General features: G+C 39.4%; 58 protein-coding genes and 2 pseudogenes (1 of these 60 only partly in view). 37 read left to right on the top strand and 23 right to left on the bottom strand.

Annotated features, from left to right (window positions below; all coding sequences use genetic code 11):
• From BM380_RS04520 to BM380_RS04490, 7 genes are all read left to right on the top strand, one after another.
• On the top strand, window positions 1-905 hold the 3' portion of the coding sequence (locus tag BM380_RS04520) for a zinc-binding dehydrogenase (RefSeq protein ID WP_090493189.1). The gene continues 121 nt to the left of window position 1, outside the view; only the last 905 of its 1026 coding nucleotides appear in the window; its start codon lies off the left edge, out of view; it ends in the stop codon at window positions 903-905.
• A 291-nt stretch (window positions 906-1196) separates the two neighbouring features.
• Window positions 1197-3452 carry an acyl-CoA dehydrogenase gene (locus tag BM380_RS04515; RefSeq protein ID WP_013463185.1) on the top strand — a complete coding sequence of 752 codons (2256 nt, stop codon included), beginning with the start codon at window positions 1197-1199 and terminating at the stop codon, window positions 3450-3452.
• 327 nt (window positions 3453-3779) lie between these two features.
• Complete coding sequence (locus BM380_RS04510; RefSeq protein WP_033017643.1) at window positions 3780-4028, top strand: hypothetical protein; 249 nt, start codon at window positions 3780-3782, stop codon at window positions 4026-4028.
• A 121-nt stretch (window positions 4029-4149) separates the two neighbouring features.
• Complete coding sequence (locus tag BM380_RS04505) at window positions 4150-4467, top strand: heavy metal-binding domain-containing protein (protein ID WP_054201227.1); 318 nt, start codon at window positions 4150-4152, stop codon at window positions 4465-4467.
• Window positions 4468-4618: 151 nt separating this feature from the next.
• Window positions 4619-4993, top strand: coding sequence for a TonB family protein (locus tag BM380_RS04500; RefSeq protein WP_090493187.1), 375 nt, complete (start codon window positions 4619-4621; stop codon window positions 4991-4993).
• Window positions 4994-5114: 121 nt separating this feature from the next.
• A complete protein-coding gene (locus tag BM380_RS04495; protein ID WP_090493185.1) occupies window positions 5115-5432 on the top strand; it encodes a hypothetical protein in 318 nt (105 codons plus the stop codon).
• Window positions 5433-5496: 64 nt separating this feature from the next.
• Entirely contained in the window at window positions 5497-6471 is a 975-nt protein-coding gene (locus tag BM380_RS04490) for a transposase (protein WP_090493183.1), read from the top strand.
• Window positions 6472-6665: 194 nt separating this feature from the next.
• Here the strand turns inward: BM380_RS04490 and BM380_RS04485 are convergent.
• Window positions 6666-6875: pseudogene (locus BM380_RS04485) on the bottom strand (IS110 family transposase); the annotation flags it as partial.
• Window positions 6876-7181: 306 nt separating this feature from the next.
• On the opposite strand from BM380_RS04485, the gene BM380_RS04480 reads away from it, so the two are divergent.
• From BM380_RS04480 to BM380_RS04425, 12 genes are all read left to right on the top strand, one after another.
• The gene (locus BM380_RS04480) at window positions 7182-7565 is read left to right on the top strand and encodes a hypothetical protein (protein WP_090493181.1); all 384 of its coding nucleotides are present in this window, start codon (window positions 7182-7184) and stop codon (window positions 7563-7565) included.
• 115 nt (window positions 7566-7680) lie between these two features.
• On the top strand, window positions 7681-8070 hold the full coding sequence (locus BM380_RS04475; protein ID WP_090493179.1) for a hypothetical protein: 390 nt from the start codon (window positions 7681-7683) through the stop codon (window positions 8068-8070).
• A 136-nt stretch (window positions 8071-8206) separates the two neighbouring features.
• The gene (locus BM380_RS04470; RefSeq protein ID WP_090493177.1) at window positions 8207-8593 is read left to right on the top strand and encodes a hypothetical protein; all 387 of its coding nucleotides are present in this window, start codon (window positions 8207-8209) and stop codon (window positions 8591-8593) included.
• 128 nt (window positions 8594-8721) lie between these two features.
• Complete coding sequence (locus BM380_RS04465; protein ID WP_090493175.1) at window positions 8722-9111, top strand: hypothetical protein; 390 nt, start codon at window positions 8722-8724, stop codon at window positions 9109-9111.
• Window positions 9112-9223: 112 nt separating this feature from the next.
• Window positions 9224-9538 (top strand): hypothetical protein, encoded by a 315-nt coding sequence (locus BM380_RS04460; RefSeq protein WP_016899706.1) that lies wholly within the window; start codon window positions 9224-9226, stop codon window positions 9536-9538.
• Between the two features lie 109 nt (window positions 9539-9647).
• On the top strand, window positions 9648-10754 hold the full coding sequence (locus BM380_RS04455; protein WP_090493172.1) for a serine hydrolase domain-containing protein: 1107 nt from the start codon (window positions 9648-9650) through the stop codon (window positions 10752-10754).
• 211 nt (window positions 10755-10965) lie between these two features.
• On the top strand, window positions 10966-11928 hold the full coding sequence (locus BM380_RS04450; protein WP_175527451.1) for a protein kinase family protein: 963 nt from the start codon (window positions 10966-10968) through the stop codon (window positions 11926-11928).
• Between the two features lie 133 nt (window positions 11929-12061).
• Entirely contained in the window at window positions 12062-12694 is a 633-nt protein-coding gene (gene upp / locus BM380_RS04445) for a uracil phosphoribosyltransferase (RefSeq protein WP_008115315.1), read from the top strand.
• Window positions 12695-12703: 9 nt separating this feature from the next.
• Window positions 12704-13942, top strand: a complete 1239-nt coding sequence (locus BM380_RS04440; RefSeq protein ID WP_028834749.1) for a uracil-xanthine permease family protein — start codon at window positions 12704-12706, stop codon at window positions 13940-13942.
• A gap of 146 nt (window positions 13943-14088) precedes the next feature.
• Entirely contained in the window at window positions 14089-15831 is a 1743-nt protein-coding gene (locus BM380_RS04435; protein WP_175527450.1) for an HAD-IIB family hydrolase, read from the top strand.
• Window positions 15824-17044, top strand: a complete 1221-nt coding sequence (locus BM380_RS04430) for a glycosyltransferase family protein (RefSeq protein ID WP_028834751.1) — start codon at window positions 15824-15826, stop codon at window positions 17042-17044. Before BM380_RS04435 ends, BM380_RS04430 begins: the two co-directional genes overlap by 8 nt.
• Window positions 17045-17064: 20 nt before the next feature.
• Window positions 17065-18843: a sugar phosphorylase gene (locus BM380_RS04425; protein WP_090493164.1), complete on the top strand. Its 1779-nt coding sequence runs from the start codon at window positions 17065-17067 to the stop codon at window positions 18841-18843.
• A 52-nt stretch (window positions 18844-18895) separates the two neighbouring features.
• Here BM380_RS04425 and BM380_RS04420 read toward each other — a convergent pair whose 3' ends face one another.
• Complete coding sequence (locus tag BM380_RS04420; protein WP_090493161.1) at window positions 18896-19975, bottom strand: ABC transporter substrate-binding protein; 1080 nt, start codon at window positions 19973-19975, stop codon at window positions 18896-18898.
• Between the two features lie 136 nt (window positions 19976-20111).
• Here BM380_RS04420 and BM380_RS04415 point away from each other — a divergent pair, with 136 nt between their 5' ends.
• Together BM380_RS04415 and BM380_RS04410 are read left to right on the top strand one after the other, a co-directional pair.
• A complete protein-coding gene (locus tag BM380_RS04415) occupies window positions 20112-20501 on the top strand; it encodes a cytochrome b562 (protein ID WP_090493159.1) in 390 nt (129 codons plus the stop codon).
• A gap of 9 nt (window positions 20502-20510) precedes the next feature.
• Window positions 20511-20897, top strand: a complete 387-nt coding sequence (locus BM380_RS04410) for an OsmC family protein (RefSeq protein WP_016899710.1) — start codon at window positions 20511-20513, stop codon at window positions 20895-20897.
• A 54-nt stretch (window positions 20898-20951) separates the two neighbouring features.
• On the opposite strand, the gene ykgO is transcribed toward BM380_RS04410, so the two are convergent.
• Together ykgO and BM380_RS04400 are read right to left on the bottom strand one after the other, a co-directional pair.
• Entirely contained in the window at window positions 20952-21086 is a 135-nt protein-coding gene (ykgO, locus tag BM380_RS04405; RefSeq protein WP_004586489.1) for a type B 50S ribosomal protein L36, read from the bottom strand.
• Window positions 21083-21349: a type B 50S ribosomal protein L31 gene (locus BM380_RS04400; protein ID WP_013463205.1), complete on the bottom strand. Its 267-nt coding sequence runs from the start codon at window positions 21347-21349 to the stop codon at window positions 21083-21085. Before BM380_RS04400 ends, ykgO begins: the two co-directional genes overlap by 4 nt.
• A gap of 252 nt (window positions 21350-21601) precedes the next feature.
• Between BM380_RS04400 and BM380_RS04395 the strand changes: the two genes are divergently transcribed.
• From BM380_RS04395 to BM380_RS04385, 3 genes are all read left to right on the top strand, one after another.
• A complete protein-coding gene (locus BM380_RS04395; protein WP_013463206.1) occupies window positions 21602-21871 on the top strand; it encodes a hypothetical protein in 270 nt (89 codons plus the stop codon).
• Between the two features lie 277 nt (window positions 21872-22148).
• Complete coding sequence (locus BM380_RS04390; RefSeq protein WP_013463207.1) at window positions 22149-22955, top strand: alpha/beta fold hydrolase; 807 nt, start codon at window positions 22149-22151, stop codon at window positions 22953-22955.
• Window positions 22956-22959: 4 nt separating this feature from the next.
• Window positions 22960-23871, top strand: a complete 912-nt coding sequence (locus BM380_RS04385; RefSeq protein ID WP_013463208.1) for a sensor domain-containing diguanylate cyclase — start codon at window positions 22960-22962, stop codon at window positions 23869-23871.
• 68 nt (window positions 23872-23939) lie between these two features.
• On the opposite strand, the gene BM380_RS04380 is transcribed toward BM380_RS04385, so the two are convergent.
• On the bottom strand, window positions 23940-24980 hold the full coding sequence (locus tag BM380_RS04380; RefSeq protein ID WP_090493157.1) for a metal-dependent hydrolase: 1041 nt from the start codon (window positions 24978-24980) through the stop codon (window positions 23940-23942).
• 111 nt (window positions 24981-25091) lie between these two features.
• The gene (locus tag BM380_RS04375; RefSeq protein WP_175527449.1) at window positions 25092-25979 is read right to left on the bottom strand and encodes a LysR family transcriptional regulator; all 888 of its coding nucleotides are present in this window, start codon (window positions 25977-25979) and stop codon (window positions 25092-25094) included.
• A gap of 115 nt (window positions 25980-26094) precedes the next feature.
• On the opposite strand from BM380_RS04375, the gene BM380_RS04370 reads away from it, so the two are divergent.
• From BM380_RS04370 to BM380_RS04340, 6 genes are all read left to right on the top strand, one after another.
• The gene (locus BM380_RS04370; protein ID WP_175527446.1) at window positions 26095-27267 is read left to right on the top strand and encodes an MFS transporter; all 1173 of its coding nucleotides are present in this window, start codon (window positions 26095-26097) and stop codon (window positions 27265-27267) included.
• A 147-nt stretch (window positions 27268-27414) separates the two neighbouring features.
• Window positions 27415-28230, top strand: a complete 816-nt coding sequence (gene dkgB / locus BM380_RS04365) for a 2,5-didehydrogluconate reductase DkgB (protein ID WP_090493149.1) — start codon at window positions 27415-27417, stop codon at window positions 28228-28230.
• 66 nt (window positions 28231-28296) lie between these two features.
• Window positions 28297-28584: a putative quinol monooxygenase gene (locus BM380_RS04360; protein WP_090493147.1), complete on the top strand. Its 288-nt coding sequence runs from the start codon at window positions 28297-28299 to the stop codon at window positions 28582-28584.
• 800 nt (window positions 28585-29384) lie between these two features.
• A complete protein-coding gene (locus tag BM380_RS04350) occupies window positions 29385-29738 on the top strand; it encodes a hypothetical protein (protein WP_090493145.1) in 354 nt (117 codons plus the stop codon).
• A 119-nt stretch (window positions 29739-29857) separates the two neighbouring features.
• Window positions 29858-30442, top strand: a complete 585-nt coding sequence (locus BM380_RS04345) for a class I SAM-dependent DNA methyltransferase (RefSeq protein WP_090493142.1) — start codon at window positions 29858-29860, stop codon at window positions 30440-30442.
• A gap of 79 nt (window positions 30443-30521) precedes the next feature.
• Window positions 30522-30836, top strand: a complete 315-nt coding sequence (locus tag BM380_RS04340) for a hypothetical protein (protein ID WP_254772051.1) — start codon at window positions 30522-30524, stop codon at window positions 30834-30836.
• A 137-nt stretch (window positions 30837-30973) separates the two neighbouring features.
• Here the strand turns inward: BM380_RS04340 and BM380_RS04335 are convergent, their stop codons facing one another.
• Complete coding sequence (locus BM380_RS04335) at window positions 30974-31627, bottom strand: DUF6058 family natural product biosynthesis protein (protein ID WP_090493141.1); 654 nt, start codon at window positions 31625-31627, stop codon at window positions 30974-30976.
• A gap of 172 nt (window positions 31628-31799) precedes the next feature.
• Between BM380_RS04335 and dapA the strand changes: the two genes are divergently transcribed.
• Window positions 31800-32717: a 4-hydroxy-tetrahydrodipicolinate synthase gene (dapA, locus tag BM380_RS04330; RefSeq protein ID WP_090493139.1), complete on the top strand. Its 918-nt coding sequence runs from the start codon at window positions 31800-31802 to the stop codon at window positions 32715-32717.
• Between the two features lie 71 nt (window positions 32718-32788).
• Here the strand turns inward: dapA and BM380_RS18395 are convergent, their stop codons facing one another.
• The 3 genes and pseudogenes from BM380_RS18395 to BM380_RS04320 all read right to left on the bottom strand — a co-directional run bounded on the left by BM380_RS18395 (window position 32789) and on the right by BM380_RS04320 (window position 35110).
• Window positions 32789-33475, bottom strand: a complete 687-nt coding sequence (locus tag BM380_RS18395) for a DUF7840 domain-containing protein (protein WP_254772050.1) — start codon at window positions 33473-33475, stop codon at window positions 32789-32791.
• Window positions 33456-34364, bottom strand: a pseudogene (locus BM380_RS18390) (DUF4105 domain-containing protein). The gene BM380_RS18395 and the pseudogene BM380_RS18390 overlap by 20 nt, the downstream one beginning before the upstream one ends.
• Window positions 34365-34642: 278 nt before the next feature.
• Window positions 34643-35110 carry a DUF3015 family protein gene (locus BM380_RS04320; protein WP_090493137.1) on the bottom strand — a complete coding sequence of 156 codons (468 nt, stop codon included), beginning with the start codon at window positions 35108-35110 and terminating at the stop codon, window positions 34643-34645.
• 317 nt (window positions 35111-35427) lie between these two features.
• Here BM380_RS04320 and BM380_RS04315 point away from each other — a divergent pair, with 317 nt between their 5' ends.
• Complete coding sequence (locus BM380_RS04315; protein WP_090493573.1) at window positions 35428-36729, top strand: DEAD/DEAH box helicase; 1302 nt, start codon at window positions 35428-35430, stop codon at window positions 36727-36729.
• A gap of 29 nt (window positions 36730-36758) precedes the next feature.
• Here BM380_RS04315 and BM380_RS04310 read toward each other — a convergent pair whose 3' ends face one another.
• Together BM380_RS04310 and BM380_RS04305 are read right to left on the bottom strand one after the other, a co-directional pair.
• Window positions 36759-38264: an amidase family protein gene (locus tag BM380_RS04310; protein ID WP_090493135.1), complete on the bottom strand. Its 1506-nt coding sequence runs from the start codon at window positions 38262-38264 to the stop codon at window positions 36759-36761.
• A 92-nt stretch (window positions 38265-38356) separates the two neighbouring features.
• The gene (locus tag BM380_RS04305; RefSeq protein WP_013463219.1) at window positions 38357-39964 is read right to left on the bottom strand and encodes an NAD(P)/FAD-dependent oxidoreductase; all 1608 of its coding nucleotides are present in this window, start codon (window positions 39962-39964) and stop codon (window positions 38357-38359) included.
• Window positions 39965-40152: 188 nt separating this feature from the next.
• Here BM380_RS04305 and fdxA point away from each other — a divergent pair, with 188 nt between their 5' ends.
• Window positions 40153-40476: a ferredoxin FdxA gene (gene fdxA, locus BM380_RS04300; protein ID WP_008114035.1), complete on the top strand. Its 324-nt coding sequence runs from the start codon at window positions 40153-40155 to the stop codon at window positions 40474-40476.
• 141 nt (window positions 40477-40617) lie between these two features.
• Window positions 40618-42864, top strand: coding sequence for a carbohydrate binding family 9 domain-containing protein (locus BM380_RS04295; protein ID WP_090493133.1), 2247 nt, complete (start codon window positions 40618-40620; stop codon window positions 42862-42864).
• 351 nt (window positions 42865-43215) lie between these two features.
• On the opposite strand, the gene BM380_RS04290 is transcribed toward BM380_RS04295, so the two are convergent.
• The 7 genes from BM380_RS04290 to BM380_RS04260 form a co-directional block, all read right to left on the bottom strand.
• Window positions 43216-43920 (bottom strand): TorF family putative porin, encoded by a 705-nt coding sequence (locus BM380_RS04290; protein ID WP_028834775.1) that lies wholly within the window; start codon window positions 43918-43920, stop codon window positions 43216-43218.
• Between the two features lie 8 nt (window positions 43921-43928).
• Window positions 43929-45146, bottom strand: coding sequence for a BCCT family transporter (locus BM380_RS04285; RefSeq protein ID WP_013463220.1), 1218 nt, complete (start codon window positions 45144-45146; stop codon window positions 43929-43931).
• Between the two features lie 166 nt (window positions 45147-45312).
• Entirely contained in the window at window positions 45313-46980 is a 1668-nt protein-coding gene (betA, locus tag BM380_RS04280) for a choline dehydrogenase (RefSeq protein WP_090493131.1), read from the bottom strand.
• Window positions 46981-46989: 9 nt separating this feature from the next.
• The gene (gene betB, locus BM380_RS04275; protein ID WP_090493571.1) at window positions 46990-48453 is read right to left on the bottom strand and encodes a betaine-aldehyde dehydrogenase; all 1464 of its coding nucleotides are present in this window, start codon (window positions 48451-48453) and stop codon (window positions 46990-46992) included.
• A gap of 1 nt (window position 48454) precedes the next feature.
• Entirely contained in the window at window positions 48455-49030 is a 576-nt protein-coding gene (betI, locus tag BM380_RS04270) for a transcriptional regulator BetI (RefSeq protein ID WP_008111458.1), read from the bottom strand.
• Window positions 49031-49468: 438 nt separating this feature from the next.
• The gene (locus tag BM380_RS04265; protein ID WP_175527445.1) at window positions 49469-49771 is read right to left on the bottom strand and encodes a hypothetical protein; all 303 of its coding nucleotides are present in this window, start codon (window positions 49769-49771) and stop codon (window positions 49469-49471) included.
• On the bottom strand, window positions 49771-50028 hold the full coding sequence (locus tag BM380_RS04260; protein ID WP_090493129.1) for a DUF3081 domain-containing protein: 258 nt from the start codon (window positions 50026-50028) through the stop codon (window positions 49771-49773). Before BM380_RS04260 ends, BM380_RS04265 begins: the two co-directional genes overlap by 1 nt.
• 146 nt (window positions 50029-50174) lie before the next feature.
• Between BM380_RS04260 and BM380_RS04255 the strand changes: the two genes are divergently transcribed.
• A complete protein-coding gene (locus BM380_RS04255; protein WP_064663025.1) occupies window positions 50175-51455 on the top strand; it encodes a flavohemoglobin expression-modulating QEGLA motif protein in 1281 nt (426 codons plus the stop codon).
• A 215-nt stretch (window positions 51456-51670) separates the two neighbouring features.
• On the opposite strand, the gene BM380_RS04250 is transcribed toward BM380_RS04255, so the two are convergent.
• The 4 genes from BM380_RS04250 to BM380_RS04235 form a co-directional block, all read right to left on the bottom strand.
• The gene (locus BM380_RS04250; RefSeq protein WP_090493127.1) at window positions 51671-52474 is read right to left on the bottom strand and encodes a DUF1338 domain-containing protein; all 804 of its coding nucleotides are present in this window, start codon (window positions 52472-52474) and stop codon (window positions 51671-51673) included.
• A gap of 27 nt (window positions 52475-52501) precedes the next feature.
• Window positions 52502-53968: a succinylglutamate-semialdehyde dehydrogenase gene (gene astD, locus BM380_RS04245; RefSeq protein WP_064663027.1), complete on the bottom strand. Its 1467-nt coding sequence runs from the start codon at window positions 53966-53968 to the stop codon at window positions 52502-52504.
• An 8-nt stretch (window positions 53969-53976) separates the two neighbouring features.
• Window positions 53977-55011, bottom strand: coding sequence for an arginine N-succinyltransferase (gene astA / locus BM380_RS04240; RefSeq protein WP_090493125.1), 1035 nt, complete (start codon window positions 55009-55011; stop codon window positions 53977-53979).
• An 81-nt stretch (window positions 55012-55092) separates the two neighbouring features.
• Complete coding sequence (locus BM380_RS04235; RefSeq protein ID WP_033104201.1) at window positions 55093-56298, bottom strand: aspartate aminotransferase family protein; 1206 nt, start codon at window positions 56296-56298, stop codon at window positions 55093-55095.
• Between the two features lie 191 nt (window positions 56299-56489).
• Between BM380_RS04235 and BM380_RS04230 the strand changes: the two genes are divergently transcribed.
• Both BM380_RS04230 and BM380_RS04225 read left to right on the top strand, forming a co-directional pair.
• Window positions 56490-56918 (top strand): Lrp/AsnC family transcriptional regulator, encoded by a 429-nt coding sequence (locus BM380_RS04230; protein WP_013463231.1) that lies wholly within the window; start codon window positions 56490-56492, stop codon window positions 56916-56918.
• A gap of 256 nt (window positions 56919-57174) precedes the next feature.
• Complete coding sequence (locus BM380_RS04225; protein WP_090493123.1) at window positions 57175-57549, top strand: hypothetical protein; 375 nt, start codon at window positions 57175-57177, stop codon at window positions 57547-57549.
• The last annotated feature ends 122 nt before the right edge of the window (window positions 57550-57671 follow it).

Raw genomic sequence — 57671 nt, 5'->3', positions numbered from 1 at the left:
CAGGGAATGAGTTATTAGTAAAAGTAGAGTACGTTGGTTTAAACCCGGTGGATGCACAATTTGCCAAGTCTGGCTTTTGTACGTGGCAATACCCGCATGTTTTAGGCTTGGATGCAGTGGGAACAGTGGTTAAAGCGGGTAAAGGTATTTTTCCTGGGGTAGGGGAGCGTGTTATGTGGCACGCCAGCGTAGGTGAGCAAGGGGTACTGAGCGAATACGCAAAAGTACCTAATTATGCGGTGTCTATTATTCCCAAGCAATTAGCCAGTGAAAAAGCTGCTACTTTACCCTGTGCCGGAATGGCGGCATTGATCAGCTTAGATAAACTATCAGTAACTGAGGGCGATACACTTTTTGTTGAAGGTGGTGCTGGCGCTGTAGGGCAATTTGCTATTCAGTTTGCCAAGCAGCGCGGTGCAGATGTATTTACCACCGCCTCTAAGCGCAATCATAAGTTAGTTAAGCAACTCGGCGCCGATGTGGTCTTTGATTACAACGATAAAGCCTTATGTGACAAAATTCGTCGAGAGTTAGGTCCACAAGGGTTTGACGCTGTTATTGATATTATGGGTGGGGAATCGACCATTCAAAATATCGAACTAATGCGTTTTTGTGGTCGTATTGCTTGTTTAAATCCACTCCCTAACTTTGAACAGCAGCTAATGTATCGGCGTGCGCCTAATATTAGTATTGTCTCCTTAGGAGGTGCGTGGCTAGCTAACAGCTTATGTGCGCAGCAGCGGATGAGTTTCATGGGCAATTTGTTGCTTGAAACGGTAGCAAATGGCGAGATAATTCCTCCAAAAGTTTTAGCTGTTGATTTTAATGCAAACGCTGTTTCGGCTGCATTAAATAACCAGTTAGCAGGTGGGTTTACTGGCAAACAGGTGGTTAAAATTAGTTAGACTCGATTTAATCTCTCGCTTTTAAAAAACGCAGCTTAATTTTAAGCTGCGTTTTTTGTTTTTAGCTTCTCCTAAAACAGGCTTTGATTGCCTTGGTGGTCTGAATTATTAATTTTTTAACAAAAAAATTAATTTTCAGCGTACAAGTGTAAGGCTTTCTATTTCAACAGTTTACGTTCAGGTAAAGAAAATAAATTGCAAAAACTGTTAATTAATTGAATAGAGTAATTGATCTAAAGCGATTTTTATGACGTAATGTAGGTATTATTTATCTGGTCGGATGAGTTCGTTATGAGTTTACGTACAAAATTAAAAAAAGTATTACCAAGCATTTCAGTTACTGAGCAAGAAGCGCTAGACGCTGGCGATGTATGGCTAGAAGGGTCTATCTATCGAGGTAAACCAGATTTCAGCGCGCTACGCGACGTACCTGCGGCTAAATTAACCGCAGACGAGCAAGCGTTCCTAGATGGCCCAGTACAAGAATTACTTGGCATGATTGACGATTCAGTCATTCAAAATGGTATTCATTTACCAAACGACATTTTAGAGTTTTTGAAAAAAGAGCGTTTCTTCTCGCTGATCATCCCTAAATCGTTTGGCGGTTTAGAGTTCAGCCCATACGCTAACTCAACAATTGTAGGTACTATTGCGACTAAGAGTTCAGCGGTTGCGGTAACGGTAATGGTACCAAACTCGTTAGGCCCGGGTGAGTTACTTCTTCACTTTGGTACAGAGGAGCAACAGGCACACTACTTACCACGTCTTGCAAATGGTACAGACATTCCATGTTTCGCATTAACAAGCCCAGAAGCAGGCTCTGATGCAGGCGGTATTCCAGATGTAGGTACCGTAACTAAAGGTATGTACAACGGCGAAGAAGTACTCGGCTTAGAAATCACATGGGACAAACGCTACATTACACTAGCACCTATTGCCACTGTACTTGGTTTAGCGTTTAAAGTGGTTGACCCTGATGGTTTACTAGGTGGTAAAGAAAACCTAGGTATTACCTGTGCACTTATTCCAAAAGAGCACCCTGGTGTAGAACTTGGTAACCGTCATGATCCTATGGGTATCCGTTTTTACAACGGTACTACACGTGGTAACAAAGTATTTGTACCAATGGACTTTATTATCGGTGGTCAGAAAAACATCGGTCGCGGTTGGCAAATGCTAGTTAGCTGTTTAGGCGCAGGGCGTGGTATTTCATTACCAGCATTGGGTGTAAGTACAGCACAAGTTGCATTTAAATCAGCTTCTGAGTACGCAGCAGTGCGTGAACAGTTTGGTTTATCAATTGGTCAATTTGAAGGTATTCAAGAAAAGCTAGCTGACATTGCAGGTAAAACATACCTACAAGAAGCAATGCGAGTACTGACAACTGAAGGTTTAGGCATGGGCTTAAAACCATCGGTAGTGACTGCAATCGCTAAATACCATATGACAGAGCTTGGTCGTGATGTACTTGATTCAGCAATGGATATTCAAGCAGGTAAAGCGATTCAAAACGGTCCACAAAATACATTAGCGAGTGGTTATGTAGCGCAGCCTATTGCCATTACGGTAGAAGGTGCAAACATTCTTACTCGTAACCTGATGATCTTTGGCCAAGGTGTTATGCGTTGTCACCCATACTTACAATCTATGGTTGAGTCTATCCACAGCGATGACAAAAACGCAGATGCAGAATTTAATGGTATTTTACGTAAAACAATTGGCTACAGTACAGCAAATAGCTTACGTGCATTCCGTTTAGGTGTATTACCGTTTACTGCTGGTGCAAACTCGGCACTACCGGAAGTACGTGACTACGAAAAAGCAGTGCATAAACTATCAGCTAAATTAGCTGTGTATGCTGACTTCTCGTTACTAGTACTAGGCGGTAAGTTAAAGCAAGCTGAAATGCTTTCAGCACGCTTAGGCGATGTAATGAGCTTCTTATATGCAGCTATGGCATCTATTAAGTATTACGAGCAAAAAGTAGCAAGTAGTGAGCGCGAGCAAGCGGCTCCTTACTTCCATTATGCGACTCGTTTTGCATTACAAAGTGCTGAAGAAGCATTGCACAAGTTCCTAGATAACTTCCCTGCAAGTGGTACTCGTAAGTTCATTCGTTTCATTACTATGAATTACTCAACTAAAATGCCAAAAATCAGCGATGATTTAATTCGTGAATTAGCGAAACAAGCTCAGCTTGATACAGCATTTAAAGCGCAAATTACCCATTTAGTTAAGCCAATTGAAGGTGATGGTCATCACATCAACGAGCAAGCTTACAAAGCTAAAATGGCATCACTTGAGTTATTAGCAAAAGTGAAAAAAGCGCTACGTGCTAAAACCTTTAAGCCGGGTACGCGTTTTTCAATCACGCTTGAAAATGCACTTGCTGCAAAAGTAATTAACGACGCTGAATTTGTTCAGTTAAGTGATTACAACAAAAAACGTGAAAAAGCGATTCGTGTTGACGAGTTCGACTTCGATATGAACATCCTAGACGACAACGCACAGCCAGTTAATCCGCTTAAAAGCGTGGTTAACCAGTAAAATTCAATAATGCAAAGCGCCTGCAGTTTAGGCGCTTTTATTGAGTAAAAAATTAGTGTGGAGCCCTGCTTGAGTAATATTAAGCGGGGCTTTTTTATGGGTGCAATTTAAACTCATAACTAATGACGACTAATTTAATGGTACAGGACATTATTAAACGTCGTTTTAGTGTATTTTATCAATGGGTGGTAAATAACCTACGTAATTACTTGTTTACATTGGAGTTGTTTAGTGGAATTATTGAGCGTACTTAATATACGCCGTTTTGGGGTGTTATAAACCCCCAAAGTGGTGGTTAAGAAGCTGTTATGTTTACAAGGAGGTTTTATGGAAGCACCATGGAACGGAGAAAAAGTTAATTTGTTTATTCGCTCTTTAGCAATAATATTTATCATTTGTGCACTTATTGCGTTTAGTAGTTTGCTATTTGCGTTATTTGAGAGTGGTGAAATCACTCTCAATATCCTAGATTTTAGGTCTGTATTCGGTATGCTGGCAGCTCCATATTGCTTCCTATTGTTTTTAAAAGTAGCGGTAACAGGTCATGCGCCAAAGTCATGGATTCCATGGAAGTAGTGCAAACATAACAAGGGTTTTCAAGACGGACAAATTACAGTTGGCTTTTTGTTCGTTCCTCTCTTATTTTAGCCAACTGCAATTTGCCGCTTAAAACGGCGTTATGTTTTAGGGAGAAATTATGATTTATACGACAACGGAAACTGTTCCTGGCAAGGAAATCGAAGCTGTATTGGGCATCGTCAATGGCAACATGGTTCAGTCTAAACATGTTGGTCGAGATATCATGGCTGGTTTAAAAGGTATTGTGGGCGGCGAACTCAAAGGCTATACCGAGATGTTAATGGAAGCTCGAAATATAGCGGTAGAACGATTAATAGAAGATGCAAAAAAGTTAAATGCCGATGCAATAGTAGGAATACGATTTACAACTAGCTCAGTTACTGATGGGGCATCAGAAATATTAGTATTTGGCACAGCAGTTAAACTTCGAACATAACAAACAATTTAAGCAGATTCGAAACGCTTGGCATTTTTGGTTTGAATCGGTTTTGGTGTTTACGGCACAATGGTTTAGGTGTTGTGGTCGCGTAACTCACTACTTAATTGGGCGTTGTACGCTACTTAACATTCAAAAAATAAGGATATTTATGAAAAAAACTATTGTAATCATTGTCGCCACATTTCTTTTTGGTTGCTCTGCAACGCCAAATCTTTCAACTGAAGCAATTGAAGTTCAAGCCGAAAATTTGAACCAGCATTGGGAAATGAAATCAAAATCTTTCAGCTTCCCTTCCCCCAGAAATGTAGCAAAGCGACCCGACGGCTATGTGAAGGTCCGGTACTTAATTGATTCGAATGGTAAGGTATTTAATCCAGAGATAGTTGAATCGGTACCAAAAGGTGTTTGGGACGATCAAGGTTTGAAAGCTGTAAATCTAATAGAGTATAAGCCATCTCAATCGAACACCAATAAAAAACCTGTGTACGTGACGACGGAATTCCATTTTGGCAGCACCGTATAACAAGTCAATAAACCCACTCACTTCGTTCGCTGGGACGCATACACGCGGGGCGGCTTCGCCATTATGCCCCACGTGCCTGCGCCCCCGTTATTGAAAAGTTAGATACCTAAATGGAGTTTAGATGAATATTCAAGTTTTTAGACCAAAACAATTTGTGGATATGGCGAGAGACTATAAGTTGTTTGCGGATGACGTAGAAGTTGCCACTATAAAAAGAGGGGTTACGCAAACAGTAAACATCCCTGATTCAACTAAAAATATTCAAGCGAAAATAGATTGGTGTTCAAGCCAAACCTTTCCTGTAGCCTCTATTACTGACAAAGGAATTATTATTAAAAATTCTTTCGGTAGTAATATATTCAAATTGCTTTTTTTAACTATTTATTATGTCAGTTTCGGTAAAAGCAAATATCGAACTAAAGCAGACACCCATCTTTAATTTTGTACTTAAAATGGTTTCAAACTATGCTTTAGGCAGTATGGATAAATAAGCAGGGTGTTCTATGGCAATTGCAAGAAAGCGTCAGGTTAGTTTGGCTGATACGCGATATTATCACTGTATTTCACGCTGTGTACGCCGAGCCTTTTTATGCGGAGAAGACCATTTTACAGGTCAGTCTTATGAGCACCGCAGAAGCTGGGTTGAAGATAGGTTACTTGCACTAGCGAAGGTATTTTGCATAGATGTGTGTGCTTATGCTGTGATGAGTAATCACACTCATTTAGTACTGTATGTAGATGATAAAAAGGCTAATAGGCTAAATGACCAAGCCATTATTATTCGTTGGCATAAAGTGTGTAAAGGCACGTTATTAACGCAAAAATACCTGCAAGGTGAAAAACTCACTAAAGCAGAGCTTATCTTTTTCAATCAAACAGTAAAACAATACCGAGAGCGGCTATCTAGCATCAGTTGGTTTATGCGCTTGTTAAATGAAGATATTGCGCGCAAAGCGAATAAAGAAGACAACTGCACTGGTCGATTCTGGGAAGGGCGCTTTAAATCACAGGCCTTGCTAGATGAAGCCGCACTAGCTGCTTGCATGGCGTATGTAGATTTAAATCCAATTAGGGCAAAGATAGCCAGCACCCCAGAAGAATCAAATCATACCAGCGTGAAAAAGCGATTAGAAAGTGCAGCAACAGGCAAGCAGCCTAAAAGTTTATTACGTTTTGAAGGCTTACCACGCCAAATCATGCCAAAAGGCCTACCTTTTGAACTTAAATCCTACCTTGAACTCGTTGAATTAACAGGCCGTGTTATAAGAGAAGACAAGCGGGGGCACATTGACAATACATATCTTCCTTTACTAGAGCGAGTCAATATTAGCCCTGAGAACTGGCTTAAATTGACGACACAATTTACGCGTGTGTTCCATGGTGCAGTCGGTAGACCTTCTTCACATGAAAGCTATTGTGAAAATTTAGGAAGAAAGCGGCGAGCAAACATGAGTAACTGCGAAAAATTACTCGCATAAAGCTTAATCAATCAAATACTTAAACTTACTGTATAGAGCAGGTATTTCCATGTCTGTCATTTAAGTTTTACAACGATATTTACTTATTTAAAGCTGAAACCAGTCTTTTAAAGTTGCAAGAAACTAAATGCAGAGATTAATAGTGAATTTTGTGACACAGGTTCAATAGGTCGTTAAGATGGGTGTCATCATATGATAACCAAAGGCTGTTCAAGACGTCCAGTCGCCTCAATAGTGACGCGCGTTACGGGGTGTTTTTTTAAGATTTGAATGGCGTGTTTAATGCCACTTTGATTGTTTTCTACAGTAAAGTAAATGTCTAAAGGCCTGATATAAATATCGAGTTGTTTTTTACCTGTATCGACACCGACGTTAATTTCATTTTGATTATTTTTTGTATTCATAATAAGCTGACTCTGCCTTGCTATTCGGGCTCGAGGCTCCGTTGACTATCCGAGTTTAATGCTTGGAGTTTATACAGCGTTCTAACTTGTTACCGGTCTCTCAATAGAGGAGTCTTCAATCAATCGAACTACTGTATAAAAGGCTTTGGTTGCAGCCAAAGCTTGGGCCTCACATTACCCGAACTAGGTTAAAATAATAATTAATTTATGGGTTTATTATCCATACAAGTCAGTTAACTTCGCGCCTTCGGCGCCAGACGCAGCAAAGCTGCTCCGGTCATTGAAGCGTTATGTTTTAGGGGTGAAATGAAGAAAATACTTCTTATCTATATATCAACAGTCTTAATAGGAATCGTAACCGCGATATTCGCCAGTAATTTTGTATTCAATAAAGCATTCAAGTTTTACGCACAGAATGAAGAAGTTAAGCTTTTTGTTACGAACCTAGGTTACCAAGTATCCCTTGACCGCGCAGCTTCAAATATCGAAAACACACTTGCTGGCGATCAGGAAAAAGTTTACGAAGAAAATTGTGAAACCATTGAGATTTCAATAGAAATGATTGAAAGAATGCTACCGCATCTGGAATCTGTGAGTGGAGATATTGAGTCATCTTTACGCAAAGGTAAAAAGCTACTAAACCAGATGATAGAAGATGGTTATTGTGAGTTGTATGAGAAAAAAACATAACAAGTGCAATCAGGCAGGGACAAATGCTCGTTGGCCAAACAAACGGCCAAAGCGCTTCCATTAGCCCTGTTGCAAGGTGTTATATGAAATTAGGAGAAGATTTGTGTTGAAAAGGATGTCTTGGATTTTGCTGGTTTGTACATTCGGTGCCCATTCAGGTGAAGAGGTACTTTCCATTGATAGAGTTGTACCTAATAGTTTTGATTTGGTCTTTCCAAATGAATCAAACATTCAGCCAGAGCTGAGTGATTTTAGTGTAAATAATTTTGTATTAATGAGTAATGATTCTGGTGAGCGTTGGGCGGTAGTAACTTTGACTAATATGGCATCAGGTCGACGAAGTCTAACTAACAAACACCTAATGGCTATCGTTGCAGATGGGCAGCGAATTGCGCCATTGGAGTTTTTACAATCATTCAAAGCAGATGAGACACTATCGTTAACCATCAACTTTGGTGAAAGTAAGTTTCCTTTGCTATCAATCTATTCAAGGTCTGGCAAATAACAAACACATCAAAATGCTCGCAATCTCGCTAGGATATCAAAACTACACGGAGATTGAGTTTGGGCTTGGCCAAGTTTAACTAAATCGCCGTTACGTTTTAGCCCTTTATACGGGCTTATTTGCACAAGGAGGCAAAGTGAATATCAGACATATTTTATTACTCGTTATCATCTTATTTATATCTGGTTGTACTACGTCAGGCCAGCTTTATTATATTGATGCTAAAGGTAATGAGAAACTTGGTTGTGATGTAGAATTTGTAGGTATGCCAAGTGTTGATAAATTTGCTGTTGAATATGCTTTAAGCCTTTGCGCTAAAAGCATTGTTAAAAAAGGCGGCGTTATTCAGGAAAAACACCTTTTAATGGTTGATACAGCTATTCCCTTAGCTCCATGTGAAAAGGCTTGGACTCACGAATTAGCTAAGCAACAATATCAGGCTAAAAAGTTAACTAAGAAAGAGTATGGCTATATTGTTGCAAATATAGATTTAGGTTTAGCAACGGTCAACAAGTGCACATAACAGGCGCTTTGAGCGCGGAACTGCTAACAGTTGACTCAGTTTCGCTTCGTTACATATTTTAGCCAACAATTATCAGCCCATTATCCGGGCTTTAGGTTTTCATCAAAATATGGAGTTTTATTTTAATTATGGAAGAATCAGTTCAAGTCAAAAATAATGAAGATAGTATAGAGAAATCTCGAAGTGTAGAAAAAAATAAAATCCAAAATGAAACTATTACAACAGAGTTACATTTTGAGTTGTTAAAACAGTATGCATGGCTATCCTCAGCAATAATAGGTGCTGTTGTTATACTCATTCAATTAAAAGTACTTACCTTTGGCTCAAAGATTTATATTCCTTTAGGTTGTTTTTGTTTTTCAATTCTTAACTCTTTAATTGCTCAAGACTATATAGTTGAGTCATTAACAAAAGGTAAAACTATTTATGACATCTCAAAAAAAGTATATATATTGCGCAACTTCTCTATATTTGGTTTAGGGCTTGGCGTAGGGTTACTTGCTAATAGCTTTATTTAGTCAACAAACACATTAAGCAGAATAAAACAGTTGGCTTTTGTTCCTGCGTCTCTAATTTTGCCAGCTATTGTATTGCCTTTTTTGGGGCGTTAAATACCTAAATGGAGTTTAGATGAATATTCAAGTTTTTAGACCAAAACAATTTGTGGATATGGCGAGAGACTATAAGTTGTTTGCGGATGACGTAGAAGTTGCCACTATAAAAAGAGGGGTTACGCAAACAGTAAACATCCCTGATTCAACTAAAAACATTCAAGCGAAAATAGATTGGTGTTCAAGCCAAACTTTTCCTGTAGCCTCAATTACTGACAAAGGAATTATTATTAAAAATTCTTTTGGTAGTAATATATTCAAATTGCTTTTTTTAACTATTTATTATGTCAGTTTCGGTAAAAGCAAATACTTATCGGTAACAAACGGTATTTAGTAAGAATATTCAAACGAAAAAAAACCGTTGGCTGTTTTCACACTGTTTAATATTTTAGCCAACTATTTCAAGTCTGTTTATATTGGCGTTTTACGAACTAAGGAAAGTTATGATTAAATCAATACTGATAATATTTACATTGTTTTTAGCTAGTCTTGCTACCGCTGAAGAGTTTACTGATGTGTCTGAGCTCACAGAGCGCTTGGAAGATGACATACCAAAGATTTTAGATAAACACAAAGCTCCTGGTGTTGCACTTGCATTTGTCAATGGAAATAGAGTTCTAGAGTTTCGAACCTATGGTTTTGCCGACGTAGCAGCCAAAACTGAGATTACCCAAAGCACAATGTTTAACGTAGGGTCTATTTCTAAGCTGGTTACTGTTTGGGGAGTAATGCAACTTGTAGCTCAAGGCAAAGTCGATTTAGATGCGCCAATAAACCAATACCTCAAACGTTGGCAGATCCCTAAGTCTGAGTTTAACGCAAAAAAAGTAACATTGAGAAATATCTTATCTCACACTTCAGGCTTGTCACTTGGCCCATATACAGGCTGGGAGTCTCCAGAAAAGTTAACATCTATAGTTGACTCACTAAATGGCAATAACAATGGCGCCGGATCTGTTGAACTTATTCATGTGCCCGATACAAAATGGTCTTATTCTGGTGGTGGGTATTCAGTGGTGCAACTTTTAATTGAAGATGTGTCAGGCATGGCATTTGAAGACTATATGCAGCAATACGTGTTTAAGCCTCTAAATATGAAGGATTCTACTTTTAACATTACTAAAAAAGTTATCAAAAAGTCGGCAACACCTTACGATAATTCCGGCAAAGTCACGGGCATGGTTTATTTTAATGAGAAAGCAGCTGCTGGTTTACAGACAACGCCAATAGACTTAGCACGCTTTAATATGGCTGTGTTGCGCAACAACGATGGTGATTATAATGGTTTAGGGTTGCTACCAGAAAAATTAATTGATCTGATGATAAAGCCCGCGCCAAACACTAATGGGCGCTGGAGTATGAGCTATGTTGTTGACGCAAAGAATAGCAGTCTTGGCTTTGCTGGATTTAATCGTGGTTGGGTCTCGCTATCACGCTCTATCACTGACCTTAACTTTGGTTATGTGATTTTAAGTAATAGTAGTATTGGCGCAGTGAATAATGACATTGATAGTCTTATCCTTTCTATTGTTAAACAAAGCCATAACTAAAATGGATACAACAAAGTATTTCAGCGGGTAAAGCGCTCAATTCGACGATAAGTTTGTAATGGCATAGTTAATTTTGCCGCCCATTCAAAAACTAGCATTCGTTTTTTACATACAGGGTTGTGAAAAAACATACAGAGCTTTTTACTAAGACCTTTTATTAAAAACACCGTCTAATGTTAAGCTAACTAAAATTTAGCAACCTAATATGGCTATGTCTTTTTATCTTCCATTACTTACCCCGCATTTTCAACGTATAGCTATTGGCGAAACCCTAACCTCGCTTTGGAGTGGCTGTGGTCAAATTGTGAAGTGTCAACTTGATGAGCAAGCCTGTGTGATTAAAGCGATTAAAGTACCCGATCATATTAATCACCCTAAAATTAAACAAAGCAGCTTTGCGCTTAATAGAAAGCGTGACTCTTACCACGTTGAATATACGTTTTATCAGCAATTTAGCCATAAACTGCCCAAGCAAGCGGCAGCTATTGAATGCATTAAAGCAATCAACAAAGGCGATGAATTTGCCTTGGTGTTTAAAGATTTTTCAAAGCTGGGATACACCCAAGCAACCACCGAGAATATAAAAGCCATATTAAAGTGGTTGGCACATTTTCATGCCTTTCATTTAAATGCCTTTCATTTAAATACAAAGTTTGATGGTTTATGGCAGCAAGGAAGTTATTGGCATTTAGATACACGCCCTGATGAATTTAATAACTTACCTAAAAAGTCCGATATTAAACAGGCAGCTACTCAATTAAATAACGCGTTAAAGCAATGTGACTACCAAACGTTAATTCATGGTGATGCCAAGCTTGCTAATTTTGCCGCTAATAGCCAAGGGCATATACTCGGTTATGACTTTCAATATGTAGGTGCGGGTGTTGGGGTGGTAGATGCTATGTATTTTATGACCAGTTGTTTGGACGATTCTGAGCTTCACAAACACGCACAAACTTACCTCGATTATTATTTTAGCCAATTGAAGCATGTTCTGAGTGACTATCAACCGCATATTAATGCTGATGATGTTGTTACACAATGGGCTAAATTATGGCCAGTAGCATGGACAGACTTTTACCGGTTTTTACTTGGGTGGAGCCCCGAGCATAAAAAAGTTAACGGCTACATGCATGCTCAGGTAAATAATTGGTTAGCCAGTAACAACTCATAAACACAAAAAGTTGAACAGTTGTGGCTAAATTAAATATTTAGGCACGAACTATGAAATCAGGGCTAAAATTAACAGTCAAACGGCCTGTTTTAATATAAAATACGTCAAATTTTTTATCACTAGGTTTATTACTATGGCTATTCACGTTATTTCTCACCCCCTTGTTCAACATAAGTTAGGTTTAATGCGCGCGCATGGAATTAGCACGAAAAGTTTTCGCGAGTTGTGTTCAGAAGTTGGCACATTATTAACTTACGAAGCCACTAAAAACCTAGAATTAGAAGATAACGAAATTACAGGTTGGGACGGTAATAAACTTAAAGTTGAGCATATTAAAGGTAAAAAAATTACCGTCGTGCCAATTTTACGCGCAGGCCTTGGGATGATGGACGGCGTAATGCAATTACTCCCAGCAGCTAAAGTGAGTGTAGTGGGGTTAGAGCGTAACGAAGAAACACTTGAGCCAGTACCTTACTTTGAAAAGCTAGTAGGTAATATTGATGAGCGTTTGAGCTTAGTGATTGACCCTATGCTGGCTACTGGTGGCTCTATGATCGCCACCATCGATATGCTTAAAAAAGCGGGCTGTAAAGAAATTAAAGTAATCGTACTGGTTGCTGCGCCTGAAGGCGTTGAAAAAACATTAGCCGCTCACCCAGATGTAGAGATTTTTACTGCCTCAGTTGATAGCCACCTCAATGAAAAAGGCTATATTATCCCAGGATTAGGGGATGCAGGTGATAAAATTTTCGGTACGGTTTACTAGGGTTTAGCAGTGCAAAATAATTCTACGTTTTCAATAAAAACCATTTTAACGGGTGCCCAAATGCTATTTGTAGCGTTTGGTGCGCTGGTATTAGTACCTATTTTAACCGGCCTCGATCCGAGTGTTGCGTTGTTTACCGCAGGTTTAGGTACTTTGTTGTTTCAATTTGTGACCAAAGGCCAAGTGCCTATCTTTTTAGCCTCGTCATTTGCGTTCATTGCACCTATTATTGCCTCAGTGCAAATGTGGGGCATACCCGCCACTATGGGCGGCTTAATGGCAGCGGGCTTTACTTATATGCTGTTGAGTTTATTGGTGAAGTTTAAAGGCACAAAAACCTTACATAAAATTTTGCCGCCAATTGTGGTCGGCCCAGTCATTATGGTGATAGGCCTAGCACTCGCGCCAGCTGCGGTTAATATGGCCATGGGTAAAAGTGGCGATGGTGGTACACAAATTATTGCCTACGACAGTGCCATTATTATTTCTATGTTCTCATTACTAGTAACTTTAGTGTTTGCTGTGTGGGGCAAAGGGGTATTTAAACTGATCCCAATTTTAGCCGGTGTTGTTGCCGGTTACACGCTATCGTTATTTATGGGTGTAGTACAGTTTGAAACAGTCAGTAATGCACAGTGGTTGGCAGTGCCTAACTTTGTACTGCCAGAGTTTAAATGGCAAGCCATTTTGTTTATGGTGCCGGTGGCAATTGCGCCTGCTATTGAACACATTGGTGACATGATGGCAATTAGCCAAGTTACAAAAAAAGACTATTTGAAAAAGCCAGGGCTACATCGCACTTTATTTGGTGATGGGTTAGCCACGTCTGCTGCGTCATTATTTGGCGGCCCACCTAACACCACTTACTCAGAGGTAACCGGTGCGGTAATGCTAACTAAAAACTTTAACCCTAAAGTGATGATGTGGACTGCCATTATTGCAATTTGTTTAGCGTTTGTAGCTAAAATGGGCGCGGGTTTGCAAACCATTCCGGTGCCTGTGATGGGCGGCATAATGATTTTATTATTTGGCTCTATTGCCGTTATTGGCTTAAATACCTTGGTTAAATCGGGCGATGACTTAAGCGAACCACGCAATTTAAGCATTGTGGCGCTTATTTTAATTTGCGGTATTGGTGGTATGCACATTGGTAGCAGCCAGTTCAGCCTTGAAGGTGTGAGCTTATGCGCTGTTTTAGGCATTGTATTAAATTTAGTATTCCCAAAAGCACAGAGCAACGAGAATTAAATTTGCACTGTGGTTAAAAATATTGCACCAAAAAAGCGCATTTAAAATGCGCTTTTTTTTTAACCTACTAAAAAGTAACAATAAATAATATTGGTCTAGTAACTGCATTTCCTTATTCATACCCTATAGTTGAATCAGGGATTGTTATATTGGAGGCCAATAGTGTGGATATAAATGCTTTTTTAGTAAAACATCAATTGCCGTTGAAATATCAATATATTAGTGAGCAGTATTTTTCTGTGATTGCTCAGGATATTTTAACCAGCAAAAAAAATGCGCCTTTATTTGTTGCCATCAACGGCTGCCAAGGCTCAGGAAAAACCACGCTTGGTGACTATTTAGTGACTTGGTTTGAGCAAAACACCCACCTAAATTGTGTCGCACTCTCTATTGATGACTTTTATTTATCAACCCAAAAACGCCAACACTTAGCACAAGATGTGCATTGTTTATTTGCCACCCGTGGAGTTCCAGGCACACATGATGTTGCCCTTATGGATAAAACCATTAGTCGCTTGTTAAATAAAGAGGTTAATGTACCGCTGCCACGTTTTGACAAACAACAAGATGAACCCGTAGCAAAAAATAAATGGTTAACTAATAGCCAGCCAGTCGATATTGTTATTTTAGAAGGGTGGTGTGTAGCCAGTGAACCACAACAGCCTTTTACCTTAATTGAGCCTATTAATGAGCTAGAAAAATCATACGATCAGCAAGGACTATGGCGCCGCTGTATTAATAGCTGTTTAGCCAATGAGTATAAAACCGTATTTAATAAAATTGACTACACAATTATGCTTAAAGCGCCGAGTTTTGATGATGTATTTGCATGGCGACAAGAGCAAGAGCACAAGCTAATCGCAAAACAAGGCCAAGGCGCAGGTACCATGACCGACGAGCAGCTGCTTTGGTTTATTTCTCACTTTGAGCGTATTACCCGAGAAAATTTAAATACCCTCAGTGCCAAAGCAAATGCGTTAATAGAGCTTGATAGTCACCGTGATGTAGTCGCAATGCAGCTAACTAGCGACAATATTGGTCAGCCCATTATTTTTACCGATTTAGATGGTACGTTATTAAATCATAGAGACTACAGCACCGAAGCGGTCGACGCTTTATTGCAAGAGTTGCAATACAGCGGTGTGCCGGTGGTATTTAACACCAGTAAAACCTTTAGTGAAGTGGTGGCACTGCAACAAGCGCTCAATATTAAACAGCCTTTTATTGTTGAAAATGGCTCGGCTGTCTATATTCCTGAAAATTACTTTACCCTCAGACCCATTGGTTGCAGCGAATACCAAGGCTATTGGTGTTATTCATTTGCGGCACCCATTAGTAATTTATGGGCTGATTTAACACACTTAAAAAAAGACTACAGTGACCAATATAGTTTATTCAGTGAGTTAACGTGTGAGCAGGTAATGCACATCACAGGGTTAAACGAGATACAGGCGGCGCAAGCACAGAATCGTCAATATTCAGATCCGCTCTGCTGGCATGGCGAAGAGCACAAACTCAACGAATTTATAAACGCAATAACAGTGTACGGCTACGACGTTAAAGTAGGCGGGCGCTTTATCCACATTGGTAAAAATACCGATAAAAGCATGGCGCAGCAATGGCTGGTGAAACAGTTTACTGCGCAGTTTACTAAGCCGCTAAGCATTATTGCGCTTGGGGATAGTGATAACGATAAGCAAATGCTCGAAGAGGCAGATATTGCCATTATTATTGCCAATCCAGAGAGTAAAAAGCCGGTTAAATTAACCCATAACAAAGCGCGCTATTCTCAGTTGCCAGCGCCGTTAGGCTGGGTAGAAGAAATCACTGCATTACCTTGTATTAACAGCATTTTACCCAATTTTGAGGAGTATAGTTTACATGGCTGATTTTTATCAAAATGGCATCATTACAACGTTACATAATATTGCCAACAGACCCGTAGACGATTTAGAAAAAGAGTTGCTGAGTTTTAGTAAGCAGCGACCCATGGGGCTTATTTTGCCCTCATTATTTAGTGAGTTAGAAGGCCCCGCGCTACAAAATATTGTTAAAGAGCTGCAAAAAGTACCTTATTTATCACAAATTACCATAGGCTTAGACAGAGCCGACGAAAGCCAATACCGTTATGCACTGAACTTTTTTAAAGCGCTTGATCAAAACCACAAAGTACTTTGGAACGACGGGCCACGCTTACAAGCGCTCGACAAAGAGCTTCAAGCCTTAGGTGTGGCGCCACGCGAGCTCGGTAAAGGGCGTAATGTGTGGTATTGCATGGGGTATAAATTAGCCACCGCTGAGGTTGAATCAATCGCCTTGCATGACTGTGATATTTTAACTTATGATCGAGGCTTATTAGCGCGATTAATATACCCTGTTGCACACCCTCGATTTAACTATGAGTTTTGTAAAGGCTTTTACCCGCGCACCGCCAATGGAAAAATTAATGGCCGTGTCTCTCGGTTATTGGTTACTCCGTTATTGCGCTCGTTTAAAACCATTTTAGGCAGCCGTGATTACCTTGAGTACATGGACTCGTTTCGCTACCCATTAGCCGGTGAATTTTCGTTTAGACGCGATGTATTAAACGATATTCGTATTCCTAGCGACTGGGGATTAGAAATTGGCGTATTAAGTGAAATGTATCGTAATTATTCTCATAATCGATTATGCCAAGTCGATATTGCGGATAACTACGATCATAAACATCAGGCGTTATCGCTCGACGACCAAACCGCTGGCCTTTCTAAAATGTCGATTGATATCACCAAAGCACTATTTAGAAAGTTAGCAACGCAAGGGGTTACCTTTACCAGCGAAACCATTCGCTCATTAAAAGCCACATATTATCGCATTGGCTTAGATTTTATTGAAACCTATCATAATGATGCACTAATGAACGGTTTAACCCTTGATATTCACCAAGAAGAAAAAGCCGTTGAAATGTTTGCGCAAAATATCATGAATGCCGGTCAGCACTTTTTAGAAAACCCAATGGAAGCACCCTTTGTGCCGAGTTGGAATCGTGTGGCCTCGGCAATGCCAGACGTACTTGAGCGTTTAAAAGAAGCCGTTGAGCTAGATAACGAGCAATACAGTTAACATCATTAAACGAGGCGCCTGTGAATATAGTTAAAGAACAGTTTTTTCAACGAGTTGAACAACATTTACATGCTATTTATCAAGATGTTGAATTACCGATAGCAATAAGCGAATTGACTGAAGAATTGATCACCTTAATTTTAGGTGATAACCCACTTCGCGATCCCACGCCACACACTAACCGCTGGGATGAGCAAGATGTTGTGCTAATTGCCTATGGCGATTCGATAATAAACCATGAAGACAGTGATTTAGCCGTAGGCACCCCTTTAGAGGCGCCTTTAAAAACCTTGCATCGCTTTATAAAAGAGCAGTGCGATCATCAGCTTAATGCACTGCACATTTTACCCTTTTATCCGTATAGCTCAGATGAAGGATTTGCGGTAATGAACTATGCACACGTTAATGAAGCGCTGGGGGACTGGCAAGACATTAACGCGATTGCAAAAGATGTAAAACTGATGGCGGATTTAGTCATTAATCATTGCTCTAGTCGAAGTATTTGGTTTGAAAACTTTTTAACCGACACACACCCCGGAAAAGATTACTTTAAAACAGCCAGTTTAACTGACGATTTAAGCCAAGTTGTTCGTCCTCGTACGTCGCCACTATTAAATACGGTAACAACAACCAGTGGTGAAAAACATGTATGGTGCACATTTAGTCATGATCAAGTGGATTTTGATTTTGAAAACCCCGAGGTGTTAAAAGAGTTTGTCGGCATTATTCGTCATTATCTAGACAACGGTATTCGCTTATTTCGCCTTGATGCTGTGGCCTTTTTATGGAAACAACTCAATACCAGTTGTATAAACTTACCACAAACCCACGAAGTAGTGCGTTTATTACGAACGCTGATTGAGCATGCCGAGCCAAGCGTGGTGATCATTACCGAGACTAATATTCCCAATCAGGAAAATTTGTCTTACTTTGGTAATGCCAACGAAGCCCATGCAATTTACAACTTTGCCTTGCCGCCGCTGTTATTGCATACCTTACTCAGTGGCGATAGTACGGCGCTTAAGCATTGGATGATGAGTATGCCGCCAGCACAAAACGGCACTGCGTATTTTAACTTTATTGCTTCACACGATGGCATTGGTTTAAGGCCAATTGAAGGCTTGCTGCAACCCTGTGAGGTTGCTTCATTAGTCAGTACCACCATGCAGTTTGGTGGGCGTGTTTCAATGCGTACTAGTCACGATGGCACACATACCCCGTATGAGCTAAATATTGCATTATTTGATGCCTTACAAGGGACGCATAATGGCGCGGATAAATTTGGCCTTGAGCGCTTTTTATGTGCTCACGCCATTATGTTTGCAATGGAAGGGATCCCAGGGCTGTATATACATAGTTTACTTGGCACCACTAATGACTATGAACGCTTTGATAATTCGCAGCACAATCGCGCCATTAACCGTCATCGCTGGCAAGAATCTAAATTATTAGCGGCAATTGCAGAAAAATATAGTCATCATCATCAAGTATTCAACGGAGTAAAACAGTTATTAGCAGTGCGTAAAAGGCAAGCGGCATTTCATCCTAATGCAACACAGTTCACTTTGCATTTAGGAGAGGGGTTATTTGGTTTTTGGCGACAAAGCATTGACCGCCAGCAAAGTATTTTTTGTATTTATAATATCAGCAGTCAGCCACAAAGCTTAACCTTGGCCGATTTGAACTTAATAAATACACAGCAATGGTATGAGCTGCTCTCTAAAACAGTGCTGGATGAAGAGCTTAAAATTATGCAATTAGCACCGTATCAAACACTCTGGTTATCTAATAGGGCATAAATAACGACGTTTAAAGTAATCAATGTAACTGTAAAGGGGCTTTACAGTTACATTATTCAAGTGCGAGTAGTAAGTTCTCTATAGTAAATTCAACTTTGTCAGGGCGTGTTTTACTAAACTGCGAAAAGTCTATTTCGGCTAAGTTATTTGCATTAATTGTATTATATAAAGGCTTATTTGTATTGTTGAGTGGCTGAAAAATATCATCAGTGCTGTGAAAAAGTGGCCAACGCTTTAAATCAGTATGGTTATCAAATAAGTTTATAATTGCATGAGCCCCTAATAAAACATGACCCCCTATCGATATATCAAGCGCGTATGCGTTATTAGGCGCAGAATCCCAGTTAATCCCTCCCACAATAACCTGCGATTGTTTGTTTAGTTGCGTTAATGCTCTTTTAGCACCAAACGCAATGGCATCATTAGCGCACCAAATAATGTTAATTTCAGGCGCAAGTTGCATATAGGCCATGGTTTTTATATAGCCTTCTTGTTCAGACCAATTCGCAACCTCTTTAGCGGTTAAGGTTACTTTGGATGTTTGCACTAAAAAATCCATTAACCCTTGGGTACGTAAAGTGGAAGCAGGGGTTGTGTAGTCCCCTAGTAAAGCTAATGTATGAGCTGGCGTTTTTGTTTTATTGGTAAACTTTTTATAAAGCTGCTGCATCAATGATTTACCTGCAACACGATTATTTGGGGTAATACTGCCGACCACATTGACGCCATTTTTTTGCAATTGCTCGAGAGACGCAGGGGAAGGACGATTTAATAAAAAATAAATGGGAACCTTGTTACTGTCTATTTTAGATAGGTATTGGCTGGTGACATTTTTTTCGTTTACCAATAACAGGTAATCAGGTTTATCGTTAATGGCCTGCTGGATCAGCTCTTTCATTAAAATATGATTTCGATTGGCGTATTTTATAGTTAATGTCACATCTAAATCTGTGGCAGCATTTTGCATAATTTTAGAAACATGAAACCAAAAATCACCGGTTTTATTGCTATTAGCTTCAGTTGAATTTGAAAAGCCAGGATTGATGAATATGATCTCTAAGGCATTAATACTGTAACTACTGAATAGCAGGCAGGAAAAAGTTATCAGGCGGTGTAATTTAAACAAAGGCATATGTTTCTCTATATATTTTATAAAGCTCGATTTTTACCTTGCTAACTAGCTCCGTGGTGACATCTAAGCGTTATGCTATATAATACCCCAGTAAGTTTAGCATGTATGCAGCAATTAATTTTTTTAGGATTTATGAATGAAAGCAGTTTTATTGTTAATAGTATTACTCTTTAGTCAAACAGTTGCCGCTAATGACGTAAGTGATTTAGAAAAGACCATGAAAAATATTGGGCTGGCTTATAAACAAAGTGTTGAAGCAACCCAACTTGAAGAATTTAATGGTGCTATCGATCAATTTATTGGATTGATAGAGCAAGGTAAGAAAGCCAAATTTTATAAAGAAGCTGAGAAGTCGGTGCAAGGGCTCGATAAAGTACTGGTTCAAGCCCAGTTGGCAAAAAAAGTAGCGAATGAGCAGGGACTCGAAGCTGCAAAAAAACCACTTAAAGCTATCGATAATTTACGCAAAAAATATCATAAATTACATGAGCCTCCAGGCTTTTTTGAATTACTGTTTGGAAAATAAGGATTAGCAATGGAAATTTCAGTTTCAATGTTAGACGGTCAAAAGTTGAGTGCTAAGTTTGGTGAGCATGAAGTAATAAGCGATCAAAGCATCAATGCCGGTGGTGGGGCAGAGCACCCAGAACCGTTTGACTATTTTTTAGTAAGCATGGTTTTGTGCGCTGGTTTTTATGCGCGTAAATTTTGTCAGCAAAGAGAGATCTCAACCGACGGCATGACGCTGACACAAAATAACGAGAATGTAGATGAAAACGGTAAAAAACGTTTTTCTATTGAAATTGGGTTGCCTGAAGGTTTCCCCGATAAATATAAAAAAGCACTTATTGCTGCTGTAAATACATGTACCGTGAAAAAGGTTATTCAGGCAGTGCCTGAGTTTTCTGTTGAAGTAAAGTAAATACCCTTTAACAATAATGCCGAGTAATAAACTCGGCATTATTATTTTATCCCACTATTTTTTCTTCATACCCTGTACGGCCTTAAATCTTGGGTTATCTTTACATATCACGAACACGCGCCCTTTACGCTTTACAATTTGACAACCAGGTCGTTGCTTTGCGCTTTTTAATGAACTTAATACTTTCATTTGCTTTCCTTTTTAGCCGAAGATAAGTTTTTAAAACGACGATTAAATTGCGCAACGCGACCATCGGATGCGAGCGTTTTTTGTTTGCCTGTATAAAATGGGTGTGAGTCAGATGAAACATCAATAGGCACATAGGGATATGTATTACCGTCTATTTCGATAGTGCGGTCGGTTTTGATGGTTGAACCTATAATGAAATATGAATCGGCTGCAGTATCATGAAAAGCAACCACATGGTAATCAGGGTGAATATTTGGTTTCATTAAACGCCTTTAATGTTATGTGATAGTATATCATTTAATTTAGCGCATTTAATTTCTCTTTGCAAATCATTTTAAATAGTTTGAACTTTGGTTAAATAGTCTTTAATGCACCGTAATTGCTGCGTATTTGCACAATCTAGTCAAAAAATAAGCACTTAGATCAAAAGTACTGGCTATTAGTATTTAGGCTGCTATAACTAGTTTCAGCAAAAAAAATAATAAAAATTTAAACACGTAGAATAGAGGTAGTTTATGAGTGACGCTCAAACAAAACAGGACCAAATCGACCAAGGAGTTATGGACACTCTAAGGGAGCGCGATCATAGTGTATTGGCAAAACAAGTTGACTCACTCGCATGTTCTCATAACGATATCATTGAATTGCTTGCTCATTATTTAGCATTAAGCGAACAAGAAGATGATGAGTTATTTGATGACTGGTTTGACTCTCTTTCAAAAGAACAACACACCGTGCTAAAAGTATTTGAAGTATATCGCGGACAGTATGAGCACCAAAACTAACTGTTTGTATTAGGCATATTAATTAGTCATTATGCTAACACTGGCTATACGATTGTAATTTAATGTTAAAAAGGCATTGTTTTTATAGATAAGCGAAATAATTAATTACACTTATTCAATAAAATAGTATGTACTTTGCCCCTTGATTATTTTTCAACTAACTAATTGATGTTTAAAGCTTTATAATAAGTTAAACTACATTTAGTGTTAAAATAGTAGTTTCGGCTCGTAGTTGAACTACCATTAATAAGTTGAAATAAGAAAGGGATAATTCAGCATGCAACATTTAAATGAAATACTCAGCAGAAACAACGTCAAAATAATTGGCAAGGGTGATAAAACCTTGGTGTTGGCTCACGGATTTGGTTGCGACCAAAACATGTGGCGATTTATTATTCCTGCCCTTGAACAACATTTTACTTTAGTGCTGTTTGATTATGTAGGCTCAGGTAACTCTGATGTGTCTAAATATAATAAACAGCGCTACTCAACCCTTGATGGGTATGCCAAAGACGTACTAGAAATATGTGCCGCACTTGAACTTACCGATATTACATTTATAGGCCACTCGGTTAGTGGCACCATTGGCGCACTTGCTGCCATTGAGCAACCAGAGCTATTTTCTAAGCTGGTTATGGTGTGCCCCTCACCGTGCTTTTTAAATTTACCCCCTGATTATTTTGGTGGATTTGAAAAACAAGACCTTCACGAATTACTAAACCTAATGGATAAAAATTACATTGGTTGGGCAAATTATTTAGCGCCTCTAGTAATGGGCAACTCTCATCCAGATGAATTTATAGCGGAACTATCGGGAAGTTTTTGCTCAACCGATCCCCTTATTGCAAAAACCTTTGCAGAAGCCACGTTTTTATCCGACTACCGTTTTATACTTGAACATATAAAACAGCCTACTTTAATTTTACAAAGTGAAAATGATGCTTTAGCCGCGCCTTCTGTTGGGGAGTTTGTAGCGAATGAAATTTCAAATGCAACACTTAAGGTTATTAGTGCGCATGGCCACTGTATTCATATGACGCACCCAGAAACAGTCAGCCGTTTAATTTTTGATTTTGTGAGTTAGCCACATGTCACTTGATAAAGTAGATGAAAAGCTTGCTGATTATTCCGCAGATCACTTTTTAAATGGTGCATTAGTGACAAATGCAGATAACATTATTGTTTATGCAAATACTTATTTTCAAAAGGAATTACAGTGGAATTGTAATGAGCTTATTGGCAAGTCGGTTGATAAAATTATAACTAAATCATCAAAAATATTTTTACAAAGTTATGTGCTTCCTACCTTACTGCATGAAAAAGCGTGTCAAGAAATGCAGTTAATTATGCTCAGCGCCCAAGGCGAGCGTATGGCCGTTACCGTTAATGCTCAGCTTGATGAAAAGGGCTATATATACTGGAGCTTTTTTAACGCGACTCAGCGAGATAAGCTTTACGACGAGCTGATTAAAACACGGGAAAAGTTAGAAGCGCAAACTGAACGCTTACAATCTTTAGCGTCTACCGATGAGTTAACCAATTTATTAAATAGAAGAGAGATGAATTGCCGCAGCGTGCTGTTACTCGAACAGGCTATGCGATCAAAGCAGTCGGTTGCATTATTAATTATCGATATTGATAATTTTAAAGTCGTTAATGATACCTTTGGGCATTTAGAAGGGGATCGAGTTTTAAAAGAGTTGGGGCAACGTCTTAAACATTTTGGTCGACAAACCGACCTTATTTCTCGTTACGGCGGTGAAGAGTTTTTAATTATGGTGCCAGATACAAATAAAGCAGATACTTTGTCATTTTGCCAAAGGCTGCATTTATTAATTGCTGAAATTAAAGTAGGTAATCGCCCAGTAACCGCCAGTATTGGGGCAAGTTTGAGTACTGCGAAAACGACGTTTACTGATTTATTTGCCCAAGCCGATAATGCGGTATATGAAGCCAAAGAGCGCGGAAAAAACAGAACCCAATTATACGATAACCCCTAACTAAATAGAGGTAAACTCAACAAGGTATTGAGTTGAGTTTACTCAAAAGATGGCAGTTATAGTTGGTATTATTGCTCTACACAATTATTTTTTGCTAATGGCGATGCCAATAAGCTATCGGGGTGCCAAATTCTATCCCATATTTTAGGTAGGTTGTTTAAGTTGGGTCTTTGACTTATTTTTTCAAAATTACCGACACTGATTGCTGAGCCATCTTTCTGACCGACAACAAAATTAAACACATAAGCACACTCCATGCCCATGCGTAAATCAGAGAGAATAACTTTGTCTTGCTGCTCGCGAACGGAATAAAACCCTTTTGTAAACCACTGCAAGCGTTTAACACCCCATTCATTTTTAATCTCGTTTAGTAAAGAAGGGGTTGTTTGGTATGCATTTAAGGTAACCTCGTTGGGTGTATCAAACACCGATGCATAGCCTTCATAATATTTCCCATCCGACATCACAACCACCCGCCAAAGTAAAGTAGTAAACGGTGCTGGAGTGCTAATGTATTCATTGACTGTGATGTCTCTGTTTTGCAGCGCAGTGTTGACTTTATCGTCAATAACAACTTTAAGAATAAGCGAACAACATAAATAGAGAGTACTTACTGTGAGCGTAATTGCGTTAATTTTGTAGGCGGTTGGGGCGGTTATTTTTGGTATTAAAGTGCCTATAACCCCTACTAATAGCGGTAACGTGTAGAGGGGATCAATAATAAACATATTTGAAATTGCAAACGGATGCTCTGTAAGTGGCCACATTAATTGCGTACCGTACACAGTAAGTGCATCCAATAGTGCATGGGTTGATAAACACAAAAACACTAACCAAAACCAACGTGTTTTATACGCTTGCATGCCAGTGTGTATTTTTAAAATTAGCCAAACAATCAAAGGGCTAATTAACAAGTGCACAAAAAATGAATGGCTAAAGCCACGGTGATAAGTAAATGCTTCAACACTGCCGCCATAGGGTAAAAACACATCTAAATCGGGTAAAGTGCCCAAAATAGCGCCCCATAACACCGCTTTGCGGCCCACTTTGTTACCTAATACTGCGTACCCTACAGCGCTACCTAACGCAACTTGTGTTAAAGAATCCATACTACCTCATCTAAATAATGCAACTTCAATGTATATACTGATACTGATCTTAAAACCGTCATTATTATATTTTATTTCATTAAGTGGCTTTAAACTGATTTAAAAAGCGATTTATAAACTCAATCGCGGTTGTATAAAATCTAAAAAAGCAACAATACGTGAAGAAACCGCCCCATTTTTATAATAAACGCCATAAATAGACTCTCGGTTATTAGGGGTTTTTATACTCTTGGGTAACACCTCTACTAATCGTTTAGAAGCCAAATCTTCGGCAATCATAAATTGTGAGAGTAGTGCTATACCTTGATCAGCAATACATAAATGCCTAATGGTTTCGCCGCTGCTAGCTCTTAAATCAAAGTGCAGTGATAACTCATGTTTTAAAGGCCATTGATTGAGTTTGTTGGGCTCACTGAAGCCAATTAGATTATGGTTTTTAAGATCTGAAACCTGCTGTAACGGTGGCGCATTATTTAAATAACCTGCGCTTGCGACCAATTTCAATTTACTTTGGCCTAATTTACGCGCATGAAGGTTTGAATCTTTTAAGTCACCAATGCGGATAGCTAAATCTGTTTTGCGCTCAAGTAAATCAATAATATTGTCATGTGAGGTAATATCGAGGGTGATTTGTGGGTACTGCTTTTTAAACTCATTAACTAGAGGTGCTAGTTGATGTAAAACAAATGGGCTTGCTGCATCTATACGCAAATGCCCTTTTGGAGCTTGCTTAAGTAGGTTAATTGTTTCTTCGGCGCAAAGCAGCGTGTTTAAAGCCTTTCGCGCATATTCTATGTATATATGCCCTTCCTCGGTAAGTTCTAAGCGGCGTGTTGTTCTATTTAGTAATGTGCAGTTTAGCCTGCTTTCAAGACGAGATAGTGCTCTTGAAACCTTAGCTACATTTAAATCAAGTAAACTAGCCGCACCGGAAAAACTGCCACAATCAACAATGGTAATAAACATTTCTAGATCTTCAGTTTTAGCTTGAACAGGCATAAATTCACTCATTTATATTTGCAAAATAAACAAAAGTATTTTGCCATTTATGCCATTTATTGCAAAGGCATTTTTACTCACACTGTACATCTATTTTAAAAATGAGGATGTAACTATGCCATTGGCTTTATGGGCGCTTACCTTAAGCGCATTTGCAATTGGAACAACAGAGTTTGTTATAGTGGGTTTAGTGCCAACTATTGCAAACGATTTAGGTGTGAGCTTACCATCAGCAGGCTTACTAGTGAGCTTATATGCGGTTGGTGTAGCTATTGGCGCACCGGTTCTCACTGCATTAACGGGTCGCTGGAACCGAAAAGTGGTACTTATAAGTCTTATGGGCTTATTTGTTATAGGTAACTTATTAGCTTGGCAAGCCCCTAGCTACGAAACGTTAATAATAGCACGCATTTTAACTGGACTTGCTCACGGTGTATTTTTCTCTATTGGCTCAATGATAGCGACAAGCTTAGTAAGTAAAGATAAAGAGGCTAGCGCCATTGCAATTATGTTTACCGGCCTTACGGTAGCGCTAGTAACGGGTGTGCCATTAGGTACTTGGATAGGGCAGCACTTTGGTTGGCGCGCTACATTTTTAGTGGTGTCATCACTTGGTATTATCGCTTTAATTGGAAGTGCTGTATTAGTACCTAAAAATTTAAAGCAATCAGTACCGGCAACCTTTAAAGAGCAACTTCAAGTTGTTACTAAACCTAGATTACTGCTTGTGTATTTAATGACAATTTTAGGCTATGGCGGCACGTTTACTGCGTTTACTTACTTGGCCCCCATTTTAGAGCAGCAGACTGGATTTGCATCTTCAACAATTGGCATAATTATGCTGGTATATGGTGTCTCAGTGGCTGTTGGTAATATATGGGGTGGAAAATTAGCTGACAAGCGAGGCCCGATCAGTGCGCTGAGCATTATTTTTAGTGCACTTACTGTAATTCTACTGATATTTACTTTTACCATGGAGTCAAAGGTTGCTGCCGTATTAACCATATTAGTTTGGGGGGCATTTGCATTTGGTAATGTACCTGGTTTGCAGCTTTATGTTGTTAAGCAAGCTCAGCAACATACTCCTAACGCAGTCGATGTTGCATCTGGATTAAATATAGCAGCATTTAATATTGGCATAGCATTGGGTTCTATTACGGGGGGCCTTGTAGTAGAGCACATGGAACTAAAAGATACCGCATGGATTGGCGCCGTTGTTTCATTGCTGGCTTTAATAGTCACCCGGTACAGTGGCAGGCTAGATAAACAAAATGTTCAGGCTAAATAAAGCGAAACTTATGTAGGTTAGTCTTGAAATAAAAATGAATGACCTCAGTATTTTCATGAGGTCAAAATTTTAAATCAAAAAGTAATCGGTGTATTTAGTAAACGCGACGTTTGAATTTTAAACCAATTATTTAATAAGGATAAAGCTATGACACAACGTGTAATTGAAATGCCAGACTTAGGTATGGGTACTTTTCGTTTAGAAGGTAAAACTGCTTATGAATCTGTAAAAATGGCGTTAGAAGTAGGATTTCGTCATATTGATACCGCGCAAATTTATGGTAACGAAGAGCAAGTTGGCCAAGCCATTAAAGACAGTAATATTCCCAGAGATGAGTTATTTATTACTACCAAAGTATGGAACAATAAACTCAATAAAAACGACTTTATCGCAAGTGTAGAAAAATCATTAGAAAAGTTACAAGTTGACTCGGTTGATTTATTGCTAGTTCACTGGCCTGCACCATCAAACAATGAGCCTATGAGCGAATACCTGACTGAGCTACTAAAAGCTAAAAAGTTAGGGTTAACCAAACATATAGGTGTATCAAACTTCACTATTGCGAACTTAAAAGAAGCGATGCAAACGTTAGACTCGCGTGAAATATTTACTAACCAAGTAGAAGTGCATCCCTATTTAACCAATACCAAACTGCGCGCCTTTTGTGCTCAACATGACATACATGTAACAGCCTATATGCCGTTTGTGGTTGGTAAAGTGTTAAACGATCAAACCATTTTAGATATTGCTAATAAACACGATGCAACGCCAGCGCAAGTGGTTATTGCATGGGAAAATGCGAACGGCATGACCACAATTCCATCATCGACCAAGCGTAAAAACTTAGAAGATAACTTTAACGACAAGGTAAAACTTGATGATGAAGATATAGCGCGAATTGATGGCCTTGATTGCAACGACCGCCAAGCAACGCCTGACTTTGCACCACAGTGGGATCAATAACCAATAAGCCAGAACTAAAACAGGTGCAGTTGAGCTGCACCTTTATTTTTGAAACAAGGAACACCCATGTTAACGGTAATTGCTACACTATCGAGTGAAAATAGCGATGCAGAGCGTCTATTGACCGAGCTCGAAAACTTACAACAGTCCTCGCGCCAAGAAGTAGGCTGCCTGCGTTACGAACTATCAGTTAAAAACGATGCTGAGCAAACTAGCTATTTAGTGAGTGAGCAATGGGCGTCTAATGAGCATTTTGAAGCCCATAAAAACGCACCACACTTTAAATCGTTTGGTGATGCAGTAGGTGAACTTATTACCTCTACCAATATTGATGTATATAAAACCATTGGTTAACTGTCACTAGGCTAATAGCAAAACAGGAGCTGTAACTTACAGCTCTTTTTTTGAAATATCATCTCCAAATACCCCCTTCAAATATCACCCTTTTCAGCTGCTCTCTTAAACTCAAAGCCGTTTATAAAGGCGATTTCATAATAGCCATCTTTAATAAGAAATACTGTTTGCATTGGTAGCAGTGGTTTGTCTGATATTACTGAACACACCCTTTTTAGTGTAATTTTGCATAGTCATAAACAGGTTAGGAGATAACTAGTTGTTTACAAATATTTTTTGATGGTTAATATAAATACAAAAGGAATGTATGGACATTTGACGGTTTATAAAACGACAATTTAGCTAGATTAGATTGTTGAGTTTTTTGACTCTATTGTAATCAACTAAAAGGAATTAAAAATGGCAAGTTCACTCTATGATAAATACGACCATCTTACTGATGATGAGAAGTCTTATATCAAAACACATCCTCATCATGTAACTGCGATTATGAAGTCCCGTGATATAGCGTACTCATAGACTACTAAGCGTTTTGGGCATAATGGACGAAATGATAAAAGTGATGCCTTTAGGCATTGCTTTTGGTCAGCGACTCTATCACGAGATATCGGTTATAAGAATGCTTTAGAATTCACTAATGCTCATGAAAGTAGCCCTTTAAATATAGCTGAAGAGAAGACTATGGATCTTCATAATAATAGTGTCGGTCTGAGGATTGGTATTTCAAACTCAGATAATACTAAATTATCCAAAATGTGTAATGATGCGTTGAACGCTGGAAAATTAAAAGTGATTAAAAAATGAAATACATCTTAATAGCTTTTTCTTTGGTTCTCTTTGCATGCTCTGAACCAACAAAGGATTCCAGTTTAATTGAAATATCATTCAATCAGGCTATGTGGCAAAATAACATATCGAATCGAAGGGCAATGTTAAACGACTTTTTAGCTAAATATGATGTACAAAAGCAAAATCGTTCTAGTATTAAAAAGCTCCTAGGTGAGCCAGATGGCTATTACTTATATGACGAGTTTCCCGCATATAGGCTTAAAGAAAAAGGAGATTGCGTTGTTGCTTTTCCAATTGATAGAAAAACTGGAAAAGTAAAAAGAGCTCTGATTGAGCCAGAAAATTGCCTAATACAAGGTAATTAGCCAAGCACTTAAACATTAAAGGTATAATTGGCTCGAGATCTGTTAGTTTAGGCTGACTTTATTTTGCGCTTAACTCAGCGTTAGGCGTTTAGTCGAAATATTTACTTTTGGAGAGAATATTGAGTAACGAATGGGATGAGTATGCTGAAAACTGGGATGTAGATCCTAGTGTTGAACAGTATGCAAAAAATGCATTTTCAGAGCTCTTAGATAGCATTAATATTAATGGTCTAACCGTTCTAGATTTTGGCTGTGGTACAGGCGCCTTGACTCAGCTAATGAGTCCATCGGTTGAAAGTATCGTAGCGATAGATCCATCTTCTGAAATGATAAAGCTATTGGATAAAAAGGCACTAAATAATGTAACGTCTATTTGTGATTACCTATCTAGTGAATTGGTTAAAAACTCTCCTGAGCTAGAAAATAAATTTGATCTAATAGTCGCATCGTCTGTTTGCGGTTTTCTGCCTGATTATGAAATGACATTAAGTTTATTAAAATCTTTATTAAAAAAAGACGGTCTGTTTGTTCAATGGGATTGGCTTTCTGAGGATGATTCATCGGGTATGGGGTTGTCAGAGAAAAGAGTTAAACAAGCATTTGCGGCAAGTGGCTTTGTAAGCATTAAAGTGAATAGTCCTTTTATAATGAATAGTTCAAAAGGAAATATGCCTGTTTTAATGGCTATTGGTAAAAATGATTAATAAGGCAATAAGCTCAAACAAAGACGGATTAATTGATGTCGCTTTATTCAATATTTGAGCGCTATTAGCCTAGTAAAAAATGATAATTATCTCGAGATTTCTAAATAAGACTGAAAAAGTAGAGTATTACTTTGCAATCATGCCAGACGATATGGAGCGTCCATTTATTTTTGGAGCTCAAAGTGCTGATCCTAAGCTGCCTTCAATTGCTCAGTGGGGGGCATCTTCAAGATTTGGACTTGATAGTCTTGATACCATTGAAGGAAAGTTATGGAAAGATTGGCGTTTTTCTTTAGAAATGCTTGGTGCCTCATGGGTAATACCAATTATTGAAGAGTCAGTAATAAAAGATGATGTATCTCATGCGGTTAATGAAATCATATCTAAATCGTAAATCTGCAATTAACAAGGCGTAGTTGTCGGACTGTTTGTCTCGTTGCACTAAAAATAAGCCGCAAAGCACAGTGTTGGCATTGTTTAATAAAACCAACAATCCATACATAGCTAAACTCCTCAGCCAAACACGACCCTTTACTTAATCGATAAGTCGTATTTTAAAATAAGGGCATCAATATAGCGGCTACGTAATGTGAGTTGCTTTTCGTGATCGGCGCCATGGCTAAGGGCTTTATTTAGAAGCTTCATAGCAGGGTGAATGCGGATGCGTTCATCCTTATCTAAACTGGCTTTGCTGCGCAGTTCGGTTATATCGTCTACTAATAATCTGCCAATATCCACAGCCACAATTTCATCGATTAAGCCATTTTGGGTGAGCACGCCATATTTGCTGCATAAAAATTGTTGCCATACTTGCTGTAAATGTTCTTCTATTTCACAGCCAAACAATTCTTCGTTAAATATAAAGCCTTGCTGTGCAAGCTTTGCCAAACATTGGGTATAGTGCTGAGCAAACAAATTAAACGCCTGGTTAGATGATTCAATTTTTTGCTTAACTAATCCTTGCCCCCAATTTACACAACCTAGGGGATAATAATCGTCGTATTCTTCACATTCATACAACCCTGAATAAGAGCTGCAGCTCATCTGATTTTTAATGCAATAACTGGGTTTAGGGAAAATGCTCTGTGCTTGCCAATTATCAAGAGTTTCAGTGTCTATGTTGAGTGCTTGGCATAACTCATCAGTGTGATAAAAGTGAGTGCTTAAATAGTCAGATAAACGCATAGTGGCTCGCTTAATAGTAAAAAACAAAATACTGTTTATTTATACAGTCATATATTTTGTATCATCAAACTCAATAACACAAGCCATTTTATAATTAAATACTGGCTATCACTGCAAATAGCGCGGTAAATATGGTACAAATAGGGCAAGTATTAATAACAATGATTTTTTTATGCGCACCCTAGAACAAATTAAACAAGCAAGCCTTATTACTGCAATTAAAACACCTTACTTAACCAATGGTGAAATCGATCTTGCAAAGTATGATGAACTCGTTGAAATACAAATTGCAGCGGGTGTTGACGGTATTGTCGTTGGTGGCACCACCGGTGAAGGCCAGTTAATGAACTGGGAAGAGCACTTAATGCTAATTGCGCACAGTGCTAATAAATTTGGTGATAAATTACTTATTGTAGGTAACACCGGTAGTAATAATACGCGCGAAGCAATTAAAGCAACAAAATATGGTTTTGCAAGCGGCATGCATGCCTCATTGCAAATTAACCCTTACTACGGGCGCACATCAATTGCCGGTGTTAAAGAGCACTTTAAACGTGTGCTTGATATTGGTCCGGCGTTTATTTACAACGTAGCAGGGCGCACAGGGCAAGACCTCACCCCAGATATTATTGAACCACTGGCACAGCATGAGCATTTTATTGGTGTTAAAGAATGTGGTGGCAATAAGCGAATAGCGCACTATGAACAACAAGGTATTGCGTGTTGGTCTGGTAATGATGACGAAGCACACGATGCACGCCATACTCATAAAGCACATGGCGTTATTTCAGTTACGTCTAACCTGATCCCGGGTTTGTTCCGTCAATTAATGGATAGCAAAAATGATGCGCTTAATAATTCATTACAACCATTAATGAACTGGCTGTTTTGCGAGCCAAACCCAATTGCCATTAACACCGCGATGATGATGACAGGTGCGGTTAACCCAGTGTTTAGAATGCCTTATGTGCCGCTTAGCGATGAGCAACAGCAACAAGGTGAAACCCTAATTAATCAGCTTAATGAGCAAGATTTTGTCGGTAGTCGAGCGCAGTGTGTGGATATTAGTAAGGTTTTGATTTTATCTTAAACTGTTGGACTATTTATTAAATACTAAATTTTCAAAGCAGCCTACTGTAAACACAGAGGCTGCTTTTTATATTATTGCCAATAGTAGTTGAGTTTAAGCTGCCACATAGCTGAATTAGCGCGAGTGACCGCTAATCTAATATCAATATCTTGGCTTATAGGCACTACCAGTTCTAGTTTGATTTGCGCAGGGTTTTTGGCATTTAAGAATGACTTTTCGTAAGATGCTTTAAGTTTAATACTTGAGTCAGTACCAGTAATAATCCCCACTTCTACCGACGAATCATAAAAGTGGCTGTTTTTAGCTAAATCACCTAAATAACCATTAATTAAGCTATAGGCTAAGGTGTTGTTGCTAAATTGCCAAGCTTGTCCGGCTCCCCCCATAACAAAGCTACGTTTACAGGTTCTGCACAGTGCTGGTTGTCTGTCGAATCCAACATTAATTTTCCACGACCACTTAGATTCATTAGCCCAAGATAATTGGTTTGGATTGAATGACTCTAAATCTAATAAATGAACTTTGTTTATGTAAGTTTCGCCATTTGTAAACATCAGCTCGGTATCTAACATTTCTAAATTAGAAAAAGGAATGCGGGCAATATCAGAGGCAAGGGTATCAAAATAACTCAACCTAAAACCCAAAGTGTACTGTGTTTGCTCAGCCGTGTGCACCGCAGAAATTGAGCTGTTAGAGGGCTTTTGGCCTTTATGTGGTGGCTGCTGGGTAAATTGAAATTTAACTTTGTTTTCGCCCATTGGTAGCTTTAAGCGCTTTGATTAGCGCATTTTTTAACTCACTTATTTTTACTGGGGTTTGCTTTTGAATTTGTTTTACTTGTACGAGTTCAAATAAAGCCCCAATAATGGCTTTTTGAGACTGTACTGGCAAAGCTAAAAAAGATTTGCTTTTAAGTACTGCTGATTCAGCAAAGATTTGTTTAGCAAAGCTGAGCTCTTTTTCACTTAAAGTTTGAACGTGCTTGGCAAATACAGTGTCGCGCGAGGGGGTAAATGTGATATTTTTAACCGCCGATTGGCCTTGGTAAGTGGCCGTGTTTAATCTTGAAAAAATAGTGGCTGGTATTACCCAAGGAGCGCCTTCGCTGGTTAGTTGATCGCCAATAACAAGTTCAATAATTTGCGCAAGATGAAATGCACACTTTTCATCGGCAAAGTAATAATCAAATTCAGTGCCTAAAATTTCCCATAAGTGATTAGCAATAAAAACCACATCGCGCTCGTTTAGATTGAGGGTATATTCCCATAAATCTCTTAATTCTATTTCACCATAGTTGTGCTGGTGGCGATAAAACAATTGATCTTAAAAACCGGCTTTATAACCACCAAACAAGCCCTTGAGAATATACACCAAGCCGTTTTCATTATCTGGAACGTGTGCGCCATAGTTAATACTGTAATCTAATAATTTGTTTTTTGATTCGGTCGAGCGATTAAGTTTAAGTAATAAATGACCATATAACGATGCGGGGTTACTCATATAACCAGAAGCAAATACTAAACTAACAGAGTGAATTGCTTGTTGCTCTCGCCATTGCTGTAATTTTGGGCACTTTGCAGCTGGCATTGAAAAGGTTAAACCTTGCTCTTTGAGCCATTGGTAACGAGCAGGGTAGCGACATGGCATTGAGGGCTGGTTATTAAAAGCGTGAATTGTTGCTTTTAATTCGGCAACTGGATCAGCAGGTCCGTTATCTGCAATAAAAAATGATGCGTTAGTAATATAACTGATAGTGGCCGGTTGGTTTTTGTAATGCCCTAATTTCAACCATATTGGGTGTTTGGCTAAAACAGAGATAGATTGCGTGGCAGAGCTTGAGAAAGAGATGAATAAAAAAGCACTAATTAAATAAAATAGAGGTTTCATTGTTTAACCAAAAAAAGGGCTGTTAAGCCCTTTAATTATTAGATTGCAGCGCATTGAGATGAAAAGTTAGCTGTGATCTTTCCTTCAACTAATTCATAAAATGCTTGTGCATTGTCTATTGGCGCGTTTGCGTAATCGTTACGTACCGAAGTGATAATTTGTTGATGTGCAGTTACATCACAACCACGTACGTTAAGCATTGCAGCGATGTATTCGCCTTCACCCTGTGCTATTTCTTGTTCTAATACAGGAAAAGTTTGTTGAATAAACTGCGCTGTTTTTACGTTAGCGCCTTCACAACTTTCTACTGAAGAGATGTTAGAAGACACTGCGGTTGTGCCTAAATCCCAAATAATATTAGAAATTGCTGCAGCAACGCCATTATCTGGGAAAACCATCGCGCCAATACCACATTGTTGCCATGGGTTGATGCCACTTTTTGCTTGTGACGGCATTGAAACAAACGCGCTTACTAATACCGCAGCAGTTAAACATCTTTTTATCATTATTAATTTCCTTTAATTTATATTCACCCCACAAAATGGGCGGGGAAGTGTACCTGCCTTTTTTTATTTAAATGCAAATGGTTATGTAACACAATGTAAAACAACGGTGTAAATTTATAAAATCGCAATAAAGAAGTGAATGAGCGAGGATTAATATTGCGAGTTAAAATCATTTAGCTAACTCAAACAGTAGCTAATAATAGCTAATTACCCTGCATTTTATAAATTAGTGGTTTCTGGTGTTTAAAACTAACTGTTTAAGCGATTTTACTGTATAATTTGCGACCCTTGATAATGTGGCCGCAGGTTATACAGCAATGAATTTTAAATCTTTTAGTTTTGCCCCTGAACTTATTCAGGCGTTAGACGAACTTAATTACCACACCCTTACGCCCATTCAGCGCGCAGCTATTCCGGCTGTTCGTAAAGGTAAAGACGTTTTAGCGAGTGCTCAAACCGGCACAGGTAAAACCGCTGCCTTTGCACTCCCTATTATCCAAAAGTTATTTGAGTCAGATAGCAGTACTACGAATGCGCCAAGCGCCTTAGTCCTTGCACCTACGCGTGAGCTTGCAGAGCAAATAGCGAATAACTTTAAAGACTTTGCTAAGTACACTTCGCTAAAAGTAGTGAGTTTATTTGGTGGTGTTAATACCGTAGGACAAGAAATTGCACTCAAAGAAGGTGTGGATATTGTAGTAGCAACACCAGGGCGTTTACTTGATCATATTCGTTTAGGTAACTTAAGCCTTGCCCAAGTAAAACACTTAGTACTTGATGAAGCTGACCGTATGCTCGATATGGGCTTTATTAATGACATGCAAAGCGTGATAAAAAGCTGTGCTGATGAGCGTCAAATCTTATTGTTTTCAGCAACTTTCCCAGCAGCAATTAAACAATTTGCCTCTAAAGTGCTAAAGCAACCTGAAATTGTGCGTGTTGATCAAACTAACAGCACCGCAAGCACAGTACAACACGTGGTTTACCCGGTAGAAGAGCGCCGTAAGCAAGAGTTACTTTCTGAGCTAATTGGTAAGAAAAACTGGCAGCAAGTGCTGGTGTTTGTAAACATGAAAGAAACCGCAGATGAGCTAGTCACTGAGCTTAACCTAGACGGTATCCCAGCGGCAGTGTGTCATGGTGATAAATCGCAGGGTAACCGTCGTCGTGCGTTACGTGAATTCAAAGAAGGCAAAGTACGCGTTCTAGTTGCAACAGAAGTTGCAGCACGTGGTATTGATATTGACGGTTTACCACGCGTTATTAATATTGATTTACCTTGGCTTGCTGAAGATTACGTACACCGCATTGGCCGTACAGGCCGTGCTGGTAACCAAGGACAAGCAATTTCGTTTGTTAGCCGCGAAGAAGAAAACATGTTGTTTGAAATTGAAACCTTAATTGGTCAAAAAATTAGACGTGTTTACTTAGAAGGTTACGAAGTAAGTAATCGTGAAGTACTGATTGATAAAATTGGTAAAAAGCCAGCGCATTTACGCCGCACCCGTGCTAATAAGCCATCAGGCCAAGCTACCGGTGAAGCGAGAGCGAAGAACCGTTCGCGTATTTCTAATGTACGTAAAAGCTTAAAAGGCGAAAAGCTATCACTTAAAAAGTAAGATAGCTAAGCCATTAAAAAAACCTGAGTTTACTCAGGTTTTTTTATGCCTAATACATTATCGATAATAGCAGCGTATGCATAAGCAGCCGCTTCAGCATTTTGATTTGCAATAACCGACAACCCAACCGGTAAGTGGCTTACTTTACCTACTGGCAAAGTGATATGGGTTGTTCCTGCAATAGCAGGCAATGAACTACTACTGCCTTTAAAGTTATCACCGTTAATTAAATCGGTTTTCCACGCGGGCGAAACGGTGGGGGCAATTACAATATCGAGCTGATTATTGCGGTATAAATTGCTAATAGCGCGGTTTGCTAGTGCGCGATAACGCGCCTTGGTTTTTTGATATTGTTGTTTTTTACTCAAATCAACCGCGTTGGCTTGTTGTAAAATATCTTGCTCAAAGTAGGGCATTTCCTGCTGTTTATTTGCGCTATTAAATGCGATTAAATCGTCTAAGCTTTTTACCGTTACTTGCGTTGGTGTTTGGCTTAAATAATGATTAATTTCGGCTTTAAAGTCGTAAAGCAAGATGGCGTATTCATCAACGTAAAGTGTGCTTAAATCATCTTTTACTTCAACATTGACAACGGTATGACCTGCGTCTTTTAATGCTTGTAGCTGTTTAGCGTAAAGTTTTTGTGTTTCCACAGTAAACTTACTGGCAGGTAAAGCGCCTATTCTCAGTGACGGCTTAGGCGCTATACTATCAAGCTTTCTATTTACGTTGAGTGTTGATACATCATTAGGGTCTTCCCCTTGAATGACGGACAATACTGCGAGTGCATCTATTAAAGAATGTGCCATGGGGCCTACCGAATCTTGGCTACTAGAAAGTGGCACCACGCCTGCGCGTGAAACTTGTCCCATACTGGGTTTTATGGCGTACACCCCATTAACAGATGCAGGGCAGGTAATTGAGCCGTCTGTTTCAGTGCCCAGCGCAATAGGTGCAAAATTTAAAGCAACCGCGACAGCAGAGCCCGAGCTTGAACCACACGGATTACGCGTTACATCATGGGCGTTATGGGTTTGTCCGCCAATGGCACTCCAGCCAGATGACGAATACGATGAGCGAAAATTAGCCCATTCACTTAAGTTCGCTTTGCCTAAAATAATCGCCCCTGCTTGGCGTAATTGTTTAACCACAAAGGCATTGTTATTAGTAACGTTATTTTTAAGTGCTAATGAGCCCGCTGTAGTGGGTAATGTACCTGTTGTTTCAATGTTATCTTTTAGTAATACCGCAATACCATGTAAAGGGCCTGCCCATTTTCCGGCTTTAAACAGTGCATCGAGTTGTTTGGCTTGTTCAATTGCAGTGGGCTCAATACTAATTACCGCATTATATTTAGGATTGAGCGCGTTTATTCTGTCGATATAAGTGCGGGTAAGCTGTTCAGCCGTGGTGGCGTTATTTTTATAGGCGCTGTGAATGTCACTAATGGTTTTAAGCTCTGTATTGTTAGCCGCTGCGTGTAAGTTAGTTATTGTACAAACACATAATGTTAAAAGTAGCCGTTTTATACTCATTGTTATTATCTATTTTATGAAAACACAGGTTATTTTTAGCACAAAAAAACCTCACATTGTGAGGTTTTTCGATAAAGGTCGATTAAATCGAGTTAGGCGTTTTCTAGCATCGATAACGCAACCGCCTCTGCGGCTTTAATACCATCAATACCCGCTGATAAAATACCACCCGCATAACCCGCGCCTTCACCTGCAGGGTAAAGCCCTTTAGTATTAATACTTTGGAAGGTTTTATCGCGCTTGATACTTATTGGTGATGAAGTACGTGTTTCTACCCCAGTGAGTAAGCCATCATTAGTTGAAAAACCACGAATTTGCTTGTTAAAAGCAGGAATTGCTTCACGCAAGGCTTCAATCGCAAAAGGAGGTAATACGTTGCTCAAATCAGTCAGTTTTATGCCCGGCGTATACGAAGGCTGTACATCGCCTAAATTAGCCGATGATTTACCTTTTAAAAAGTCGCCAATAAGCTGTGCAGGGGCATCGTAGTTTTTACCACCAAGTTCATAGGCTTGCTCTTCTAGTTTACGCTGTAAATCAATGCCGGCTAGGGGATGCCCAGGGAAGTCTTTTTCTGGCGAAATACCCACTACAATAGCGCTGTTAGCATTACGTTCACTACGTGAATATTGGCTCATGCCATTGGTGACGACTCGGCCTTCTTCAGATGTTGCGGCAACTACTGTGCCGCCAGGGCACATACAAAAGCTATATACAGTACGGCCGTTATTACAATGGTGTACTAATTTGTAATCTGCAGAGCCTAAAATAGGGTTACCCGCATTATCGCCAAAGCGGCATTCATCAATCATTGATTGCTTATGTTCTATTCTAAAGCCCACTGAAAAGGGTTTAGCTTCAACATAAATGCCTTTATCGTGGATCATTTTAAACGTATCGCGGGCACTGTGGCCAACCGCTAATATCACATGGCGAGTTTCGAGCTGTTCACCATTAGAAAGCGTAAGCCCAGTCACTTGGCCGTTGTCTAAATGGATATCGTCAACGCGCGTGCTAAAACGAATTTCTCCACCAAGTTCAATAATACGTGCACGCATTTTTTCAATCATGGTTACCAGTTTAAAGGTACCAATATGCGGCTTACTCACGTATAAAATTTCTTCAGGAGCGCCGGCCTCTACAAACTCAGTAATGACTTTACGACCATAATGTTTAGGGTCTTTTACTTGGCTGTAGAGCTTACCGTCTGAGAACGTGCCTGCGCCACCTTCACCAAACTGTACGTTTGATTCTGTATTAAGGGCCTTTTTACGCCAAAAGCCAAAGGTGTCTTTGGTGCGCTCACGCACTTCTTTACCGCGCTCTAAAATAATTGGGTTAAAGCCCATTTGTGCCAACACTAAACCGGCAAATAAGCCACAAGGGCCAAAGCCAATCACTACAGGGCGCTCTTTAATACTGCTATTGGCGTGCGCTACAAATTTGTAGTTGGTGTCAGGGGAGACTTTAACGTGTTGGTCTTTTTCAAACGAGGTTAACAGTTGTGCTTCGTTATCCACTTCAACATCAAGCGTGTAAATCAGTAAAATGGCGCTTTTTTTACGTGCATCGTAACCGCGTTTAAACACATTGTAGCTGTGTAGCTGCTCTGGGCTTATATTTAATTTATTGATGATGGCTTGGCCAATGGCATTTTCGTCATGGTCAAGCGGCAGCTTTATTTCGGTTAAACGTATCATTAATATCTCTTTAGGTGTCATAGCGGGGATTAAATTCCGCTCACAATAAGGGGTGTGCACAAAGCGCTGATTTATAAGCGCCATATGTTACGTTAAATTGCCCACTTTTGGCACTTATTTATTGTGTTTTGGTAAGGGTTGGGTATGATCCGCAACTGTTATTGTGAAACATTAGGTATTAAACCATTATGGCGTTTGTAGTCACCGAAAACTGTATAAAATGTAAGTACACTGATTGCGTATCAGTATGCCCTGCAGATGCATTTTTTGAAGGTCCTAATTTTTTGGCTATTAGCCCTATTGACTGTATTGACTGTGGTTTATGCGTACCTGAATGTGCCGCTGATGCTATTTTTCAAGAAGATGAATTACCTGAATCGCAAAAAGAGTTTACCCAATTAAATGCGGAGCTAGCAGAAATATGGCCACGCATCACCCAAGTTAAACCCGCCCCGGAAGATGCCGATAGTTGGAATGGTGTGGCTAATAAATTAAAACTTCTCGACACATAATCATTCCATTTTGTTGTGTATTAGTTTTTTGTTAATTTTATTGCAAATAATAGCGCGCAACTATTAACAAATGTACCTGTATAATTTACACTCCTGAGCAAAGTTTACTTTTAACAAGTAAATAAACCTAAATGGATGTTTATGCAGTACTTTATACCTATAAAAATAACAACATTGCTGTGTTTTATCAGCTTCAGCCTCGGTTTAACTCTCAGCCCTAATGCACTTGCCGATAAGCTTAATTATCAACTCGCGCACATTAATAAAAATATTGATGTAGATGGCGTGCTTAACGAGCCACATTGGCAACAAGCAACACATGTTGCGGTAAATTATCAAGATGAGCCGAATGAAAAAGGCACACCGCCAGTAAAAACCGATGCATACCTTTATGACGATGGTCATAATTTATATGTGGCGTTTGTAGCTTATGACCCCGACCCGAGTAAAATTCGTGCGGCGCTTCGTGACAGAGATACCCTCTGGCAAGATGATACTGTCGGTTTGGTGATTGATACCTTTAACGATGAACGTACAGGCTATGAGTTTTATGTAAACCCACTGGGCGCTCAAGGTGACCTTCGCATGACGGATACCGATGAATGGGTGTCAGACTTATCGTGGGATGCCATTTGGGACAGTGCCGGTACCATAAACGAGCAAGGTTACGTAGTTGAAATGCGTATTCCGTTTAAAGCGCTGCGATTTGCGCAAAATAAAGATCAATCTACCTGGGGTTTTGCTGTAATGCGAAACTATCAGCGTGATGTGTTGTATCAATTATCAAGCACAGGCTTTGACCGTGATATTAAATGTAGTTTATGTCAGTTTGACAAAATAAGCGGATTTAATAATTTAGCACCGAGTAAAAACCTGCAATTAACGCCAACATTAACCGCACTGAGAAACGATCAAAAAACACAAGTACCTGGTGCGTGGGATAATGGCAATGTAGACACTGAGGTAGGGCTTGATCTTCGTTGGGGGGTTACCAAAGATGCGGTAATTAATGCCACAATAAACCCAGACTTTTCTCAGGTAGAAACCGATTCTTTAGAACTGGATGTAAACACCACTTACTCTATTTATTACGCTGAAAAGCGTCCGTTTTTCTTAGATGGCGCGTCTTATTTTAAAAGTAATTTATTTGAACTCCTTTATACCCGTACCATAGCTGAGCCAAATATTGGCGCCAAGCTGACCGGTAAAACCGACAGTCACAGTTATGCGCTGATGTTTGCAGATGACGATAACAGTAATATTTTATTGCCAAGTAACCAAGGCTCGGGCTTTGCTAACTTAAATGATAAAACCAAAGCGGCGGTGGCACGTTATCAATATGATATTGGCCAACAAGGCACTATTGGTATCACTTCTACACATAGAGAAAGTAGTGACTACCATAATACGGTGCTATCGGTTGATGGAAGCTATTGGTTTAATCAGTCAGATACGCTTAATTATCAAATCGCGAATGCTGATACCAATAACTCGCCGTTTTTAGTTGATAACTACAATTTAGCAGACTCTCAGTCGGATATGGCGTATGCATTAAAGCTGACACGCGATAAGCGTGATTATAAGCTCTACGCGACCTATGACAATATTGGTGAGGATTACCGGACCGATTTAGGTTATCAAGAAAAGGTAGACTATGAAAAAGTAGGCTTTGGTGGCGGACAAACTTGGTATGGTGATGAACATGACATGCTAACAACCTGGTCATACACCGCCGATTGGGATAAAACCTGGGCGCAAAATGGCGAGTTACTTGAAGAAGAATACGAAGGTTACATGACCTTTCAAGGTCAAAAGCAGTCTGTATTTGAGCTGGGTTTGTTAAATCGCTATGAAAATTATAACGGCAAGTTTTATAACCAAAATATTGGTTATTTTTATACGGCTTTTAGACCGTCAAAAGATCTGAGATTATCGTTATATGCCGAATATGCAAGCCGTATAGATTACACTAATGAGCAGCTAGGCGATGTTTTAACCACACAATCGCAGGCTGTTTGGGATATTAATAACCATTGGCAGGTCGATGTTAGGCATAATTATAGCCATTTAGATGATTACCAAGGGCGACGTGTTTTTACCGCAAACCTTATTGATTTTAGGCTTTATTATAAGTTTAGTATGCGCGCTATGCTTAAGCTGATTTTACAGTTTGAAGATATAGACAGAAATGAGGATGCTTACTTTTATCAGGTTAGCGAAATCAACAAAGATTACGGTAGTCAGCTGGTGTATTCATACAAAATTAACGCACAAACCTTATTTTACTTAGGGTATTCAGATAAAGGTTATCAGGATGACTCGTTAAAAAGCATTGAGCGAGACCAACGTACTTTCTTTACTAAAGTCAGTTATGCGTGGCAGTTATAATGCTATAAACAATATAAAAGTAAGATTTTGCTAGGCAATAAAAAACACGCTAACCAGTAGCGTGTTTTTTTATATTTACTAGGGTCTGTTGACCTTTGTGGATTGAAATTTGTTCAAACTAGGGGGTGTTTAATCGCGGCGCGAGGTTTGTAACCTAGTGGGCTAAGTAAAAACCGAGCAACAAAGAGTAAATAGCCCCTAGGAAGAACCCTTTGGGCAGCGCCTGTTTGGCATTAATGCTACGTTATCGCCTATTTATGGGGAATAACACTACATAGGCTCTGCTTTGCCTAAATACCAAACAGGCTGCTGCAAATTCAATCTTAAAAGTACAACAGACCCTGCTAACTATTACAAATCAAATGTACGTGAGATAGCAAGTACAATTCGCTCATCTGCGTAATCGTAATCTAGGCTGGTATTCTCAGCAGCCACTTCAATGCCAAACCCTTCATAGCTCGTTTGGTATGCTAAGCGGTAGTGATAATACGATTTGTCGCCCTTAGCTTCATCCCATTGGAACTTATTGCCATCGAGTGAGTTTGAAATATCAAAGCTGGCACGAATCGCATGATTTGGCGCAAGCTCGTAAGTGTGCGCAATCATAGAAATCACATGGCCAGTATCGTAGCCAAAGTAATCCCAGCTGTACCAAAAGTTAAGCTCTGTTTGGCCGTAGTCACTGGCGTAACCAAATTTAGTATACGCTTCTGCGTAGTTACCATCACTGTTATTACCTTGGTAAGTGTAATAAGCAATACCGTAATCCAGGCTTACTTGTTCGTTTAACTGAATGTATCGGCCTACGTAAGCATCTAGTTCAAAGTCGGTGTCGTCACCAAAATCTACGTTTGATGCCCATACACCGGCATAAACACCGTTATCATAAGCGTAGTCAAGGCTTGCTTGTAGTGCCGGATCGTTATCTGTTTGTGATACACCATTAAAGGTGTAATCAGATGCAGCCGTAATCGTTGTTGACCAGTTAGCCGCTGCCGTTGTTGATAAAACGGTGAACGGTAAAGCGATAAAAAGTTGTTTTAATTTATTGTTCATGTGTTTTCCTAGCTGATAGTTTCTATTTTTGTGTAATCAATTTTATTCGCTTTAGGCGATCCTTCGATATTGCTGACCGTTTTAAGTTTGCTGTAGGCAATAAAACCAAGGCAAATAAAGAATAACCCTATAACTAAAGCACCAACCCATTGAATTTGCAAAAACTCAAGCTTAAATAGCAATGTTAGTAGCGACAAAGCGACAACGTTCATGGCAATATATTTAAATTTACCAAAGCGTTTTACGGTTAGGTTTAAATTATCTGTGTATAAACGGATCAGTGAATCGAGCGAGTTAATAACAAATACGATACCTACAAACACCATAGCAAAGTTTTTGATTCCCTCGGTTGGAATACCGGCTTCATGGTAGTGATATAACACACTAAACCAGATAGCGATTGGAATCGATGGGAAAATCAGCATAGCACCAAGGACTTGATAGGTTTTTAAACCGCCCACAAAACGCGATGTAAATTGACCAATCATAATGCTCCACGCAAACCACCAAAATAAGTAAAACTCATGGTAATCATTCAGTGGTAATACAAACTCATTGATGTTGGCAAAGTAATTACCAATTAATCCGATGTTTTTAGTAAATGCAGAGAGTTCACTGTCGCCAAATAAGAAGGCATCAGCCCACATAAAGCCAATTAGGGCTATAAACAACCAAGTAGTTGCAATACTTAAAAAGCGTACATATTTAATATCGGTACTTGAATACACCGCAAAGCAAATAGCGGCAAGCACGATTAAGTAAAACGCGGGAATAACATTTGAGCCATCACCGAGTTCAGGTAAATACCACGGCAAGTTACTCAGTAATAAGTAAGCGGTAAACGCACAGGTACCAATAATGACCACGTTGTTTAAAAACTTAACCCATGGAATTTCAAAAAACTTCACTTTGGGTTCTATTACACAGAAATAAAAGCACGTAAGAAAATAAAATCCCCAAATTAAAAATCCCCAATAACCAAACTCAATAGAGAGCGGGTTGGCAAATGCATATTCTGGGCTTGCTTTTATGTCTGCATAACCGGCAAATTCGGTTAAAGGAAACATAATAAGGCCAACGTCTAGGCCTGAGGTAAACAGGATTGCTATAAAAGTGAATGTTCTCACTGGTGTGACGCCTACTACGCGTACATTGCCCCATTTTATTAAAATAGTAACAATGGCAAGTAAGGTGAAAATAATGCCTGCATTAAGCCAAATAGTCATTATCGCCCTCCCAGAATGAATAAAAATAACACATATATACTCCGTTTTTTATTGTGCTTGCATTAACACAGGCATAACCTATTTATGCTTGTGAGCCACTGCAAGGCGCATAAAGGCACTCCTTAAAGCATTTTGCTTAAAAGAGTGGCCTTTATGGCAGGCTAAATTAAAGGGTTTTATTTCGTTGTGAAGTTTGCCAATCAGTGGCATTCACAACATCAACTCCTGTATGAGCTAAAGGCTTATTACCTAAAATAATATCAGCGGCTTTTTCGGCCACCATAATGGTAGGCGCATTTAAATTACCATTAGGTATGGTTGGAAAAATCGACGAGTCAACTACACGCAAGCTTTGCATGCCATGCACTTGGGTATTTGAGTTAACTACAGCCATGTCGTCTTCACCCATTTTACAAGAGCAAGAAGGGTGGTAAGCACTTTCCACTGCTTGGCGCACAAAGGCATCAATTTGCTCATCCGTTTGAACTTGTTGCCCTGGTTGAATTTCTTCACCACGGAAGTCGTCAAAGGCAGGTTGTTCAATAATTTCACGCGTTAAACGTACGCACGCCCTAAAGCCTTCAATGTCGTCTTGATGCTCAAGATAATTAAACACAATCTTTGGCGGCTGCGTCGGATCAGCTGAGGCAATAGTGACACTGCCACGACTTTTAGGTTTGTTATGACCTACATGCACTTGAAAACCATGCCCTGCAAAAGCACTGCGTCCATCATAACGCATCGCTGCCGGTAAAAAGTGATACTGAATATCAGGCCACTCTACACCCGGTTTTGAGCGAATAAAGGCACACGATTCAAAGTGATTAGTTGAGCCTAAACCTTTTCGGGTAAGCAGCCATTTTGCACCAATTAAACCTTTAGAAAACAAGCCTAATTTACCGTTTAAGGTAATGGGTTGTTTACACTTATATTGAAAGTAAAACTCTAAATGGTCTTGCAAGTTTTGACCAACACCTGGTAGGTGATGTTTTACTTCAACACCTGCTTTTTCAAGTATTTGTGTATCACCAATACCGGACAGTTGTAACAGGTGAGGAGAACCGATAGAGCCCGCACTTAAAATAACCTCTTTACTTGCTGTGGCTGTTTTAACTGTGCCATTGAGCTTGTATTCAACACCGGTTGCTTTTTTGCCGTCTAAAATAACGCGCTGAGCAAGTGCACCGGTTACAATTGTTAGATTACTGCGATGCTTAATCGGATCTAAATATTCACGAGAGGCTGAGCTGCGCACACCGTTTTTAACGGTCATGTGCATAGGGCCAAAGCCTTCTTGTTGAGCACTATTATAATCAGCTGTAGTGGCATAACCCGCTTGAGCACCAGCATCAATAAAGGCGCTATACAAAGGGTTTTCCATGTTATTACCGTTATTAACACCAAGGGGGCCTTTTCCACCACGATGGCTGTTTTCACCTAGGTAAAAACTTTCTGCTTTTTTAAAATACGGTAAACAGGCTTGAAAATCCCAGCCATTAGCGCCATGTTGCTGCCATTCATCAAAATCTTTCGCATGACCACGTACATACACCATGCCATTAATAGATGATGAGCCGCCAAGCACTTTACCGCGTGGGCAGTGCATTTCACGGTTATCTAAGTACTTTTCTGGTTGCGTATGAAATTGCCACGCATACTTATCGGTGTTCATTGGAATCGACAGAGCAGTGGGCATTTTAATAAAGATGCTTTTATCGCTGCCGCCGGTTTCAAGTAACAATACCTTGTTACTTGAATCTTCAGACAAACGATTTGCTAACACACAACCTGCTGAGCCCGCGCCTACAATAATATAATCAAAAGAGTGGTTCATAATGATTCCTTAAAATGGGCTTTCTATGTCAGCCATACCAACATAAACAGACTTAGTTTGCGTATAATGATCAAGTGTTTGTATGCCGTTTTCGCGGCCGATACCTGATTGCTTATAGCCACCTACAGGCATTTCTGCCGGCGAGTTACCGTAAGCATTGATCCAACAAATCCCCGCTTGTAGCTGATGAATAACGCGATGAGCACGTTTAATGTTGCTAGTGAATACGCCAGCAGCTAAACCTAAGTGAGTGCCGTTAGCACGTGCAATTACATCATCTTCATCATCAAATACTAAAACGCTCATTACTGGGCCAAAAATTTCTTCTTTAACGATGGTCATTTCATCGTTGCAATCAACAAATACGGTTGGCGCTACAAAATAACCATTTGGCGCAGATGCTGGTGAAAGCGTTGAGCCACCTGTTAATAGCGTTGCCCCTTCTTCAAGGCCTTTGTTGATGTAGCTCAGCACTAAATCTTGATGCTTTTTAGAAATAAGCGCGCCAAAGTTAGTGTTTAAATCTTGTGGATCGCCGGCAATAATATTGTTTTCGGTGCGTGTTTTAAGCTCATCAATAAACTGCTGGTACACATTTTTGTGAACATAGATACGAGTGCAATTAGTACAAATTTCACCTTGGGTATAAAAGTTCCCTAACATTGCCGCGCTTACTGCTTGCTCTATATTGGCATCGTCAAAGACAAGTAACGGCGATTTACCACCTAGTTCCATAGTCACATCTTTTAATGTACCTGCAGCACTGGCGACGACTTTCTTACCGGTACCTACTTCACCAGTAAACGATACTTTTTCAATATCTTGGTGTGCAGTAAGCCATTGGCCTACTTCACTCGCGCCTTGAACTACATTGAATACGCCAGCGGGTACACCTGCTTCAATAAACACCTCTGCTAATTTAATTGCGCCAAGCGGGGTTTCTTCTGAAGGTTTAAAAATAAATGCATTACCCGCTGCAAGGGCAGGACCAGACTTCCAACATGCAATTTGTAATGGGTAGTTCCATGCACCAATACCAGCACAAATACCTAAAGGCTCTTTGCGTGTGTAGTAAAAGTCATCGCCAACCATTTGTTGTTGACCAACTTGCGCAGGGGCAAGGCCTGCAAAATATTCAATTACATCTGCGCCTGTTTCAACATCTACGCAGTTAGCTTCTTGCATTGGTTTACCGGTATCGAGCACTTCAACTAGTGCAAGCTCATCATTACGCTTGCGTAAAATAGCAACGGCGTTTAATAAAATACGGCTGCGCTCAATAGGGGTCATGGCTGACCAAACTTTAAAGCCTTGTTTTGCACTTTCAATTGCTGCGTTTTGAACGTATTCATCGGCAACTTCAACGGCATAAATTACTTGGCCGGTTGCAGGATTTACTACATCAAATGTTTCGCCGCTTTTGTTTGCAAGGAATTGACCGTTGATAAAGTTTTGATAGATAGGTGTAGTCACGTTAGGCTCCATATTGCTTGATAAGTGAATGCACGTAGTTTTTAGCCAGTGATTCACTGTGTTTAAACTGATTTTCGTCTGATTGGCTTAATACGGCTCGTAGCCATAAACCATCGATCATTGCTGCGGTTAACTCTGCCGCGAGATTTGCTTGCGCTAAAGGCATTAATTGCTTAAATGAAACGGTTAAATTGCTTTGCAAGCGTTTGCTGTTTACATTTTGTAAACGATGAAGTTCCTTGTCGTGCATTGATTGCGCCCAAAAACTTAACCACGTCCGAGTGGTGTCTTTTCGTTGTTGTACTAGCGCAAAGTTTGATTCAACAATAAACATTAACCTTTGAGTTGGCGTGGTCTTTTCATCTACTTTGCTGATCAAGTCATCTTTCAAGTTAGACAGTAAGTAACGCACAGTTGCTTCAATTAGCCCCTGTTTCCCACCAAAGTAATGGCTAATTATGCCAGAAGACATCCCCGCATTTTTGCTAATACTATTAATTGTGGTTGCTTGTAACCCTTTTTGAGCAACTGACTCTATTGTTGCGTCAATTAGCTGCTGACGCCTTACAGGTTCCATTCCAACTTTAGGCATAATTTTTATTAATTGATCGTTCAATAAAGATAAGCTTAAGGTAATAGCTCTAACAATTCAAGGTTCGTGCAAATGGTGAGTGTCTGAAATGTGGATAAATAATTAATAAAATAAGTCTAAAATGAAGTTATATCAACAAGCTGGGTTTTTATAAAATATCGTTTAATAACAATTTGTTACGTGTGTTTCTTTGATTGCCTTTTGCGGTGTAATTATTTGTTTACATAATTGGCGAAACTTTTAGTGATTTATTTATTAGTGTGATAACTATTAGAGTACTAATTGTATTTTTTGTGGGCAGGTTACTTTAAAAAGCGGTAAGGCGAGTTTGTGGGAAGATCTAAGGAAAAAGATTTAGGAAGTGAAATATGAGATTAATTTACAGAAATGTTAACTTAGTGAAGAGATAAATAAAGACGCTGTTTAGGTTTCAACAACGCCTTTAAAGAGCAAAGGATAACGTCTTAAACGGTTGCCAATATAATCGTCAGCCATAATTTGGTCGCAAATTTCATCAATGTTATCGGTCGCTTCAAATACCCAATCAAAGCGTTCTATTGCAAGTAAAAAACCGCGCTTTAAATGCGTTTGCGCACGGTAATAAGCAAGGTTGTTTTTGATGAGTTGCAGTTTTTCAGGCTCTGCTTTTAATTGCGCAATAACTTGGTTAATAAACTGCAAATTGCGCGAACTGGTTGATCTGTTTCGTCGGTGTGTTGAACGCATTACTCTTCGTTAGCTATGTTGTAAAGTTTTTTCAAGAAGTCGTCTTTGTGTTTGTCATGTTCATAATCAAGGTGATAAGTATTATGAAACCCAAAGCGAAGTAAAACACCACTGTCTTGTAAATAGACGGTATAGCCATCTATATCAGAATATGCAGTGATCCCTTGATAAAATTTACCTTCTTCTGTGACTTCTCCGCGTTGTTGAATGCGTTCGTAAACCGCTAGAATCTGTTTATTGTCGATTTCATTTTTCATTGTTTGTCCCTTTTATTTAATCACTCATACGCTATAGAAGTGAGGGTCGATCATCATAAAAACAATAGTCTAAAAAGTATGATATTGCTTTGTTATTTTTCATTTATAAATTATGCTCAAAGTTCACTTTTTGTTGAGCTTTTACCATGATAGACAAAGCGTTACTTTTGAAAACTCGTGAATTATCCGACCAACTCATTGCATTGCAAACACCCATTAGAATACTCGATGCAATAAATTGGGATAAACAAATTAAAGAGGAATTTTTTAGACAAAAATGTCAAAAAAATCCACTTATTGATCGTGCTTATTATCAACAGCGCGATTTAGGATTTGTTCCTAGCGAGTTGCGCCAAGCATTTTCAACACTGCACCGCAATATCATTAACCAGTTGGGGCAATTAAACCCAATTGCACAATATATGGGTAAAATGTGTACCGAATATAAAACGGTTCTGAGCATGCTTGAATACCGCGGTACGCCAGAGTTTCATGACTTATCAGTGGAGCTATTTGGTCATCCTAAAGATTTGTTTCATGCCGGTGAGCCATCGCTATCAGAACTGGCTAATATGCTCGAACAGCCTTTAAAAAATTTACTTGCAGCGGATATTTTGCCTGAAGATCCTAAAAATATTGATGCCAGCGACGCGGTGCGGATTTTATCTGAACAGGTCAATGCCAGCATGCCGGGAATAAACGTAGAGGTAATGCTAAGTGATGGTATTGTCAGCGATGCGGCAGCAGGTGCTAATAATATTAAGCTCAATCAAGATGTTAAGTTTTCTCAGCGCGAATTAGATATTTTAGAAGTGCACGAGGGCTGGATCCATGTAGGCACCACTCAAAATGGCTTAGCGCAACCTTATTTAACTTGCTTGAGTAAAGGCACACCAAGCTCTACGGTGACCCAAGAGGGGCTTGCAGTACTGACGGAAATTATTACTCTTAAATCAACACCACGTCGTTTATCAAAATTAGTAAACCGTATTCAAGCGGTGACGAAAGTAATTGATGGCGCTGAGTTTATCGATATTTACCGAGATTACGTTGCTCAAGGTTTATCAAAAGACGACAGCTATACTCTTGCACAGCGCGTTTTTAGAGGCAGTACCGCAACCGGCTTACCCTTTACCAAAGATATTGCTTACATAAAAGGCTTTGTTTTAGTTTACAACTTAATTAGGGTGGCGATACAGCTTGGTCGAATTGATCAGTTGCCATTATTGCTGGTGGGTAAAATATCAATTGATGACTTTAGATTAATATCGCAATTGCATGACTTAGGTGTCATTGAAAATCCGCAATTTGTGCCGCCTCATTTTAAAGATTTAAGAGGCCTTGCTACGTGGCTCAGCTTTGGTCGATTTATTGGCGATTTGTCATTCGAACAACTAGAAAACGACTATAAGCCGTTGTTTTTATAATATTAAAGAGGAAGGGCGGCTACTTTTTTTAGCAAAAAACGCAGTTGGAATAAGCAACTGCGTTTAAGTTTACACACATAAGCCTGCATGCCCATAAGGGAGCAATTAATTGTTCTCATTTTTCATTGTTTCATCAATACATAAAATTGTTTTAAACCATTCATTATGCACAAAAAAAGCCCAAAAGTGGGCTTTTTTAAATACAACACGCTTTGTTATCGTGCGTTGGTGCTTTCAAATATTTTGTCTGCAGAGGCAGCGACAAAACCGGTATAAATTTCACCATCAGGTTTTGGATAACGAATAGCAAACTCGTAAAAACAGCTAGGAATGCGCATATCGCCATCGCTAAAGGTTACGGCGTACTCATCAGCTAATGTTGATGATTGCTCTAATAGCACCTCTGGTGAGCCTTTTACTTCGCCTCCTGAGGTATTAAGTGAAAAACCTGCATCTTTAAGAGCTTGGTTTACATCATGGATGTTATCAAACTTAGCTAAGGTATTAATGTTCACAGTAAAGTGATTTGCACGGTAACCCCACGCAGACATCCACGCCGCATATTCGCTCTCTGCTAATAGCTTTTTGTAAGTATCAGTGCTTACTTGCCAATGTGTACCTGAATATAAAAAGTTATCGGCAGTCACCGCACTTTCGTCAATTTGTGCAACCATATCAGTAACAATTGCTTGAAGCTCAGGTGAACATTTTTCAACTAATAACTCAGAAATAAACACTTTAGGTTGCGTTGGATCGCTGTGCTCGTAGTGCTTAGCGTAGAGTTTTTTTGCTTCAAAATGGTACTCACCACATTCTTTGTAGCCAATGGCTAAAAAGTGTGCAGCTAGTTTTTCAAGGCCTACTTTTTCAATATTAAAAGTACGCAGCGCAATATGATCGTTGATTATGTCGTCTTTTTGCGTTGAGCCTAATAGGCCATGAATTTTGTCAGCCGATGGCGTTACGCTTAGGTAGTTTTGCCACAGGTTATCAAATAATGTGTTTACATCAGTATGCATGGTAAATCCTTAAATCTATTTAAATTGTTATTCAATTATTAAGCCCGGCGCGAGGGTTTGCGGTAAGTTAACTTTTTCTGACTCTACAGAGGCCACTGGGTATGCGCAATAATCTGCAGCGTAGTATGCACTGGCTCTGTGGTTGCCACTGGCACCTATACCACCAAATGGCGCTGCGCTTGATGCGCCTGTAATAGGGCGGTTCCAGTTAACAATGCCGGCACGAATACGTTTTAAAAAGTGACTGTAATCATCTTCGCTATCAGCAAGTAAACCAGCAGATAAACCAAAGCTGGTGTTGTTTGCTTCTGTTATAGCGCTATTGAAATCAGTGTAACGATATACTTTTATAAGCGGGCCAAAGTGTTCTTCATCGGCAATTTCGCTAATGTTAGTGACATCAATAATGCCTGGGCTTACAAACCCAGTGCCTGATTTTAACTGTTTAAGCTCAACAAGAATCTCAGCACCTTGTTTAACTAGCTCAGCTTGCGCTGCAACCATGCCTAATGCGGCTTTTTCACTGATCATAGCACCCATAAAAGGTTGATCGTCCGCAAAGCTATCGTCTACTAGGATATTTTTGGTGGCGCTGATCAGCTTTTCTAAAATAGCATCGCCATTGGGCGACTTTTCAATAAATAAACGGCGTGCACAAGTACAGCGTTGGCCAGAGGTGATAAAACCCGATTGAATAATATCGTGCACAGCGGCGCTGACATCAGCAACATCTTTAACCACTAGCGGGTTATTACCGCCCATTTCAAGCGCTAAAATTTTACCTGGGTGGCCAGCAAATTGTTTATGTAATAAATGCCCTGTGTTTGAGCTACCAGTAAAAAATAGGCCATCTATATCTTTGTGTGAGGCAAGCGCTTTACCTGTTTCTAACTCACCTTGAACGAGGTTTATAACCCCAGCAGGTAAGCCTGCTTTTAACCATAGTTCTAGCGTAAACTGCGCTACATGAGGAGTTAATTCTGATGGTTTAAATACCACGGTATTACCGGCTAGTATGGCTGGTACAATATGGCCGTTTGGTAAATGCCCAGGGAAATTATACGGACCAAAAATAGCGACCACACCGTGAGGTTTGTGGCGAATAAAGGCTTTTGCACCAGGCATTGGGTTTTCGGTTGTACCAGTACGTTCATTGTAAGCACGTATCGCAATGGCCACTTTGCCTGTCATCGCGCCCACTTCTGTGCGTGTTTCCCATAGCGGTTTACCTGTTTCACGAGCAATAATAGTGGCAAACTCTTCGCTGTGTTCTTTTAGTTGGGCTACGAAGTTTTCTAAAATAGTAATACGTTGCTCAATTGGCATGTCTGCCCATTGAACTTGCGCGGCTCTTGCCGCTTTTATGGCACTGTCAACTTGCTCTGCGTTGGCGCCATTACCTTGCCATACAATTTCACCATTACTTGGGTTAATAGAATCAAACGCAGGGCCTTTGCCTACAAGCCATTGATTATTAATTAGTTGTGTGTTCATAAATAATGTTACAGGCGGAAAAATCGCGCTGCATCTCCTTGTTTTAAATGAAGTGCATCAGCTACTTCTTGGCTGATGATTAAGGTGTGCTTTGCCTGATTGTAATGAGCATGTTTGGTGAATGTGGCTCTGAAATCACTAACCCCTTGATTACAAATAGCAAGGGTGTCTGAGCTTTGCTCATTGATATGTTCAAGCTCGCCAATAGTAATAGGGCACACCTGTGAATCACGAATACTGCGAATATTACCGAGCTTTGCTTCTACTGTGGGGCCTGCGTCAAATAAATCAACGTATCCGCGGTGTTCAAAGCCTTCTTTTTCAAGCAGTTTAAGTGCTGGTTTGGTTTTATCATGCACATTGCCAATCACCGCTTGTGCTTTTTTGCTCAGCAAATTCACATAGATAGGGTATTTAGGCATGAGTTCGCTAATAAACACTTTATCGCCTAATCCCACTAAATGGTCGGCTTGTGGGAATTCAATGCTAAAAAAGTGTTCCTGCAACCATTGCCAAAATGGCGAGTGACCGTCTTCATCGCTAACACCACGCATCTCAGCAATTACTGTGTCGGCAAAGCGCTCGCTGTGTTGCGCCATAAATAAAAAACGTGAACGTGATAAAAAACGTCCCGTCAGGCCTTTTCTACTGTCTTCACGTAAAAATAAAGTACATATTTCTGAGCAGCCAGTGTAGTCATTACACATACTCAAAATATCTACGGTATTGTAAACGTTTAAAGTGGGTGAATGGTGAACGGTTTTACCTAGATGATAATGATACAAAGGTACAGATAACCCGACGGCCGCTTCTATGGCGGTAGTACCAATTACCTTGCCGGTTTCACTGTCTTCTAAAACAAATAGATAGCTTTCGTCGATGGGCTTATCTACGTTTTTAGTAAAACTGTTTTGCGCACGATCAATTTTTTCTTGTAGTTGCCCATCATCGACAGGTAAAGAGGTAAAGCCATGGCCAGACTCAATGGCAATCTCTTTAAGTGCTGCAAAATCATTGACAGTAATAGGACGTAATACTTGCATTAACTACTTGCTCCAACAACATATAAAATCCTGAGGTAAACGTGTGTTTGCCTCAGGACTTAGTTATGTTTTACTTAGTTATTAACCGTTTACTACATCGCTTACTGCTTTTTCAAAGCGAGCTAAGCCTTCTTTAATGTCCTCAAATGGGATCACTAATGAAGGTGTAAAACGAATAACGTTCATACCGGCTACTAAGTTCATTAAGCCGTTATTTGCACTTGCTACTAAAAAGTCACGAGCGCGGCCTTCAAATTTCTCATTTAATACCGCACCGATTAGTAAGCCTTTACCACGGACTTCGCTAAATACATGGTATTTTTCATTAATTGCATTTAAGCCATCACGGAACATTTGTTCACGCTCTTTTACGCCATCTAATACAGCAGGCGTATTAACGGTATCAAATGCCGCTTCTGCAACAGCACAAGCCAACGGGTTACCACCATATGTAGAACCATGCGTGCCTACTTTTAGGTGTGCTGCAATTTCAGTGGTGGTGATCATAGCGCCAATTGGAAAACCGCCACCTAAGGCTTTAGCCGTCGTTAAGATATCAGGAACAACATCTAACCCTTCGTATGCGTATAAGTGACCTGTACGGCCAACGCCGGTTTGCACTTCATCAAAAATAAGTAGTGCGTTGTGTTTAGTGCACAGTTCACGTACTTTTTGTGCAAATTCATTAGTTGGTGGCACAATGCCGCCTTCACCTTGTAATGGCTCCATCATTACCGCACAGGTATCATCACCAATTAAGGCTTCAAAAGCGGCAATATCATTGTAGTCACAATGAACAATATCAGCAGGTTTTGGACCAAAACCGTCAGAATAAGCAGCTTGGCCACCCACTGTTACAGTGAAAAATGTACGACCATGAAAACCTTTATTGAAAGCAATAATTTTAGTTTTTTCAGCACCAAATTTATCTAGTGCAAAGCGACGGGCTAATTTTAATGCTGCTTCGTTTGCTTCAGCCCCTGAGTTTGCAAAGTAAACTTTTTCAGCAAACGTGGCATCAACCATTTTTTTAGCTAGACGAAGAGCTGGCTCATTGGTCATTACATTTGATAAGTGCCAAATTTTTTCGCCTTGCTCTTTAAGTGCACCGACTAATGCAGGATGGCAATGCCCTAAACAATTAACTGCAATACCACCGGCAAAATCGATAAATTCGTTATTGTTCTGATCCCACACACGTGAGCCTTCACCGCGAACAGGAACAACAGCTGAAGGGTTGTAATTAGGGACCATTACGTCGTTAAATAAATCTCTGGTTACTTGCATTTTTACACCTAAATTATTCACATAAAAAAATACGTTGCTGAAAAAATAACGATAAGGTCAGGATGATTCAGCAATACAATGTGTTTTACTTATTAAAAATGTCATTATCAAAGGTTATGAATGAAATTTGCAGTGCTATTTTGTGAAAAATGATTAGAATAATAGTCAAATTAACGAATTTAATTAGCATTATGATAACTCCCCAAGATGAAAAACTACTCTCAGTATTAAAAACGAACGCCCGCGCTAGCATTTCTGATCTTGCAAGGCATTTGAGTTTATCTCGTTCAACGGTGCAAAGCCGAATGCTAAAATTAGAGCAAAGTGGGATCATTAAGGGTTATAGCGTTGACTTTGGAGATGACTTTTTAAATAGCTTGGTCTCTGCGCATGTTTCAATAAAAGTAAAACAGAAGCTAACAACAAAAACTAATATTGAATTAAAGCAAATTGATGCGATTTCTCAGTTGTATGCAATTAGTGGAGAGTTTGATTTAATTGCTATTGTAGAAGCACAGAACCTTGAGCAGTTAAGCCACTTACTTGATGATATTGGTAACTTAGATGGGGTAGAGCGTACCCGTTCATCGGTTATTTTAGAGACTAAATTTAAGCGTTAATTCGATTTATTTAGTACATTAAGTGAGCATTAATTATTTGCATTTAAGCTAACTTGATTGTAGTCTACTTGATATTAGGAACAAGGAATGTTTTTAACCAAATCCACAGGCTTATTGCCCTGCATTTGTTGCAATCCTCCAGTACTTAAAAAATCCCATCAATACAGTTATTAATCTTATTAGCATTGGCTAATAAGATGTGAGTGAAATAGGACGTTTTTGGCACCACTGCGCAAAGACTTTACAAGGAAATGTTATGAAATACACAACAATGGCTGCTGTGGCATTATTAATAGGTGGCTCATATTTAAGTGCAAAAGCGACTTTATTTGACCCTGCACAGAGCATAACGGTTGAAACTTACAGCGATATATTCTTCAAATTAGAATCCTCTCCTGTCAGCATTAATGAAATTATTACCGGGGCGAGTCAATTTGCCGATAGCTTGTGTGATGAAAGCATCTACCAAGAAGTAATTGGCGAATCGGTAAACTCATGTAAGCAAAAATTCAAACAATCTCAAGCACAATGTGCTGAGTTTATAATAAAAAATAAAGAGCCTATGTACACTGATAAAGTGGCTATAACACAGCTCTCTGAAAAGTTTATTAATTGCATGACCAATAGCTAAAATAGCATTTACAGTTCTTAATCTATTAAAAATGCGGCTCCTAAACTGGATGAGTATTGATGCTTTAATTTTTATTTAGCATATTCCACCGCGTGGTCTATGCTAAATTTTATCAATGCTCA

Origin of the sequence: Pseudoalteromonas sp. DSM 26666 (assembly GCF_900116475.1) — a bacterium.
Taxonomy (GTDB): domain Bacteria; phylum Pseudomonadota; class Gammaproteobacteria; order Enterobacterales; family Alteromonadaceae; genus Pseudoalteromonas; species Pseudoalteromonas tetraodonis.
This window is presented reverse-complemented; position numbering and strand designations above follow the sequence as displayed.

Coding starts and splice junctions, on each gene's coding strand:
- BM380_RS04515 (WP_013463185.1), top strand. CDS start 1,197: ATGAGTTTACGTACAAAATTAAAAAAAGTATTACCAAGCATTTCAGTT.
- BM380_RS04510 (WP_033017643.1), top strand. CDS start 3,780: ATGGAAGCACCATGGAACGGAGAAAAAGTTAATTTGTTTATTCGCTCT.
- BM380_RS04505 (WP_054201227.1), top strand. CDS start 4,150: ATGATTTATACGACAACGGAAACTGTTCCTGGCAAGGAAATCGAAGCT.
- BM380_RS04500 (WP_090493187.1), top strand. CDS start 4,619: ATGAAAAAAACTATTGTAATCATTGTCGCCACATTTCTTTTTGGTTGC.
- BM380_RS04495 (WP_090493185.1), top strand. CDS start 5,115: ATGAATATTCAAGTTTTTAGACCAAAACAATTTGTGGATATGGCGAGA.
- BM380_RS04490 (WP_090493183.1), top strand. CDS start 5,497: ATGGCAATTGCAAGAAAGCGTCAGGTTAGTTTGGCTGATACGCGATAT.
- BM380_RS04480 (WP_090493181.1), top strand. CDS start 7,182: ATGAAGAAAATACTTCTTATCTATATATCAACAGTCTTAATAGGAATC.
- BM380_RS04475 (WP_090493179.1), top strand. CDS start 7,681: ATGTCTTGGATTTTGCTGGTTTGTACATTCGGTGCCCATTCAGGTGAA.
- BM380_RS04465 (WP_090493175.1), top strand. CDS start 8,722: ATGGAAGAATCAGTTCAAGTCAAAAATAATGAAGATAGTATAGAGAAA.
- BM380_RS04460 (WP_016899706.1), top strand. CDS start 9,224: ATGAATATTCAAGTTTTTAGACCAAAACAATTTGTGGATATGGCGAGA.
- BM380_RS04455 (WP_090493172.1), top strand. CDS start 9,648: ATGATTAAATCAATACTGATAATATTTACATTGTTTTTAGCTAGTCTT.
- BM380_RS04450 (WP_175527451.1), top strand. CDS start 10,966: ATGTCTTTTTATCTTCCATTACTTACCCCGCATTTTCAACGTATAGCT.
- upp (WP_008115315.1), top strand. CDS start 12,062: ATGGCTATTCACGTTATTTCTCACCCCCTTGTTCAACATAAGTTAGGT.
- BM380_RS04430 (WP_028834751.1), top strand. CDS start 15,824: ATGGCTGATTTTTATCAAAATGGCATCATTACAACGTTACATAATATT.
- BM380_RS04420 (WP_090493161.1), bottom strand. CDS start 19,975: ATGCCTTTGTTTAAATTACACCGCCTGATAACTTTTTCCTGCCTGCTA.
- BM380_RS04415 (WP_090493159.1), top strand. CDS start 20,112: ATGAAAGCAGTTTTATTGTTAATAGTATTACTCTTTAGTCAAACAGTT.
- BM380_RS04410 (WP_016899710.1), top strand. CDS start 20,511: ATGGAAATTTCAGTTTCAATGTTAGACGGTCAAAAGTTGAGTGCTAAG.
- ykgO (WP_004586489.1), bottom strand. CDS start 21,086: ATGAAAGTATTAAGTTCATTAAAAAGCGCAAAGCAACGACCTGGTTGT.
- BM380_RS04400 (WP_013463205.1), bottom strand. CDS start 21,349: ATGAAACCAAATATTCACCCTGATTACCATGTGGTTGCTTTTCATGAT.
- BM380_RS04395 (WP_013463206.1), top strand. CDS start 21,602: ATGAGTGACGCTCAAACAAAACAGGACCAAATCGACCAAGGAGTTATG.
- BM380_RS04390 (WP_013463207.1), top strand. CDS start 22,149: ATGCAACATTTAAATGAAATACTCAGCAGAAACAACGTCAAAATAATT.
- BM380_RS04385 (WP_013463208.1), top strand. CDS start 22,960: ATGTCACTTGATAAAGTAGATGAAAAGCTTGCTGATTATTCCGCAGAT.
- BM380_RS04380 (WP_090493157.1), bottom strand. CDS start 24,980: ATGGATTCTTTAACACAAGTTGCGTTAGGTAGCGCTGTAGGGTACGCA.
- BM380_RS04375 (WP_175527449.1), bottom strand. CDS start 25,979: ATGCCTGTTCAAGCTAAAACTGAAGATCTAGAAATGTTTATTACCATT.
- BM380_RS04370 (WP_175527446.1), top strand. CDS start 26,095: ATGCCATTGGCTTTATGGGCGCTTACCTTAAGCGCATTTGCAATTGGA.
- dkgB (WP_090493149.1), top strand. CDS start 27,415: ATGACACAACGTGTAATTGAAATGCCAGACTTAGGTATGGGTACTTTT.
- BM380_RS04360 (WP_090493147.1), top strand. CDS start 28,297: ATGTTAACGGTAATTGCTACACTATCGAGTGAAAATAGCGATGCAGAG.
- BM380_RS04350 (WP_090493145.1), top strand. CDS start 29,385: ATGAAATACATCTTAATAGCTTTTTCTTTGGTTCTCTTTGCATGCTCT.
- BM380_RS04340 (WP_254772051.1), top strand. CDS start 30,522: ATGATAATTATCTCGAGATTTCTAAATAAGACTGAAAAAGTAGAGTAT.
- BM380_RS04335 (WP_090493141.1), bottom strand. CDS start 31,627: ATGCGTTTATCTGACTATTTAAGCACTCACTTTTATCACACTGATGAG.
- dapA (WP_090493139.1), top strand. CDS start 31,800: ATGCGCACCCTAGAACAAATTAAACAAGCAAGCCTTATTACTGCAATT.
- BM380_RS18395 (WP_254772050.1), bottom strand. CDS start 33,475: ATGGGCGAAAACAAAGTTAAATTTCAATTTACCCAGCAGCCACCACAT.
- BM380_RS04320 (WP_090493137.1), bottom strand. CDS start 35,110: ATGATAAAAAGATGTTTAACTGCTGCGGTATTAGTAAGCGCGTTTGTT.
- BM380_RS04315 (WP_090493573.1), top strand. CDS start 35,428: ATGAATTTTAAATCTTTTAGTTTTGCCCCTGAACTTATTCAGGCGTTA.
- BM380_RS04310 (WP_090493135.1), bottom strand. CDS start 38,264: ATGAGTATAAAACGGCTACTTTTAACATTATGTGTTTGTACAATAACT.
- BM380_RS04305 (WP_013463219.1), bottom strand. CDS start 39,964: ATGATACGTTTAACCGAAATAAAGCTGCCGCTTGACCATGACGAAAAT.
- fdxA (WP_008114035.1), top strand. CDS start 40,153: ATGGCGTTTGTAGTCACCGAAAACTGTATAAAATGTAAGTACACTGAT.
- BM380_RS04295 (WP_090493133.1), top strand. CDS start 40,618: ATGCAGTACTTTATACCTATAAAAATAACAACATTGCTGTGTTTTATC.
- BM380_RS04290 (WP_028834775.1), bottom strand. CDS start 43,920: ATGAACAATAAATTAAAACAACTTTTTATCGCTTTACCGTTCACCGTT.
- BM380_RS04285 (WP_013463220.1), bottom strand. CDS start 45,146: ATGACTATTTGGCTTAATGCAGGCATTATTTTCACCTTACTTGCCATT.
- betA (WP_090493131.1), bottom strand. CDS start 46,980: ATGAACCACTCTTTTGATTATATTATTGTAGGCGCGGGCTCAGCAGGT.
- betI (WP_008111458.1), bottom strand. CDS start 49,030: ATGGAACCTGTAAGGCGTCAGCAGCTAATTGACGCAACAATAGAGTCA.
- BM380_RS04265 (WP_175527445.1), bottom strand. CDS start 49,771: ATGCGTTCAACACACCGACGAAACAGATCAACCAGTTCGCGCAATTTG.
- BM380_RS04260 (WP_090493129.1), bottom strand. CDS start 50,028: ATGAAAAATGAAATCGACAATAAACAGATTCTAGCGGTTTACGAACGC.
- BM380_RS04255 (WP_064663025.1), top strand. CDS start 50,175: ATGATAGACAAAGCGTTACTTTTGAAAACTCGTGAATTATCCGACCAA.
- BM380_RS04250 (WP_090493127.1), bottom strand. CDS start 52,474: ATGCATACTGATGTAAACACATTATTTGATAACCTGTGGCAAAACTAC.
- astD (WP_064663027.1), bottom strand. CDS start 53,968: ATGAACACACAACTAATTAATAATCAATGGCTTGTAGGCAAAGGCCCT.
- astA (WP_090493125.1), bottom strand. CDS start 55,011: ATGCAAGTATTACGTCCTATTACTGTCAATGATTTTGCAGCACTTAAA.
- BM380_RS04235 (WP_033104201.1), bottom strand. CDS start 56,298: ATGCAAGTAACCAGAGATTTATTTAACGACGTAATGGTCCCTAATTAC.
- BM380_RS04230 (WP_013463231.1), top strand. CDS start 56,490: ATGATAACTCCCCAAGATGAAAAACTACTCTCAGTATTAAAAACGAAC.
- BM380_RS04225 (WP_090493123.1), top strand. CDS start 57,175: ATGAAATACACAACAATGGCTGCTGTGGCATTATTAATAGGTGGCTCA.